We start from the raw sequence: 57413 nt of genomic DNA, 5'->3' as shown, positions 1-57413 counted from the left end.
ACGGTGCCTGTGATGTCAGTGTTGCCCAGCACTGCGTGCAGGCTTGCGATCTGGCGTCCCCCGAGACCGCCGGTTATGCCCTGATCCACGACATCGAGGAGTTCGATACCGGCGATATCACGACCCCGGTCAAGAATACCATGCGTGCGCTTGGTGTCTGGCAGCGGTTTGAAGACGAGATTGTCCTGCCGATCCGGCGACGGTTCACGTTACTGGCTGGTCTGGAATGGCCTTGGCCGGAAAGTGTAATCGAAGAAGTTCACGTGATCGACCAGAGGCTCAAGGCAACCGAGTATCGCGATTGTGTTGACCTGTCGCTGGTGAGGTTATCCGCCGGGGATCTTGCCGAACCCTATTCGGATTACATGTTGCCCTGGAGTGCGACCAAGGCAGAGAATATCTTTATGGAACGTGTCCTCAACGTTTTGCCAAGCATGGCAATGGGTGATGCTGGCGATGTGAGAGAGCGTTCAAATTGTTCTGGCCACGGCCTGATCTTGAGGAAATGGCCGCAATAATTCGACGAGTGCGATATTGCGTTTTTTCAACACGTATCGATGGTGTATAAGAATCCATGTCTTACAAACATGCAGACGAAGTGCAGCAAGGAAACCTCATGCCGGAAATCACGTTTGAGCAGGTGACGAATGCCAGAGGGGCGGATAGCCGCAAGCTCTGGCTGGAGTTTGAGAAGCAGCTTGCCAATGACGATGGTCGGGCAGCAAAAGCCCATCTCGAAGCTGGACGACCGGTATTCTATTGTGATCCGGCACATGAAGGCAATATTGTCCGGAAATGGCCCGATGGCCGTTGCGAACTGGTGTCTGTCAATGATGATGGCACTGTTGAAGTGCTTCGCGCCATCTGATGGCTCAGCTTTGGATTGTTGCGGGTCCGAATGGGGCGGGCAAAAGTACACTTGTCGAGCGGTATAATCCTGCAGAGCCCCAATCTTTGCCGGTGGTTAATCCGGATAATATTCATAAACTTTATCCAGAGCGTGGCAGGGTTTATGCGGGCCGTGAAGCTATTTTGCAGCAGGAAAATCATCTTTCCTGTGGAGCTTCTTTCATCATAGAGACGACCCTTTCCGGGCAGCGCGAGCTGCAACTGGTGAAAGCTGCCAGATCGAAAGGCTACGGCATAAATTTTGTTTATGTCGGATTGCCTGATCCGTCGCTGTCAATTGCCAGGATCGCGCAGCGCGTCGCAGCCGGAGGGCATCATGTGCCCTCTGAGGATGTAAAACGCCGTTATCCGCGAAGCCTTACAAGGCTTGCCGAGTTTATCGGTGTGGCGGATCGGGTTTACATCTTTGACAACTCAGGAGAGCGCAGCAGATTGCTTTTGTGCCGCGTGAAAGGACGTACGCGAAAAGTCGCAAGCCAATTGCCGTCCTGGCTCAAGACAGCTATTCCGCGTGCTTTCCAGAAGATCGACCGGGGAATGTCCATGTGATGAACCGGCAGGATTTTGCCGGGTGTATTCCTGTTTGACATTGTTAGGGGCTCAGAAATACGCAAGTCAGAATACTATGACTGACGGTTAGAAAGGTGCCGAGGGTTTTATTCCTAGACGGTTTTACAATCAGTTGAATACCGATTCTACAGGCGTAGCTCCCGCTTCTTGCTGGGGTGTGGCAGGCTGCGATAGGGTGACATAGTCGTCACCCATCATCATCTTGAAGTGTCCTCCGTGATCCGATTCCTCAAAGATTCTTTGGAATACGGAGAGATATCGATCAACTTGCCCTGGGTCACAGGTCATATACAAATCATCTGCCGCGAAGTGTGATCCGTCATTCACCCATGACAGCAATGTGCTGCAGATCATTTTGTCATGACCGTCGAATTTTTCGATAATGTTTTCAGGTCTCATGCCGCCGTAGAATTTGAAATAGTGTTCAAGTATTCTGCGCATGACGTTCTGGATTGCAGTATCAGAAGGCGGTTTCTGTCTGACTTCTCGCCAGAGAAGTTCATAGCTCGACTTAATAGGGTTTTCCTTAAAATATACAAGCTCAGAGCGTTGCGACGTTTTTTTTACGACCCAGAATGTTTCATCATTCTTGGCCATGTCGGCACTACGATTTCTATCGAACGTTACTTCCTTGTGGAAATATATGTTGTGCGTGAGCAGAAATACCTGCTTGATGGGGCTTTCCCCTGTACGCATTTTGGCAACAATAGCCTTTATTAAATTACAAACGATGAAAAGTATGTCTGCATCAAGGCTCGAAACGGGGTCATCGAATACAACCACCTTGTCATTTATGCCGCCGCTTGCACTGAACGATCCATCGATCAGAGAATAGAAATATAGAAACGTGATGAAGGACTTCTCGCCTTCACTTAGTGTTCGTTTCGCATCACTTCCATCTACTCGTTTAACCTGATAGAACCCGCTATCCTCCCCTTCGGCGAGGTGGAAGTTATTAAAGCCAAATGACTTCAAGAGCTTGTTGATGGCATCAATTGTTGGCTTGATGCTGGTAATCTTGCGCTCGTTTTCTTCTATCTCTTCCTGTTTTGTGGCAAGGCTCTTTGATTGGATTTCTATCTGGGTTTCTAGCGATTTGATCGCTTTATCAAGCCCATCAGAGGCCGCTTTGAACTTGTCGTAAATCGCCTTTGTGTCTTCGAGCAGCCTCTTCCAAACTTGCGATGTCAGTTCCTTCTTGCGTGCGGCAATGTTGATGACTGTATCGTTGTTGGCTTTGATCTTCTTATTCGCTGTGCTGATATGGGTAGTCACAGCTTCAAAAAGTGGGGTTGTATCAGTGAGTGTTGCTGGGGCGCTGGGCTCTTTTCGCTTAGCCACGATGTGATCAATATTGCCATCCAGAGCAAGGCGAAGAGTTGCGACATCCCTCTCAAAGGCTTCGCGGTCAAGAAAAGGCGATTCAATATACTCAGCGGCGTTGTAAGCGTTCAGAACTTCCTTTACAGCACCTGTATAGTCAGCGTGTAGCTTGTCAATGGCGGCGAGGTCGGCGATGTAATTCTCATCGAAATACGCCTCAAGGCCCTGCTTGAAGGCTGCATTTGTCTTTTGCTGGCAGAATGGGCACTGGTCTTCTAGTTGTCTGAAATATTGCCGTCCTTGCTGAACCCAGTCGCTGTTGCCTAGCTTTTCGATCAGCGCCGCAATGTCCACATCTTCTTTACCGATAATCTTCTTCTTAAGGATTGCAGAGCCTTCCATCATTGGAAACGTCGAACTGTCTTGAGGAGGAGGTAACAGCTCCGCCTTGGTTAACGATCCTGAAAAGACGGTTGTCGCAGCTTCACGGAGCTCTGCAATATCCCTCATTGTTGCGACATTGCTTGACGCTTCTGTGAGATATTGAGCGCAGAAGTTCTTCTTGTTATTGTTGAGACCGGCGAAAGCCATTTCCAAGTCATCAAATTTCTTCTTGGCGTTCCAAACATCCTCAACAAGCTGAGCGTCTAACGCTTCACGTTCTTTCTTCTTTCCGCTTTCGTTATCGTCACCAAAGAGAGTCTTCCGCAGTCCAGTCAGCTTAGACTTGATCTCATCAGCATCGCTTTTGAGAAGTTTAATCTTGTCTGTGACCTCAACATTTTCTCCAAACGTGTATATGCCCTTTATGTTGCTTTCGGCATCGAAGTGCTTTTCGACAAAATCCTTATTATAGACACGGGTTTCGAGAGGAATATTGTCTGACCATGTTATTTGGCAGGTGCTTGGCCCCTCAATGACACGAGAAATTGTTGTCTTGCCCGATCCATTTGAGCCGAAGATAAAGTTGAGCTTCTTCAGTGCCTCAAGTTTAGTTCCGGTGGCATCGTAGATACCAACATTAGCTAAATGTATGCTCTCTATCATGCGACCGTCCGATCTTGATTCTTTATCTTAGGTTATAGTAATGTTCAACCTAAGGTGTTTCAAGTCTCTGAATTTTTCGGCGCGTTCTTGTCAGGCAAACAGAAGCTCACTGTTGATTCGCAGGGCTTATTATGAATGTCGTTTGTCCGCAGCTATGATTGCTGCAAAGTCAAACGTCACCTCGCATCTTCGATCCCAGCATTCCTCTGCCTCATTCCAGATGGCGTGAATGATCAGTCTGTCGATGATCTGGCGCAGCGGGACGACGGCTTCCGGATCGCGTGACCAGGTTTGCAGCTTTGCGACCAACTTGTTGTGGCGAGTGACAATGCGGTCGATGCTTTTGGGTAGTGTTGTTTCGGCCAGTTCCCGCTCACATCGGGAGATGTCTAGTTTCAAGCGATGAATCTGTTCCGACTTGTCGTCAAAAAATGCCCGGATTTCGTGAGACCTGGCATCGGGGCCCAAGGCATCGATGACCTTGTTCAGGCCGATGCGGACAGCCTCAAGTTCCTTATTCAGTTGCGTGATCTCGCGTTCAAGTTCTGAGCGTTTCTTTGCCATTTTTGCACTGTCGAAATGGGCCATAATCATATTGCGATCAAGTGTGCTGATGGCGTCAATCACGAACGCGATAACCTCGTCATAGTTGAGGCTCCGGTTGGGGCAACCTTTCTTTTTGCAAGAGTAATGTCGGGCATAGGTCGCAACAATCGGCTCACCATGCTTGCCGCAATAGAGCTTGCCACCAAAGACCGCATTGGCGCGTTTGCTGGTGATGGCCTGATTGCGTCGCCATTCCCGCGACCGATTGATCGCCCGTTCGCGCTTTTCCTCGGCAGTCGTGACTTTCGGCGTCAGCTTGCGTTCGCGTTGCCTCGCCGAACGTGCATCGAGGGCCCGCTGTACCTTGGCAAACAGGTTTTCATCGACAATGGCCAGTTCCGGGATCGGCACTGTTACCCATTCGCTTTCCGGACGCATCACCGAGAGCCGTTTGCCGGTTTCCGGGTGTTTGCGATACTGCATCTTGTTGAACGTTATGGTGCCATTATACAGCGTCTGACGCAGCAGACCGGTCTGGCGGACAAAAGAACCGACAAGTGTTGTCGGAGCCCATTTGCCGCCGCTTGGTGCTTCGATACCGCGTCGATTGAGGTCTTCACAGATATGTTTGAGTTTCTGGCCCGAAGCATATGCTGCGAAGATATCGCGTATGATTGCAGCTTGCCGCTGATTGATGGTTCTTTTTCCGCGTATTGGTTCACCTGATTCATCAAGCGCGTGGACCAGATCATAGCCATAGAGTTTGCCACCCGGTACCCCACCACGAAGGACAGCGGCAACAACGCCTCTGTGGGTCTTGTCGGCAAGATCCTTGAGGTACAGTGCATTCACCGTGCTCTTGAAGCCGATATGAAGCTCGTTGATGAGCCCATCAGCGACAGTTTCCACCGGGACACCGAGGAAGATCATTTTCTTGAAGAAATTGGCCGTATCGGCCTGATCACGGCTGATACGGCTTAAATCTTCTGCGATGACAACATCGAATCGACCGTCAAGCGCACCGATCAACAAGGCATTAATGCCAGGCCGATTTTCGATGTGTGCTCCGGACAGGGCCTCGTCGCGATAGATCTCAACGACATCATATCCCTTGAAACGGCAAAATTCCTGACAGCGACGGATTTGATCTTCTGAGCTCGTTCCTTGTTTGTCAGTCGAGTGACGAGCGTAAATTCCAGCTCTCAAGGAAGCCTCGTATTCTGGTTATGTTCTTATGATGGGTGAAGCCCACGGAGCCGTGTAAAAGGTCCATAGAGGCGGATTAATGCAATCGCCTTTGCCAACTGACCCATTCCGGCATGTAGGTGCCAATGCCGGGAGCGAGGATCTCGGCAATGGTTTCGTCACTGAAATCAGTCTTTTCGAAAAGCTGGCGGGCAACACCCTTGAACTTGTCGTGGGTGAGTTTCCCTTTAACCAATGAACGGTTTTCTTCGAGCAGGCTGATTTTGTCACGAAGCGCTTCGATCAGTTCATGCTGGTCGGTGCCTTGGGCTGACAGTGTCGTGTCAGCATGACGATATGCGCCGGTTTTGCGGATTGATGGCAGGACTTCGGATGTCACCCACTTTTTGAACCGCTTTGCTTCCGGCTTCCTGCTTCGAAGGATCAGGGAGTAGAGACCGCTTTCATTGACGATCAGCAAACTCTGATCACCGCCGGGGGTCCCCACAATGTGTGTACCCTTTTCATCTTCATCGAGATTTCGCAAACCGTTTTCCGCATCCCGGTAACCAAGTGCTTTACAGACATCTTTACCCACAGCCCAGATCTGGCCATCAATTTCAATGGCGCGAAAATCGACGTTATCGAAGTGAAAGGTAATGATTTCGCTCATTTCAGCCCCTTGCCTGTCGATGATGCGCATTCAGCTCTGGTTGTAGAAGCGCATCGGGATTCTTTTGATTACTCGACCGGGTGACTACTGCGCAAGGGTAAAAAGGCATGTTCTCGTAAGAATAGGCTTCTCAAAAAACGTAGCGATAACAGTGCGTTGCATAAGAATGCATGAGAGTGCACAAGATTGCACGAAAATGCAAAAGATTGCATGATAGTGCACGAGATGGCACAACTTTCACCTGTCGTTGTGGGGGCAGGATAGGTTTGGTGGGCCCACCAAACAGCCCAAACGGGCTTCCTGCTTATTCGCATGGCGGTGCCATGTTCAACTAAAGACCGAAGCTGAAAAAGTTGGGCCTTATCTGTAAGAACTGGAATATGTGGAAGGGGCTGAGCGTAAAACGACGATCTAGCTCAAAAAACGCCTGGCAGATTTTGATGCTCAATCATCGAATGGAAGTGCGATTGGTTCGGAGCCCGTCGGGTGCGTTATGCTTTTAAATCGGATAAGGTTTTGTGTTCGCACAAAGTGCGGGAATAGTATCGCAGCTAAGAAACAAGTAAGTGAATGTTCTCAGCAGTTCTGTAGTTGAATTCTGAACGGAAACGATGCGCAGCAACTTTGATTTTCTCGAAAAATTAGATAGCGATCTGTCCAATCTTGGGCGGCTTGCCGAAAGCTATTTCCAAGATGATCCTAGTACGAGCTTGATTAAACTTCGCCAGTTTGGCGAGCGGCTTACCAAACGGCATGCGGCTCAAATGGGCATCGAGATCCAGGAGAGCGATACACAGGCTGATCTGCTTCGTAAATTTAAGTACGAGCGTTCTGCACCAGATCGCGTCCTTGATGTACTGCATCACATTAGAAAACTCGGAAATTCTGCCGTGCATGACGGACGCGGTGATCATCGTGAAGCCTTAGCATGCCTCAAGATGGCGGTGAAGCTCGGCGTTTGGCATGTGCGAGCTTCGACTGGCCAACGGAAATTTTCATCAGGTCCTTTTTTGCCGCCGAAAGATCCAGGCACCTCTGAGCCCGACCTACAGGCCGAACTTGAGAGGCTTAGAGCAGAACGTAACGACGCGCTTACCTCGGCTCAAAAGGCAGAGGAAGAGAAACAAATAGCTCTCCTCGCCGCAGAGACAGCAGAGGAACGCCATAAACGGGAAATCGAGGAACGGCAAACTTGGGAAGCACTCGCACAGGATGCGGATCGACAACTCCAAAAGATCTCCGAACAGGCTAGCCTTCAGTCATCGGCGGAACGCATCGCGTTCGCTCAAGCAGTCGACGAAGCGGCTGGGGCTGTTGTCTTGGACGAACAGTCCACACGTGCATTGATTGATCAACAACTCCGGGACCGCGGATGGGAAGCTGATACCAGCAAAATTAAGTTTAGTAAGGGAGTTCGTCCAACAAAGGGACGTAACTTAGCAATCGCCGAGTGGCCTACCAAGTCGGGCCCAGCAGACTACGCACTTTTTGTTGGTGAGCAGTGCTTAGGCATTGTGGAGGCCAAAAGGTATCAAAAGAATATTTCTGCCGCCATTGATCAAGCTGAGCGCTATTCGAAAGGATTTGAATGGGAACAGAACAAGACGGCATGGGATAATGAGTATTTTGTACCGTTTGTTTTTTCCACAAATGGTCGTCCATATTTAAAGCAAGTAGAAACGGAAAGTGGCATTTGGTTCCGTGATGTTCGGTTGGCCAATAATCTCCGCCGTGCACTCATGGGGTGGTTCACACCGGATGAATTAGTTTCCCAGTTGGAGGTTGAGAAAGAGCAGGCTCAGGCTGCGCTTGAAGCCAGAAGCTTTGACTTTGGTTTTCAGCTTCGGCCCTACCAAAAGGAAGCGATCCAAGCCGTCGAAAAAACACTTGCTACCGAAAAACGGGAGATGCTTGTTGCGATGGCAACCGGCACCGGCAAGACAAAGCTAGCCATTGCGATGCTGTACCGGCTGCTCTCTACTAAACGGTTCCGTCGAATTTGCTTCGTGGTTGATCGCTCAGCACTGGGAACACAGACCAGCGACGAATTCATGAGCACTTCGATTGAGGGGCCAAAGACATTTGGCCAGCTTTTCGGGTTGAAGAACCTGTCTGACGTTAAGCCGGACCCCGAAACTCGCGTTCACATTTGCACAATTCAAGGGCTTGTGAAGCGAGTTCTGTATAACACTGACCCTGCAGACATTCCACCAATTGGGCAGTACGACCTGATGGTTATCGATGAGTGTCACAGAGGATACTTGCTAGACCGTGAGATGTCCGATGCAGAGTTAAGCTTCCGGGGGCAAGAGGACTATATCTCCAAGTACCGCAGGGTCTTGGAGTACTTCGACGCTGTTAAGGTCGGCCTGACGGCGACGCCCGCGCTCCACACCGCGCAGATATTTGGGGACCCAATATACACCTACTCATACCGAGAGGCGGTTGTTGACGGTTGGTTGATCGACCATGAACCCCCAATCCGCTTCCAGACGGCGCTCAGCAAGGCTGGTATCGTATTTAAAGCCGGGGACGACGTAGAGGTGATGGACAGCAAGACCGGTGAAATCGAGAACGTGATTGCTCCGGATGAGCTGGCGTTTCAGGTTGAGACGTTCAACCGAAAGGTCATCACTCAACCTTTCAACCAGGTTGTGGCAGAAGAATTGGCCAAGCACATTGACCCTAGCCTGGAGGGTAAGACGCTGGTATTCGCTGTCACGGATGCGCATGCCGATACTGTCGTTCACGAGTTGAAAAAGGCATTCGCGGCGCAGTATGGCTCTATCGAAGATGCTGCTATCCGCAAGATCACCGGTAGCGTCGATAAGGTTGGCAAATTGATTAGGTCGTTTCGTAACGATGCCTTTCCTCAGATCGGCGTCACGGTGGACCTGCTGACGACTGGTATTGACGTACCGAAAATCACCAACTTGGTCTTCATCCGCCGCGTCAACAGCCGAATTCTCTATGAGCAGATGCTTGGGCGTGCCACACGCCGCTGCGACGAAATCGGCAAGGAAGTGTTCCGCATTTTTGATGCGGTCGACCTTTATGCTTCGTTGCAAGACCTCACGCAAATGAAACCTGTTGCCAGTAACCCAAAGCTGACTTTCGAGCAGTTGTTTGACGAATTGGCGACAGTGACCGAACAGGATCACCGCGAGCTTGTACGTGACCAGATTCTTGCCAAATTGCACCGTAAGTTGCGTAAACTTCCGAGTAAGGTGGCGGAGGCTATCCAGGACCTCACGGGCGAAACCCCAGAAGATCTGCGCAATCGCCTTAAAAAAAACACGCCCGATCAGGCTGCAGCCTATGCCAAGAAGTTTGCCGGATTGGGAAAGGTACTTGATTGGAATCCCGACGGATCTGGCCCAAACCTGATTCCGATTTCTCACCATGAAGACAGCATGCATGCTGTTACCACCGGCTATGGCGACTTTGATAAGCCAGAGGATTTTCTCGACACCTTCACGTCATTCATAAAGAACAATCAGAACCGCATCGCGGCGCTTTCGGTTGTCGTGCAGCGGCCCCGTGAACTGACGCGGGCGGAATTGCGAAGTTTGCGCTTGGAGCTGGACAAGATGGGCTTCTCTGAGACAAGCCTGCGTCGGGCCTGGAATGACGCCTCCAACGAAGACATTGCTGCGTCCATTATTGGCTTCGTCCGACAGGCCGCGTTGGGGGATCCTCTGATCCCATTTGAAACCCGTGTTCAAACGGCAACCAAAGCCATTCTGGCCAAGGCCAAGTGGACCGACCCTCAAAAAACTTGGCTCCGCCGTATCGCGGAACAAATTAGCAATGAAATCGTGGTAGACCGTGACAGCATCGATCAAGGTACGTTTGCCGCTCAGGGTGGCTTCAACCGCCTGAATCGGGTGTTTAATGGTAAGCTCGAGAACATTCTCAGCGATTTCAACGAAGAACTCTGGAAAGCAAGTGCATGAACCCGAATACCACTGAAATCGTCGCTAAGCTTTGGCGAGAATGCAAAACGCTGCAATCCGCTGGCGTGTCGTACTCAAACTACGTCAACGAGCTAACATATTTGCTTTTCTTGAAGATGCTTGAGGAGACCGGACAGGAAAACCGTCTGCCGAATGGACATTCGTGGCGCAAATTGGTCAAGACTGAAGGTGGCGATCAATTGCAATACTACAAAGAAATGCTGCTGGAGCTCGGTAATCCTGAAAAAACTACAGATCCGGTGACCTTGGCGATTTTCACCGATGCGATGACACACCTGCGCTTACCTAAAGACCTCAAGACGCTGACCACAAACATCGACAAGCTTGATTGGTTCTCGGCGCGCGAGGACGGGCTGGGTGATCTTTATGAGGGGCTACTGGAGAAAACAACTTCGGCTACCAAGTCCAAGGCCGGGCAATATTTTACACCTCGCGCACTGATCGACAGCATCATCCGTCTAGTCAAACCCCAACCGGGGGAGGTTATCCAGGACCCTGCTGCAGGTACCGGGGGATTTTTGATCGCCGCGGACCGTTACATCAAGGATGCCACCGACGATTTGTTCAGGCTGTCGGAGGCGAAGGCCCACTTTCAACGCCGCCAGGCTTTTGTTGGGCACGAATGGGTACCGGATACACACCGCTTGTGTGTGATGAACATGATACTTCACGGGATCGAAAGTCTTGTGGGCTGCGAAGACAGCTGCGCACCTCAGGGCGAAAACATGGGCAAAGCCGATGTGATCCTCACCAACCCGCCTTTCAATAAAATGTCGGGTAATGTAAACCGCCCCGATTTTACACTGACGGCAGGGGAACGCGTTGGTCCTATGCCTTTTCTTGAGCATGCGATCCGTCACCTAAAGAAAGGCGGACGTTGCGCTATTGTTATGCCTGACAACATTCTTTTTGGCGATGCCGTCGGTACTGAATTGCGCCAATTCCTGATGGTGAATTGCAACTTGCATACCATTCTGAGGCTGCCAACGGGCATCTTTTATGCGCAGGGCGTAAAGACCAATGTGCTCTTCTTTACCCGGGTTACAGATAAAATTTTCCCTGCAGATCATAAACAGCAGGCTACCAAAGCGGTCTGGTTCTATGACATGCGCGCCAATATGCAATCTTTTGGCAAGACCAACGTCCTGACAGAACAACACTTCGCAGAATTCGAAAACCTTTTTGGCCTCGATCCACTTGGCGGTTCCGAGAGGCAGGACGAGGGCGAGAATAGCCGCTGGCGGCATCTAACCCGCGAGCAAATCAGAGAACGCGGTGACAATCTTGACTGGTCTTGGCTGCGTGATGAAAGCGGTGACCCTGAGGATGATATGACGGAGCCCGACGAGATTGCAGCCGCTATAATGGGCCACCTCCGGGCCGCGTTGGATGAAATCGAAGCGCTCAGCGAAGAACTTGATGAGACTACTGAAATCGAGGCCGCCGAATGAGCATAGAATATACATTCGGGCGCACGATTCAGCTCTTTCTGGTGGATGGAAAACCTACCGGCCTGCGGAAGGCGACCATCCACGGGTGGACAGGCTTGCTGTTTGTTAGCGGGGCCTCAGCATTCGGAGACCTCACGGCGCGGGACGAGGTTGATCGGACGGGCGTTTATATTCTCTCTGGTCCTGACCCCGATAAGGCAGGTTCAACGAGGGTCTATATCGGCTCTGGCAACTCAGTGGCAGAACGGATCAAGCAAAGCGCCCTGAAGCGCGACTTCTGGGAAACGGCTATCACTGTTACGACCAGTGATGATGACCTGTCGAAGGGACATGCGGAATTCCTTGAGGCGCGGCTGATCGAACAGACGTCTCAGGCGGGCCGCGTGACGCTGGACAATGGTACACAACCCGACACCAGTCGCCGCAGACTACCGGAGGCTGATGTGGCTAACATGGAGCAGTTCCTCGCCAATCTGCAGATCATCCTACCGGTGATCGGGCTTGACATGCTCAAGCCACAGCCACGCGCGGTGACGCAAACCACCAAGCCGGTCGAGGAACGCAACACGGGCGATGTGCAGTTTGAAATCCGCCACAAGAGCAGGGTCCAGGCCACTGCGGTGGAAGAGGACGGAGAATTCATCGTGCTGGAAGGTTCAGAGGCACTGACCGAGACGGGTTATGTACAGCAAAGCTATGGCGGGTTGAAAGCGAAGCTGATCACAGATGGCGTACTGATCCCAAGCGGGTCCAATCAAAAGGGGATTAAGCTAAGCTTTGCCAAGCCTTACTCATTCAACAGTCCCTCGGCAGCGGCAGCAGTCGTGCTGGATCGAAACAGCAATGGCCGTATTGAGTGGAAAGTCAAAGGCTCCAAGCAGACCTACCATGACTGGCAACAGGTGCAGGCTTCAAAGCAGGAGGTGAGAGAATGAGCAAGCTTCCGGCGGGTTGGATAGAAGGTACTATCGAAGATGTATTGGGCGTGTTGCCTAGCGGGAAGCAACTCGATCAAGGTTGGAGCCCGCGTTGCGAGAATTTTCCCTCAGCGTCGGAAGAGACTTGGGGAGCTCTCAAGACTACGGCTATTCAAGATGGTTGGTTTGACGCCCAGCATACAAAACAGCTTCCTGACCACCTTGATCCGAAACCTGAACTCGAAGTCCGACAAGGCGATGTTCTCCTAACTTGCGCGGGGCCACGGGTTCGTTGTGGGGTGATTTGTCGGGTCGATGAAGTTCGGCGAAAGCTATTCATTTCCGGCAAGATGTACCGATTTCGCCCTGATGATCGGCTTGTTGATCCAGATTACCTGATAGGGTTACTTCGCTCCCCAGATCAGAAAAACGCAATCGATCAAATAAAGACCGGGGGTAGCGAAAGCGGCCTCAATCTGACTCAAGCGCGTTTCAAGGCGCTGAAAGTCCAAATCCCCCCACTCTCTGAGCAGCGGCGGATTGTAAACAGGCTTGAGTCCTTCAGTGCCTGCACCATCACCGCCCGCACCCACCTCTTAGCCATCGAAAAGCTGGTGGAACGGTATAAAAATGCAATTTTGGTGAGAGAGTTTGGGGCGATTGCCGAGTTCCGAACTCTAAGCAGTCTTGTCGCAGAAGGGCCAACAAATGGTCTTTCTCCTCCAGCTTCGACTGACGGCACTGGAACAATGTCGCTAAAGCAATCTGCTACCACCACGGGCGAAATGCGTCTTGACCCATCTTGCACCAAGCGTGTGCTCGCAGACATTGATCGTTCATCTAAGTTCTGGCTGGTACCGGGCGATGTATTGATTCAGAGAGCCAACTCTCTTCCTTATCTGGGGGCGACGGCAATTTTTGAAGGACCTGAGAGAACTTTTATTTACCCCGATCTTATGATGCGAGTTCGGGTGGGTAAAGATTTAGACCGGCGATATTTATGGTATTTTCTTAATTCTCCTTCGGCACGCAGCTACTTCAGAGAGAACGCTATGGGGACAGCGGGCAACATGCCTAAAATCAACGGTCGCGTCGTCAGGGCCACCCAAGTCCCGTGGGTTAAAGTTACTGAACAACGCCAGATCGTGCACCGGATAGAAACCGCTTTTGCCAAGATCGACCGTCTAGCGTTTGAGGTCACAAAAGCCCTTAAGCTCGTTGAACGGTTGGACGAACGTATTCTCGCCAAAGCCTTCGCGGGTGAACTGGTCCCCCAAGACCCAAGCGATGAACCGGCCAATGCAGTGCTTGAGCGCATCCGTGAGGCCCGAGCGAATTTACCAAAGAAACCAAGGAACAAAACGACGAAAGCCAAAGCCATGAAAGTTACGCCCCAAGAGCGCGTTCTGTCGGACAGCATAGATTGGCCCGAAAAAGGGTTGCCGTTCGAAGATATCGCAAAACGACTCACCCTGCCATATGACGACTTGAAGGATGCTGTATTTGGCCTGTTAGAAGGTGATGCTCCCAAGTTGCGCCAACAGTTCGATACCGACGCAAAAATTATGAAACTAAGGCGAGCAACCTCATGAGGCTGCGGCATCTGAATATTGAAAAATCATCTGCAGGCGGTGGGGCGTTTGATGGCGTATTCATCGATTTTGGTCGCGGGACGACCGGCGGGACAAACGAACCGCTTGCGCCTCTCTGTCTGATTGGTGCTAACGGAGCAGGTAAGTCACAACTTCTGCAGTTACTTGCGGAGATTTTTCAAGCGGCTTGGCATTTACACGCACCCGATGAAGAACGCGATAGCGCTAATGATGAAATCTTGTTCGACCTGACTTATCTGATCGGTGAAGCTGAAGAGTCCGAATACGTGGTTCGCTTGGCGCGAACATTAAAGGGCAAGAATGCGGGCCCAATTGAAATGTTCAAGAATGACGAGTTGATTGAGCCTGGAAGCGATGAATTTGGTAAGTGTTTGCCGTCATTAGTTGTGGGTTACACATCCGGTGAAAATGAAACGCTCAGCTTGCCATTTTTGTTCAGCCGGAGCGGTTACGCAGAAGATGTGCGTGACGTTGCGCTCAAAGGTGATCGAAGCAAAAAAATCCCTGACAACCGCATGGTGTTGATCGACTACGGAACGAACCTAGAGGTTCTTTTTGCCAGCTTGATGTTGGGCAATGAAGACGTCAGGAAGAACCTTTTGACCCACTCCCGCTTGGGGGACTTGAAGTCCTGTCGCTGTGCAGTGCGTTTGGCCCATTCGGCAGTTTCAAAGGTTTCGAAAGCAAAAGCCGCTGAGACTGGTCGCAAGGGTATTCAGCTGACGGACGAACTTGAGGGGATTATCGATCAACTGAGGCGTGTGGCAACTTCTTGGCATTTAGACGAAAAAAGCGAAACATACACATTCGATTTCTTCATTTCGGAAGAAACCAGAAAAGCATTCGCCAGTTTTTGGAGCACGTCTTTTGAGTTCTATAGGTCCCTTCATAAGCTAGCTCTTCTAAATGATCTTGCAATTCCCAAGTCGAGCCGTGAACGGATCAAAAAGGACGTCAAGAACCGCAAGTTTGCGTCGCGCTTAGCAGAGCCTCAGCAAGAAGAAATGGTGTTCGGCTTTGAAGAAGTCAGGTTCTGGCATGAAGATGGTAAAGGTGGTTCTGTGGACTATGTGTCGTTGTCAGACGGAGAGCATCAGCAAGCCCTTATTTTGGGTGCATATGCGATGATAACTGACAGGAACACCATTTTCCTTCTTGACGAACCGGAGTCCCACTTTAATCCCAAATGGCGGGTAAAATTTGTGCGGCGCTTGCTTGATATGACAGGTAGCCGAGGCAATCAGGAGCTGTTGTTAACCACACACGCCCCCTTCGTTCCGTCGGATATGCGAAGAGAGCAGGTGTTGATCTTCCATCGACCAAGAGATAGCGGAGTGGTCGAAGTCAGCGCGCCACCGATCGAAACTTTTGGTGCGACTTTTGATCGTATTCTAGAGACTTGTTTCGACATACGTCCACCAAACTCCGAAATTGCGGAGGACAAGATCGAGATCCTGCTTAAATCGGATGACAAAGAAGCTGTTGAAGCTGGCTTCAGAGAACTTGGGCCGTCGACAGGCAAGGCTTTGCTTGCTGATCACTTGCGAAAATTAAAAATGAAAAAAAGCTAATGTTGTTTAAGTTTCCGTCCGAGGCATTGAGCTGCAATTGGGTAAATCAAAAAGTTATCGATGCGTTGAAGGCGGGAATGGATGCCATTGATCTTGGCGAAGCCCTTCCTGTCTGGCCCGAATGCTTGCCAGCCGATAAACGAGATGTGTTACGCAGGCGTAGAGGCCTGCAGCCAAAGCTCATCGACTTTTGGAATAGGTACTCTGGCTTAACACCGGCAGAAAGGATCTGCCTACGCGATGTAATTGACAGTCAAACCAACCTGCCCACCGTTTATTCAGATGTCACTATTGCATGCTCATGCATGGATGATATTCCCCCTGTGATGGAAGGTGCGGTGAAAGCACTCTCTGAATACTTGTTTGGGCAACTTGGTAGGATCAAGGAAAGCGGTAAAGCGCTTAGAGATATCCAGTTCGAAACCTGCCAAAACCACGGCGTTAGGATTTGTCCATATTGCGGATTGGACTATTTTCAGCCAGTAGGAACGAAGCGAAATGCTTTGGATCACTTAATGTCGATTTCGAAATATCCGTTTGTGTCAGCGGATTTCAGAAATCTGCCTCCGACATGCCATTCTTGTAACTCACTCTACAAGGGCGATGATGACATCTTGTTTGATGAAGATGGAGCACGCCGTCCTTGCTCCGATCCATATGCCGGACCAGTCTATCGGATTAGCTTGAATGGAAGCGTGTTCGGTGCCGGAAATGTAGTGCGGGGTTACACCTTGCCGAATTGGCAAATTCACTTTGTGGGTCCCTCTGCCCAACAGGCAGATACGTGGGATGCAGTGTATAAGATAAAATCTAGACTTGTCGCGACCTTGGATACTGACTTTTTAACTTGGGTTAAGCACTTTTCTTCGTGGTTTGTTAAAGAAATTGGGCGTGAAAAGACTCCAGATGAAGTTGCCGAAACGTTGCCTAGATATATTGAAAACATCATTCAAGACAATTTTGAAGATCGCGCTTTTTTGAAAGCAGAGGCATTTCGATTCGTGAATAGCTCCTGTAAGGACCCACAACTCGGGCACGAAACACAGAGTTTCTTGTGGAACTTTGTTGAGTATTCGACGTGACATCAGACAAAATACCGCGTTTTGTTAACGCCATTTTTGCCTTTGGTTAAATGTTGTTGGGAGTTTTCGTGAGTTTGATTGTGCTTAGCTGCGCTTCAGCGCAGCTGTATATCTGAACGTGCTTTTCTTGTTTCGATAGAAGTTTTTTGGGCGAATGCAGGTTTGTTTGACAGGACCCCTAGCATTTCTCTATGTGCGACCATTAAAACCATAGCCAGCGGATCTTGGTGGGCCTCCATTAACAGAAACATTTTCCAGTTTCTCAAGGCCCGCACCGCCAGGCTGGGCTCCCGGTAGATGAGCTTGCGGGTGCTGAGATAACGACGCCAAAGGGCAGGGGTATTGCGGTGTCGGACAATTGGGCGGGGCTTATAACAGGTTTTGCCTCTGGCAAAATGTCCGCCTTTTCTGTGGCGTTTGTCTTGTAGTGCCTGAAACACCCCAAACCGTTTTTCGAGCCCGTTTTTGCTACACAAGCGATCCAGCTGGCTAGCCTTCATCGCCTGTCCATCTGGGCTCACCAAAACCATACCATTGCCACGCAACTTGAGACTGATGTCATATCCGGCTAGCAATTCGTGCGCTTCCTGCCAATTCGTAGCCTTCCCCAAACCTTCCAGTATTTCCTCACGATGTTTCAACACATGCCGCTGGAATGATTCCTGCCAGGTATGGGCTTCATAGTCCCCCGCTGCAGGCGAAAGCTTGTTTGGATCTCGCTCTTTGCCATCGGTCATGCCTGGATCAATAGCGAGACCGAACTTCTTCTCCATTTCACGCGAGACCTTGGCGAGGATCTTAAAATCCCGATGAGGAGTAACGACCTTGAGCGTTTCCGGATGCACTTTGTTAAAGGCAATATGCATGTGGAAATTATCAGTGTTGATATGCGTACCTGCCACCCGCTGGTGATCGGCGTAGCCAAGCGCCTTGGCATATTCGGCCTCGATGGCCATCAGATCATCTTTGGTCAGTTTGTCCTGCTCACCGGGACGAAAAGAAACGACAAGGTGATAGGTCTTGTCAGCAATATCGGGCTTTTGTCGCCGAACCGCTTCGATCTCCAAAAGGGCAAGATCTAGATCCTCTATGTTTGTGCCGGCATCGCAATTGCGGATCCAGAACTGATGCAGTTTCTCTCCTTTTTCCTCGGCTGCGGCGATGTATTCGCCCAGGCGCGTGTAGTTGTCTGGCACCCCGGATTTCTTGCCGATTTTGGTCGCGATCATGGCTTGGCCTGTTTTCGTTTACCCGGCTGAAGCTGGTCGCGGATCCCGCCAATGGCGGCTTTGAGCTCCGCCTGCGTTCCTTCAATATCGCGGACCAGATCATCGAACTTTTTGAGGAGATCTGCTGAAAGCGGCTCATCAAGTGCGAGTTTGAAGAGGTTCCCGAGCCTTGCCTGGTCAGCGTTGACCTTGAGCAAATCCCGAATGCCTTGCCATGCGGCAAAGTCGCGGGCACTCGGCAGCTTGGTATTCATCAACAATCGTTTGAGCAGTTCCGAGCGGGACAGGCGCAGCTGGTGGGCAAGCTGATCGATGCGGGCTTTCTCTTCGTCGTTGAGATAGGTTTTGATGACGTGACGTTCGGTGGCCATTTCTTGTTCCGCTATTGCCCGAAAGATCCTGAGGGAGAACCGTCTGGCATCATTTCGGCCCGGATACTCTCGGGAAGGGTGGCATCAAACCCGCCAACCAGATTGACGATACTGCGTGTAAAATCGGCACCGAACTTGCGCTCATAGACCTCTTTGGCCTTTGCGATGAGATGCGGCTCCCGCTTGTCGGGATTGCTGTAATTGATCAGGTTTGCAAAATACCTTGGATCAAACGTTATGGTTTTAGCGAAGACCACGTTGCGATCCCCATCGCAGACTTCAAACTCGACCATCTCGATCAGGCTCTCGTCTTCGGTCTTGCGACGGTAATCAACAAAGCACCAGGTCACTTCATAAAACTGATCACCTTTTGCAATCCGGCCCTTTTCATCAAAACGGGCATGGGGAATGCCCTCAATGATCGCCTGACGCAGTTCGTCCTGACCCTTGCTGATTTTCTGCCCGAAGATCGAGAGTCCCTTGGAGCGATAGGCAAACATCCAGGGGATGTTGCGCAGGGTCGCGTCATGGAAGCGATAGCCATCTGCTTCAATCCAGTTTTCCAGCATGGCGAGTGCAATTTTAGGCGAGATCCAGATGCCGGTCTCTTTGCGGATGATATAAATCACCCGATCAAACTGGGTCAGAACGATGCCAAGGATCTTTAGAGAAATGCCTTCCATGCCGCGCTTGCGACTGCTGCCTTTGCTCTGGTTCTTGCGTACATAGGGACACCATTCAAAATTATCGGCATTGAAATAATCAAACCCGGTAACCGGTTTGCCTGTGTGGCGACCATAGGGGCGGTCGGTATGAGGAAGCTCCTCATAAAGCCCCACCAGACGGATCGGATTGTCGCAGGCCGGACATATGGCATATTCGCGCTGTTTATCACCGGTGACCTGATACCAGGGCTCAAGTTTTCTGGTGTCGCGTTCAAAGGCGGTGCGCTCGATCTCTTTCTCGTCGACTGTCTGCGCCTGCAATTTATAGACGTGCATTATCTGATCTCCCGGCGACGTTCTCACGGAGGGAAGAACCGATGTTATAATGGTTTATGACACTGTTCCACCATGCGGCCCCCAGCTTGGGAACAGACGCCTTCTGCTCGGCAAGGTGGAGGCATTGCAGGAGGGTAGGGAGATCAAGCGAGAAGGTATTCTCGCCTGCTTGCAGGGCGAAGACCAATGCCGGGCCGCACACGTCGCAATCAAGGTCCTGAGCCCCTTCAAGATTGGCGCGTTTTTCAAAAATGTCCGTCACATGCTGTTCGGTCATGAGGCGTTCTCCTGGTAAAAGGCAAAGAGGAAAGAGAAAAAAGGTGCCAGTGGCGTGCATCGTGCCACTGGCCCAAGGGAAGAGAAGCGGGATCAGACGGCCAAGCTGGCAGCCTGCTGCTCGCGTCCCCGTGTTCTGGTTTTGGCTTTCGGCTTGGTCAGGCCGAGTTGTTCGGTGACAAGGCGTTTCAAGGCTTCCAGTCCGCGTTCCCGATGGATGTCGTTAAAGTCGGTCAGGCCTTTGGCTTTTTCGTCATCACTCAGATCCGGGCGCAGGATCTTTGCCCCTGTCATCTCAGAGGCCCGTTCGGCTCCCTTGATCCCGGCATTAACCTGCTTGGCGTGATCGTCATCGGCGGCAATCACCAAGGCGCGATCCGGATGCTTCTTGTGAAGGGCCTCGGCCACGGGGGCGAGATTGCCGGAATCAAGTGCCACCACCACCGTCAACCCGCTGGCCATATGCAGACTTTGACCGGTGGAATAGCCTTCAGTGACGATCATCGGGCCTTTGGAATCTCCTTCGATCACATGCATCAGGCCGCGTTTTTTGCCGTCCTTGAGATACATCTTGGTGCCATCTGGATGGATGGTCTGGATGTTCTCGACAAAGCCCTTGTCATTGGCCATCGGCATGAGCAGGTTGCCGGATTGATCAATGCGCAGATCGCCTGCAGGGACCTGCTTGTTTTGCAGGTAAGCATGATTGGCCGGAGCCGGTTCGGCGTTCTGGAAAATCCCATAGGCCCGCTTGGCCACGGCGCGATATTGCGCGCGCAGTTCCTGTTCCTGGGCCGCCTTGCGGGCAGCCGCTTCGGCTCTGGCCTGTTCCAGCTCCTTGGGATCGATCTTGGTGCCGGTCGCCACCCATTTGACCGGATCCTGCCCGGATTTGTAATTGGTGATGTTGCCAGCCGGGAGACCTTCAAGGAAACCGCGATAGGAGCCGCTTTTCTGGCCCTTGCGATCTCCTTCAACCGCAACCCGGTGCCATTTGCCATCCATGGTCGGTGGCCCATCGAGGATCAGGCCATTTTCCTTAAGCACCTGAGCAAACTCGTCTTCTGGCTTGATCTTCGGCTCAGGAGCTTTGGCTTTGGTCTCCTGCCAGCGCTTGAAGGGTTCAAGCTCCATATCATCGCGCGCATACCAAGCTTTGGCACGGCGATCCCATTTCGCACCAAGCGCCTTGGCTTCATTCTTTTCACTGAACGGCACATTGAGATAGATGCGTTTGCGCTCGATCTTGGCGTCCTGGTTGGGAGCCTGTGACATCTCATCCCTCATGGCATTTTCCTTCTGTCGTTCAACAGCCGGGTTTTGGGCGATGGTCTTGGCTTGTTCTTGGGCTTTCATCGGGATCAGGCTTTGGCGCAGATCCGGCTCCATGATCCAGGTGCGGATGTTTTCTGCATCCCGTGCAGCCGCGAACAGCGCATTGCGGTCTTCCTTGATCGCTTTCATCCAGGAGCCGACATAGGCGGCATGGCGTTCCGGGTAATGGCCAAGACCAAGCTCGGTGGTCAGCATGTAGCTGGCGATTTCGGCACGGAGCTCTTCCTTGGCGTAAACTTCCGAGCCAAACGGCCCGAACTCGCGGGCCATGCGTGATCCATGACCGGTGGCATGGCCCAGCTCATGCAGGGCGGTGGCGTAATATTCATACTGGCCCTTAAACGCGGCCTGATGGGGCATGTGGATCTGATCGGTTGAGCTCCGATAAAATGCCCGGTCATTCTGATCATGGAAGATTGGCACATTGCCCTGCTTGAGGATCTGTTCGGCGCGCTCAACCGGGCTGAAGGTCGGTTCGGGTGCGATATAGGGAGCCAGACCATCGATCTGTTCGGCATTGAAGACGACCGCATGAAACACCCGTGGACGGTCGAGGCGGACTTCGCGGGTTTTGGCGATACCCTTGTCGTCAAGAACCGGTTTGCCGTTTTCATCCAGCACCTTCTCGCGCTCGGACCATTTCCAGTATTCGATCATGGTGCCTTTCTCACCCTTGCGGACTTGCGCGTCCTGGGCCGCCGCCTGACGATAGGTCATCCAGCGCGGATCGGAGCGCCCGCGCATTTCAAGCCAGAGCGCATTGATGCCACGATAATCCTTGCCAGAAACCGGATTGAACGGAGCCATACGGACCTTTCCCGGTTCCCAGGGCTTTTGCCAGGGGGCGGTGCCTGCTTCGATATGGCCAAGCAGTTCCTCGACCACCTGATCGCGATAGCTTTTTTTCTTCTCAGCCATGTTTCGAACCCTCCGCATCAGCGGTTGGATCGATGCCGTCAAAGTGACTGTCGAGCGCATCATCAGCGGAAAGCGCGTCTTCGCTAAAAGCGCCCATCGCCTCGGCAATGTCCGGATCGACCGGCACCGGGCCGCTGAGGCTTTCGGCATTGATCATGGAAGAGGCCAGCGCGAGATAGTCCTGGTCATTCAGCGCTGCAGACGCAGGCGTGACTTTGTTCGGTGTATGGGGTGTCTTCATCGTTTGGTTCCTTTGAGAGAGGTAGAGGACTGGATCGCCATTTGCGGTGGCGTCATTTGCGAACGGCGTGAGAGTTCGCGATCCAGGAAGTAGAGCTTTTGACGGCCAAGAATGGGCGGCAGACCGGCAACAAAGATCAGGGCATCGCCGGGGACTGGTTTTTTGCCCTCGGTATCGATGATCTGCAGGCGCATGCATTCATCCGGTGTCAAAAGCGGGCGAGAGGTCTCGGCGAGATTGTCCGAGACCGATCCGAGATCACCCATGCGCCCGGAGTGCGAGCGGCGCTTTTGCACGATGGTTGCCTTGCCGGTCATATCCGAGAGCAGCTTGGCGGTTTCGAGCTTGTTGGGGGTGAAGGCAATGCGGATCTTGCAGTTGGCCATGATCGATTCATCACGACCGTAATGCTTGAACAGCTGTTCGGTGTTCTGGACGATGATCATGGCCTTGAGGCCATATCCGGCCATGAAGGCGAGAGACTCTTCAAATATCTCCAGCTTGCCGATGGAGGTGAACTCATCGAGCATCAGAAGCAGGCGGTGTTTGTATCCTGCAACCGTCTGACCCGATCCAAACTCCATGCGTTCGGTCATGCGCCGCATGAAAAGGTTGAGGATGATACGAAGCAAGGGCCGCAGTCGGTCCTTGTCCGCAGGAGAAACGACAAGGAACAATGCCATCGGCGTATCGCCACTCATCAGATCATGAAGGCGGAAGTCGCTGGTGGCGGTATTTCGCGCGATGATCGGATCGGCAAAGACGGTGAGCTGTGTCTTAGCGGTCGAATGAACCCCGGAGCGTTCTTGCGGGGCCTTGATCATCATGCTGTTGGCCCCGCGCTGAACTTCCTTGTTCACATGTGCTTTGCCATGATCGAAGGCGGCCATGTCGGCGAGAATATGCTCGAAATTATCGTCGCTTTCTCCCGCGTCGCCGTCGCCGGTAATGCCTGAGAGAAAGGTATTCACATCATCAAAACAGGCCGCGCGGTGTTCATCGCGCCGCACGCGATAGATGACATGAAGCAACACGACAGAAAGCCAGCCATAGCCTTCCTGTCGCCAGTAATCCTTCATGCCCTGGCCATCGGGATCGATGATCATGGCTGCGATGTTCTGGCAGTCAGCGATGTCCTGTTCGGTATCGACGCGGACTTCGGCCAACGGATTGAAGCGGGCCGAGCCATTGGTCGCGGATGGCTCAAAACGCAAGACTTTGTGCCCGATACTGGCAAGCCAGCCGCCCGTCTTGGCAAAGTTCTCCCCCTTGATATCAAGACAAAGAATGCTTTCGCGCCAACTGAGCAGGGTTGAGAGGATCAGGCTCACGCCTTTGCCCGTGCGGGTTGGAGCCCAGACCAGAACATGTTCCGGCCCGTCATGGCGCAATTCGCGCACCCGGCCAAACCATGACGGCCAGCCGCCAACAACCACGCCGTCTTTGCGAAACAGTCTGGCCTTCTTGAGGTCCTTGAGCTTTGCCCAGCGGGCGGAACCATGTAGTTCATCACCCTTGCGGTTGCCTTTAAGGGTGCTGTTATTGGCCCGCGTTGCCAGGGCGAGCATGGCAAACATGGAGAGCAGTCCGGCGATCCCGGTCCAGATGGCCGGGCGGAGCATTTCATCGGGCAAGCCTGCCGGGTGTTTGACGGCATCGAGAGACCATTGCCACCAGCGCAGATCCAGCGCGTCAAACCCGACGGCGAGATGCCATTGCCAGAGAATGGCAGCGATCATGGTGATCAGAATGATCGGCAGAGACATTCGATAAAGAGCTGTCATGACATATGACCTCCATCTATGGCGGCGGGGGTTGGGGCGGTCCTATGCGACAGACAAATTGCCTGAATATCGCCTGTGGCACACATCAGGGCGCAGAACCCGGCACTTGCCTGGGCAGTGGTTCTGATCAGGGTTGAAAGATCGATCAGGTGGGGAAGGTCATGGGCTATGCCTGCAGAAAGTCCGCCAAGAAGCATTGCGACACATGCGATGGCCACCCGTGCACCAATGAACTCATTGAGAATGGTGGTCTGTTCGTTGAGCAGGGTTTGCTGCGGTCTTAAGAGCCATGTTGCCGTCATGCGGATGGCTGCATAGACTGATATGAAAACAATGAGTGCCCATAGCCCTGCAAAAAGGCACATCAGGGCACAGTAGAGAGAATGCAAACAGGAGATGCGAAGGTGGATTTTCTTGTCGGCTTCTATCTGGTCGCGGGACTTGTTACGACTGTCGGGATTGGCCTCATTGTTTATGGTGTGCGCAGCTACAGAATATTCGCGCACCCGGTCCGTTGGCGGATTGCACCGTGCATGATGATCGTTGGGGGTATCATCACCTTGCAAAATCTCGGTTGAGGGATTGTTCTTGGCCCGGCTCATCAACCCACCTCCTTGCCATCCTTGAGCACATAGCGATCATTACGCGGTTCCCAGATATCGGTGATCCGTCTCCAGCCATCGGCGTTGCGTTTGACCTGAACGACGACATCGACCAGTTCGGCGAGAAACTCCGGCACGCGCGGCATGGTTTCACCGGCCCAGGCAATGTTCTGATCGAACTTGCGGTGAATGGCCTGCCAGGGACTCTCGGCATGGATGGTGCACATGAAGCCGGTGACCCCTGAATTAAGGGCGGCCAGTGCGGCAAAGGCGTTCTGGGTACTGATCTCACCAAACAGGATATGATCGGGCGTGATCCGCATCAGGTGATCATAGATCTCGCGCCAGCCGACCATGCCGCTGCCAGTTCCGGCCTCACGCGCGGCAATCAGGCCATTGCCATCCCAGAACTGTTCGATATGCAGCTCTGGCGTATCCTCGATGGCCAGCACACGCCGGGCCGGATCAATGGTGGCGAGCAACATGTTGAGCAGGGTGGTTTTGCCGGTATTGGTGGCCCCGCTAATGATCATGTTGGCGTCACTCGCGACCTTATCGATCAGATAGTCGCGGATGGCCGGTGTCACCCCGGCCTGTTCCCACGACGGGGTGAAGGGATGCTTGCAACGTATCGCAAGGCTCAGATGTGACCGGACCGATGCACCAACGAGGATCTCGCAGCGGTGATTGCCCGGCAGGATGCAGGAGAGCTTTGGGCTGTCATCGGGATTGAACTTCAGGCCGCGCTGGTTGGCGAGGCTGATCGCAATCCGTTCGATGGCAGCCAGTGTAAGAGCAGGATCCTCGATCTCGCGCTTGCCTTCTCCGCGCCGTTCAGTAACGACGCGGTGTGGGCGGTTCATGCGGATTTCGACGGTGGAAAGAGCGCCGTAATAGGTGGCCAGAGGGCCGAGGATCTTCTCAAACAGCGGATTGGGGGAGAGGGCGTTCATGGTTACCACCCCCATGACGCTTCGAAGTTAGCGCGTACAGATCCGGGAATAGAAGACGGATACGACGGCCAAGAATTGGTGCTGCCACAAATTTGATAAAGCTGTGAAGCAGGTCGATCATAGTCGTTGTCCATTTTTTGAACGGTATTGCGATGCGTTCCGGTTTTGGAAGAACTAGAAATCACTTCCTCGTCCGTTCTACGGGAAACGGTCTTTGTCGCAGTTACGGTACGAACTGAGTCACAATTGTAGTATCTGGCCCAACCGGTTCGGCATTCACCACGTGAGTCACACGACGTATGGCTGAAGCGACCGCCAGTGTAATAGGCTGTGCGGGAGTAGGATGGACTGCTTTCGTTCCAGACTACGGATGAAATGCAGTCACTTCCCTGATTCAGAGATTCCGCGTCGCCGACCGTTTGGGAATAGGTTGACCCGTCAGGACGTGTGTAACTGTCAACCAGATCCTGTCCTGCAAACTTGGTGCATTCTTCAAACCAGACTTCACCATTGATCTTGGGTGCTTGGCCTTCATAGACATAAACGGTCTGTGGTTCGCCCGGCAGAACTTCACTGGTCTTGATGTTATAACGCCCTTTCGGCGTGCCTTCGATATAGACCGTGGTCAGGCGATAGGCGAATAGCTGGTCATCATGGTTCTGCCAGCCGGTGGTCTCGACATGGTGGGGATAGGCAACCTCACTGTCCTGGCATTCGGTGACATATTGCGGAATGCCATCTAGCAGATAGTAAAACCGCTCACGGCCATAGCTGGTGCCAGCCGCGAGATCGTGGTTCCAGAGTGACGGATTGTCACAGCCATCAATCGTAGATTGGATGGCAATATTGGTGCTGTCGGGTTTGCATTCGGTGATGAATTGCTCAACCCCGTTGACCACGATCTGCTTGCGGCTCTGGCGGGTAACCGTCCCGGCTTCCTGACTGATGATCGGTGCGCAGACTTCCTGACCGGCGGCGTTCTTGTAAACTGTTTCGTGAGGGTATTCCGTGCCATTGTCCGAGCAGGCATCGGCCTGCCAGGTGGTGCCGTTCAGCTCATAGATATGGCGACCGGTCTGATAGGAGCGACCAGCGGCAAAATCATGCCGGATTGAACAGCCATCTGTGACAGAGACCAGCGGAACCGGGGCAATTTCTTCGGACGGTTCGCAGCTGCGGACCTGGACTTCATTGTTGCTCGCATTGACATACACGAGGGACGCCTGCGGAACGGCCATCATCTCGTTATAGTCAAGATAGACCGAGCAGGCCGAGGTCTTCTCGGTGATGTCAAAGACCTTGTCTTCATCCTTCAGACAGTCAGTAACTTCCTGCCGGTTGCCGCCGCCATCGGTGTAATAAAGCAGGTACTGCGCGACTGCCTGACGGGTTTCCATATCGACGGTGTCGCCGCAAACCGAGTAGCTGCGATCCAGAGGATAGCGATCAGCCCCATCTTCGCATGTTCCAGATGTCACATTGCCGTCTTCGGTGGTTTCGACACGGCTTTGCTGGACGGCAACAAGCTGGGCCAGATCAACCCGGATGTTGCAGCCTTCCGTTGTGACACGCACGGTCGGTGTGCTGGTATCTTCCTCTACATCAAGGGCTGATGGTGTCGAATACCCGGCGGCATCGGCATTCTTTGAGGCGTTCGATCCGACAGTGTTTGAGGCGCCGGTATCGGCTTCAGCGCTTTCAGTTTCCTTCTCTTCCTTGTCGTCCTCTTCTTCGACATCATTCAAACGCTGTAGAGCGGCAAGCAGAGTTTCCTGATCGCCCTCAATGGTGACAGGCGAAGCTGGATCAAGCTCGGGACTGTCCATATTAAACTGCGCCACAAAATCGTTTGAATCGAGTGGCTCGGATTTGCCGTCTTTTTCAACGCCGGTCAGCACCAATTGCGCGATCAAATTATCCTCAAAAGTGACATAGCGGGCATAAGCCTTGGCGGTAACACCTTCGGTCAGTTTGGGAGGCGCACCAGGGACGTCGACCAAGCCAAGATCAATGGCCATCGGCTCATTCTCAGACACGGCGGTCCGGGTTTTGGCGCGGGTGACGATATTCACCTTGCGCACCATTTCCTCGATGCCTGGTTCTACTTGCGATGAGGTGGTCTCTGGCTCGGCCAACTGCGCCAGTGCCGGAGACACCAGACAGGATGACAGGAGCAAACACCAAAGCGTTCGTTTGTTCATGCTTCTACTCCACATTTGCGATGTACCAGTCCGTTGCCGGACGGATCTGAAGGCGGGTGCCTTGGGGGATGGTGATGATGGGTTGCAGTGAAAGCGTCTCTTCAAGGACGCTGGCGCTGATTTCGCCAAAGCGGGTCGAGAGTTCCTCGGCGGCTTTCTCAGCCGCCGCAGTTGCGACTTCGCCGTCGCTTTCTTCTGATTTTGTGGTGGCGGCGGCATAGCGAACAGCCGTCGAAATCCCGGTCAGCATGAAGGCGGTGCCATAACGTTCCCAGAAACGACGGTCCACGTCGCCAGCAGCGCCTTGGCGGCCCTGAATGTCGCTGATCGGGGAGGCAAGTTGGCGGATCTCGGCACGATGTCCGGCAATCAGGATCCGTTCACAGGCAATCGACAGGCGCGAGCTGCCCATGTCCTTGGGTGGATCATAATTACAGATCAGTCGGGACCCTTTGGGGATCAGGACATTGCGCCCGTGATAGCCATAGACATCACGCGCCGACTGGACGATCACGGTGCCGGTCGCCTCACCGCCAACCTGACTGTTGATCCCGGTCTCAAGGATGACGGTGATGTAACGATCCGCCGTGATGATCCGGCTGTTATCGACCGGTAGGGTCGAGGTGCGGCGCGGGCCCTCATAATCCGCCTTGTCGTTTTCACCGACGGGCAGGTCGAGCGGATCCATGGCCGCAGGTGCGCTCATGCCGGGCAGGGCATTATTGCGCGAAAAAACGGCCATCTCATCAGACTGCCATGCCGGAGTACCCCAGTTTGACGACAGGGAAACGCGATGTTGCCAGGCGGCTTCCAATGCCGTGCGATAGGGATCTGGTGCGGGTGGTTCGGAAACCGGTTCAGGCTGTTGCACGGGTTCGGGTGCCGGAGCTGGATTTGGTTCCGGTTCCGGTTTTGCTTCCTTGATGATGATTGGTGGCATCAAAGGGGCAGGCGCTGCCGGTGCTGGCGGCGGCGGGGCTGGAAGGGCCCAGACTGACGGATCATCAGCGGGCAAGGTTGGCGGTTCATTGACGACCGGTTCGGTACAGACACCCCCAAAGGTCAGGCCGAGCACCAGTGCAACATCACAAAATGCACTCATGCGCCTTCCCCGGTATATTCAACACAGAGGAAGCTCTTGCCGCTCTTGAGCGTGATTAGCGGACGGGTACTTTCGATGATGTAGGTCTCACCCTGCACACGGGTATTGACCAGCTCATCTATGCCATCAACCACCACATAGGCAGTTGGCAGTTCGATATCCTTCCAGCGCTTGCCAAAGCGGATATAGGTGAAGTGGTCATCCCGAAAGACTGTTTCCGGGCGGAGTGTTTCATCGCCCCAGAGATCATATTCACCCCAGCCATGCAGGGTGTTCGGATCGAAAGGGGATTGCGCAACAAAGTCGCCAGTTGGTGTGCCGGGGTTGGTGTCACTCAGCCCAGCAACTGCATTGTCAATGGCCGCAGACTTGTTGCCAAGCCCTGGAACAGACATCGCCGGAAGGCTGGCTTTACCTATGTCGTCAAAGCCAGCAACCGCCGGATCCTCATCGATCTGCACAGATCCCTCGATACGGACAACGAGATCGGGGACATTGACCGAGTTGAAGCTCTCTGCCCTCAGATAGAACGGATAAACAGCACCGGACTTGCCATAGACGACCAGCGATGTGTCATAGCCGTAACCACTTGGACGCACCGCAAGACGGCGCTCGCCGCGTGGTTTGACAGAAAACCCGCCATCATCGCCAAGATCGACAGCTTCGATGATCTCGCCGCGTGGCAGCTCAAGCACCGTGACCATGAATTCGCGGGTGCGGATCTTGTAGGTACAATCATCACAGAGATCAGTCGCGTAAACCGCATCGCTCGGATCGGCCTCATCCCAAACGTCTTGAACCTGTCCGCTGGTACGCGGACGGCTCATTGCGTTGAAATAGCCCTCATTCTGATCACGGGCCTGATCGACCACACTATCGGGCACCGGCATGGCTGGTGTGGATTGTTGCGGAGCGGTTTGCGCACCAGAGAATGGTTGCTGTGATTGTCCTGGCATGGGTGGGCGTGCGGCGGTTTGCGCATTAGCCTGCTGATAGCCAAGGATGAGGACGGCCAGAATCAGGCTGCCAAAGACGAGATGGAAAACAAGATTGATCAGGCGTTTCATGACGCGCCTCTTTCTCTAAGCACCATGTCGAGCACGGTGACGCCAAAAGGATTGGTGTATTTGTCGGCTTCTGAGACGTTCTGCGGGCGGGTGGCCAGCGTCAGGTAAGCGCGCAAGGCTTTGCGCGAAATCTCTTTGCCGCGACGATGGTCGATCTGGATGAAATCGACCGCGTATTTATGGTCTGACGACAAGGTGGCGATGGGATCGATGGAGACGATCCGCACTTCGCGCTCGATGCCTTTTTCAAGGGCCTCGGTGATCAGGCCACTATCGATCCGCTCGCGCTTGAAGCGTTCCCAGAAGCTGGCATCAGACAGTCTGGATGCTTCGCGCTGGCGTTCTTGCTGCGTGACCGGATCGATCTCGTTGGTGATCAGGACAAAACGTTTTGCCTGGGCTTCAAGGAAGACTTCAAAACCTTCGACCTTCTTGCTAACCGGTTCGACAACATAAGTGCGGTCATCCGGGCCATAGGTCCGAACCAAGGCAATCTCGGTTTCCTTGAGCGGTACGAGATGCGCGACGGTTTGCACCAGAACCACGACGCCAGCGCCAAGCACGATGTTGGTCCCGGCAGAAAGGCGCAGCATCCAGGCGAGCCTGCGATGGCTGGCCTGAAAGCTGAACGGATCTGCAGCAACGGTGGCTTTGTGCGTTGAGGTGGTTTTGACCATCGACTTGCGCCCGTTATCGCGTTTGCCGATGCGCCCTAGCCAAGCCATGAGAAACCCTCGCCATTGAACTCAACCGGATCGCAGACACAGGGGCTGAGTTTCATTTCGTCGGTTCCGGTCCCGTCCTTTGGGATCTCGCGGTCTTTTGAAACGGAGGCGCAGCCTGACAGGAGAACAACAAGGCAAAGCATCGGCAGGAGGTGTTTGGGGATCAGGCGCATGGCAGCGATCCTTTCTGGTTGGTGGCAGTTGGTGAGGATGACGCGCCCAAGCCAATAACAAGTCTGGCAAGGGCAAGGACGATGGAGAGGCCGATCCAGATGTGAACGGCACTGCGCATCAAACCGGCCAACTGGTCTGCATCGACTTCGCGGAGAGCCATGACGAAGACGATCAGGCTTTCGGGCGAAAACATGCCGATCAGAACAAGCAGCCAGAGTGCGATGAGGGGAAAAACGGCGATGATGAGGAACACATCACGCAGGAATTTCTTGAGCCGGTTCATGACTTGCCTCCCCGATCAAAGGTCGGTGTCTTGAGGCGTTCCATGACAGCATTCTTGGCAGCAAAGAGACTGTCTTTTGCCGCGCCTGCAGCTCCAACCGGATTGCGGGCGGCTCCTGCTCCATAGAGAACGGCATCGAGGGCTGCAGAAGCGCCACCAGGTGCATGTTTTTTCGCAGCCTTCGCAAGAGAGAGGCCTGTTGCGGTCATGCCAGCTGTAATGACGGCAGCGGCCTGATTGGTGAGTTGGGATCCGGCAATCGAGTTGGCCATGCCGGTGGCCTCAGCCATGAAGGCTGTGCCCATCCAGCCAAGCACGATAGCGACCCAAAGCGCGGGATTATTGATCGAGGTAATCTCGCGCACATTTTCGGTATTATGGATTTCAAGCGCGGCAGCACCGTAAAGACACAGGGCAAGTGCCAGCGTTGAGCCAAATAGCACCATGAAGGCGGCAAAGACGGTTCTGACCCCCGTGATTGCCATGCCGCGTCCCCAGCCAAACCCGACGGCAAGCATCAGGATCGGAGAAAGGGCTGAAAACATCATCACGCGGAAGATGCTGACAACAACCTGGCTGAAATAGACAATGATCAGGATGATGTAAGGCAGGGCGAGCAGGACGCCGTAGACCCCGGCCATCAGATTGCCGAGCGAGATCGACGCCCAGATTTCAAAGGCGATGCGGAGTACACTCATCAAGCCACGTTCGGCGACGTAAACCAGTTGTGCCATGCCGCCCAGAGCAGAGGCTTCGCTTGGGATTTTTGCGCTGGCAATGCCACCTTCCATACCGGCAGACAGAACGACGCCAGCAGCACTGCCCATCGTTGATAAAGCCATCTGATAGATGGAATTTACGAGAGTGGGCCCTTGCCCGCCGAGCAGCAGACCGGCTATAATGATGAACGCGAATTCATGAGCGAATCCAACCAGATCGCCCTTGCCCATGATCATCTTGCCGCCATGAATGACGATCCATAGACCAACGACGGAGAGATAGATGAACCACATGGGTTCGAGCAGCACGGTGCTCAGGTTCTGGGTGAAACTGTTTGCCAGATCGACATATTCCGTCACTACGTCGCATGTCAGGCAAGTGATGTCGTAGTCATTCATCGCCGTATTCCTTTTGGTTCTTGGGGGAACTGCTAGCGCGCAGATTTATTCCCAGAAGTCTGACTACTTGGACTGGGAGTACGCGGTGTCTCTTTGGACAAGTTACGACCGCGCAGAAGCTGTCGCTGAATGGGATCTTGTGATGCCCGCGTATGAAGCGAACAAAGCTCTCGTTTCTGGCTCGCGTGAGGAAATTCTTGAGAGCCTCGCGAAGCATCCAGAAGGAGAGTTGATCAAACGTGGACACGATCTGCATCGTGTCTATGAGGTTTGGAAACACGTCTATCGTGCTGTAACCTACAAGGACAAAGCCTTTGCCTGGAACGAATGGAAAGCCGGTGCGTCGTGCTGGGTAATGGAGCAGCGCAATGTTTTCACGCATTCGTGTCGCGATCTTCCTGATTGGCGCACGAAAAATGACGTGAAGCGGGACAACGCAATATTCGCCGAAACACATCAGTAGAGAGTGAATACGATGATTGAGTTCGTCCTTTACGGCGTCTGCATAACAGGGCTTCTTTTTCTCAGCATTTTCATAACGAACGCATGGAACAAAAAAACTCCCCTGCGGATATTCATTGCAGCATCGATTTTTACCGGAGGCATTTATGTCGGACATCTTTACCCGTTTGTTCCGGTCATATTTCTCGTTGTGCTTTTGCTCTACGGCCTTGGAAAAATTAAGAACGGTGCGGATCTCAAGGGTGAGAATGTAAGAGCCCCAAAATCCAAAAAAGGCGATGCAAGGACGGACAAGAAAAATGCCGTTCCGATAACCGGCTCTCACGTTACGGAGGCAATACTGTTCGACGGAGACCCAATTCGCATCAAGCGAGCACGGAAGATCAAAAAGACCTTTGGTCACTATCCTTGGTACACGGGCGGGGATTTGTAATTTCTGGACGATCATTCTGCGTCCTCCCCACCTTCACGCTGCTGGGGCGGCAGGTATTGTAGCAACATAGTCGACTGGATTTTGACCAGTTGCGCCATCAACTGCTGTTGCTGAACCTGCTGGCGGTTTGACATCGCCATCCATTTGGCAATAGCCATCAGAAGACGCTTCATATCCGCCGCACCGTTGGTGCCAGCTTCAAGCTCTTCAATAGCCTGCTGAATTTCTTTTGCACTTTGAACGGTCAGATCGCTCTGGGCCAATCCGGTTGTAACGGCATCTTTGGCCAGTTCTTCACGTCTGGCTTCGACCATGGCGCGGGCTTGCTGCTGGGCCTGCCATTTGGCTTTGTTGACCGGGTGATCCGGATTGGACCAGACACCGCTGCCGGAACCTGAACCATTGTTGCTACCGGCAAACTCGCTGCCTTCCGGGAAAGTCCAGGTCGAAGGATCGTTCGGATCAAACCAAAGCGACTTGCGATAGATGCTGCGACCCTCGCAGATGCTAAAGAAGTCGAGATCATCAAGGTTCATGCCTGGCATCAAACCGGACAGATCCGGCGTCAGACATTGAATGTCGCGCATGATCCGGTTGGTGAGCTTCTGCATGTTCAGCACGGGCAGGGTGATCTGCCCCATGGCCCCGATGGCATCAATCGTGCCCTGAGCCTGAGCGCTCAGTTTGGTCAGCCATTCGGTATGTTGCTTGAGCTGATCAATCTGCTTTTGCATTTTGCTGAGCTGCTCGCCCAGTTTGGCAATGGCGGACACATCGATCACCGGATAGGTGGCGTAGGCAATTGCCGGGGTTGCCAGAACAATCCCGAAAGCAAGAGCGACAGAACGAAGACGCTTGTTCATGATCGATCTCCTGCCAGAAGAAGAACAAGCATGACGATCAGGACAACACTGGTTGCGAGCGGCCAATGCATCATCGCAATCAGGCCGACAGCACCAACGAGGCTGGTTACAGCCATCATTAAAAGGGATTGTTTGATCATGTCCGGGTGATCGCAGTTGCTTACAGATGGCTTGGCCATGCGTCCCCCCATTTGCGTTGAATGGTGGCCAGATCGTTATTGGCATCCGGCCCGGAACGGTAAAACCGTGCAGCATCGCCAAGCGGTGTCAGATCGACATCGAGAATGGCGCTTTCCTCAAATCCGCTGGCCTCGTCGCGCTTGATGATCAGCACCCGCCGATCATTCTTCTTGCGAGATCGGGTGCGGCCCTGGACAAACAGCTTTTGCTCTTCATTGAGATTGAACGGTTTGAGGCTTTCTTCCGTGACCTTGGAGTTCGGGAAGAAGATCATGGTGGCGGTGTTTTCGATGATCGCTTCAGCGGCCCCGGTTTTGCCAAGGCCCGCCGGATCCTGAAACGCCATGCCAACTGCACCGCCAAGCTTGCGGTATTCGCGATACATCTCAGCACCGAGATCCCGGAAGCCGGGGTTGGAAAGTAACTTGGCCGCCTCATCAATGAAGATGACAAAGCCGCCATTGCGTCCGGCAACCGATTTACTGATCGCCTCTGAGATATGACCAACCACTGGCCCGCCGAGAGCCGGGTCGGCCAGCGCCTCGTTCATATTGATGCCAACCATGTGCGACTGGTTCAGAAGGCCGCCGAGGCTGTCATGCGGTGCGTTGAAGATGTGGCTCCGAAGGCCTGTATTGCCCTTATCATCCGTCACCCACTGCGCAAAGGCGCGACGAAGCGCAGAGCGACGGGCAAAGGCAAAGGGATAGATGGCATTCAATGTGCGATGAGGCGGTTCAATCTGGAATGCCAGATCGACGGCATGATTAAGCGCATCGATGTCACCGTCTTCGAGATCTATTCCGGCAAGTGACTTGAGGATCGCATAGACACGTTCGCGGTTCTTTGGCGTGTCGTCACCAACATCCAGAGGATTGAGCGATAGTCCGTCATAGGCTTGGTAAAGACCGCCCATGGCTTCGACCATGAAGCGCGTGCCTTCTTTGGAATCAAAGATGTAGGACCGCACATTCTCAAACTTCGCAAGACCGCCCATGAGATGCATGATCAGGGTGGATTTACCGACCCCGGAGGGTGCAAAGACTAGAAAGTTTCCAAGCGAGAACGGTTTGTTGACCACCTGAAACTGGAATGCATAGGACTGCCCGGTTGGTGTTTTAAACCAGCGCACTGGTGCCGGGCCGAACTGGCTGGCCAACATGCCGGTTGCGGAATGGGGCAAAGCCCAAAGGGCCGCGATGTTCTGATCGCGCAGATCCAGCGGGGCCATAAACTGACTACCAGGCAATCTGATCTTGCGTTTGGAAACGACAGGCAAGCGATTAAACCAGCAAACCGGTGCGCCCTTGGTTTGAACGGCATAGCCGATCCGTTTGTTGCCAAGGATTTCTGTGATCTCGCGGATCAGGGTATTGAGTTTTTCCTCGGTTTCGGCGCGTGGAATGATCTGAAACTGCGTGGCAAAGAGGGCTGTTTTTCCTTCGGCCAGAAGATCCAGAAGCGTTGATACTTCCGCCGCTGCCGCTGGGTTGCCAAACCATGAATTAGACTCACCTGCCATACGGCGCTTATTGACCAGCATCGCCTGGTCGCTGCCCCACGGATCACAGATCTGGCAGATCTCGATATCGCCCTGCAGGGCAAGGATCTCGCCGATCAGATGGCCCGACACCGTTTCCGGCCAGAGTGTAACGGTAATGACCTTTTGGAACTGTCGGGCCGGAACATGGGTTGTGATGGTGCCGGTTACCTTGTCGCAATGAAGGTCAGATGCCGGAAGGTTTGCAGACAAGTTGTGACTGGTTGCCGGAAGGTCACGGCGATAATCGCCGCTGACCAATCCATTGAGAAACCCGGTAAGCAGACAAGGCTGATCGTCATCAGAGCGAGTAAGAAGCTCTGGACGGTACTCCGACAGAATGGCGGGGATTTTCTCCTCGGTATCCAGCAACGGCTGCATGGTCTGAGCCGTCGCCATCAGATACCAGTCGATGAAATAGCTTGATTTATATTGTCGTGCTTCTGCAGTCCCGATTTCATCAAGCACACTATTGGGCCAGTTCGCGTGAGCGGTAATCTCACGCTGGCGTTTGACTGCGAACAACCGAACAGTGACTGACCGTTTGCCAAGCTCTTGCAGCAGAGACTGGCGACCGAGCAACAAGGTTTGTTGCTCGCTCTCGATACGGGCGTCATAGCTGGTCCCTTGCAGGTGCCAGATACGCGACAGCGATCCGTCCTTGCCACGCACGGTGACACCATCAACTGGATCAATCCCGTCGAGCTCCAACTCGTCTTGCAGCCAGTCTTGTTCAATATCCCCGAGAAGCAAGCGACGGCCAGCCGGAACGACCAGTCCGCCTGCCATACCAGTCACAAGACCGGTGGTGATCACGTCAGCCCAGATCATTTGTGCCCTCCCGTGGTCAGGAGGCGCTCGGCTTTGCGGCTGCCCCAAAACATCGGGGCAACCAGCAGGTCGCGGTCATAGTTAGGATTGATCCGCTGATGTTTGACGAGATAGACCCATGCACCGACAAAGCCCACGATCCCGCCTGGAATAACCAGGGCAGGAAAGTCGAACACGACGGGCAGGACAAAACCCAGAACGCCAACGAGACCGGCAACAAGCAGAAGCGAGATCGGCAAACCGATCAGCGTCATCTGGCGCTGGACCTGAATGAGAACAGCACTGGCGGCTTTCATTTGAGAACCCCCAGAAGACCCGATGCAATGGCCGGTCCGGCAGTAACCAGGATGCCGCCAATCACCATCATGATGCCGCGCTGCGGATCCAGCCTGCCGGTAAAGGCTCCCCAACCACCATAGACGACCAAGCCAAGACCAAGCGCGATGGCGAAGATTTTGCCAAAGCCTTCGGCCAGAAGTTCAAGGAAGGCGACAACCGGATCCCACCAGTTGCCACCTGTAGCGCCTTGTGCGAAGGCCGGTTCGGTCATGGCCAATGTGGCGAGGCCTGTAATAACTGCGATTTTGAAAAGGTTGCGTTTGTCCATGGTGTGTTTCCCTTGTCGTCAAATCGTCAAAACAGTGAGGACGCCCAGCGTGAAGACGACGGCGACCAGATTGAGAGCGGTGAGGATGGAGATCAGCTTGACCATCTTGCGAAAGCGGTCCTGGGCCGTATCGGCAAGGCGGGCGGCTTCCTGCATGGCAGACAGACGTTCCCGCACGGCATCGGTCAGGGCTTCATTCTTGAAGTCCTCAATGGCGGCGGTCACATCGTTGGTGAAGGTTTCAGCCTGTGCTTGAATGATCTCGGACAGGGTCCGGTTATGCTGATCAATCAGGCGGCGATGTTCGTCGAGCACGACCTTGTGGATGGTGTAGATCATGAGCACCGGGTCACCGTCCTCGACGGTGACCTGATGAACTTTCCACAAATGGGTGCGCAGCTCTTCGATGCTGTCCATGGTCAGGGGCGGCGGAGGAGCCTCATCAAGAACGCTGGCCATTACAGCACCGCCTGTTCCATGGAGGCCCCAATGCTGCGCCAGGTCATCATCAGGCGCTGGCGCGACATCAGGGGAAAGTCTGCATGGCTGCCTGCTTCATCGAAGGTCAGGCGGGCACGCATCATTTGCTCGATATCGTGGCCAAAGGTTTCTTTGCGGACTTCGGGCAAACGGACCAGCGCGTGAATGCGGCTCTTGTTCTTTTTATAAAGTCCGGAATGCTCGAAGCTCTCGACTTCGCCCGATGCGTTCTTGCGTTCGATCCGCCCGAAATACTCATTGAGCCAAACGACAACGGGAATATCGGGAACACTCTGCAGAACGTGATGGAGCCCCTCCATCGTGTCATTCAGCGCCTGCCCACCGGTTAGCACGGTATGAAGGCGAACTTCATGACCGGCATCGGCCAGCATCTGCAGAGCCTGGGCTTCGACCATATAGCCAAGCAGCGGCAGGAAGGTGCTAGCACCATTATCGATCACGACAACGCCGTCTTCCGGGCCGGTCATGATCTGTTCGATCAGGGCATCGAAATAGCGCGGGTTGATCTCGTCGGGACGTTCACCCAGGCGAATGGTTTCGACGGGGAAAGCCTTGTATCCGGCAAAGGTCTGGTTGACGGGATCGGTGTCAAAGCAATGAAGCGGGGTTTCGCGTTTGAGGTAATGCTGTGCGAGCAGGCTTGCGACAAACGACTTGCCGACCCCGCCCTTGCCCTGAAGGGTAAGATTAATCAACGCCATCGGCGATAACTCCATCTGAAATGATAATTTTGATGCCCAGCACATGGGCGAGGCGGAACACGAGGGCTGCAGATAAATCCGTCCTGCCAGCCTCAAAATCTCGATAGGTGCGTTCGCACACGCCGATACATTCACCTGCCCCAGCTTGGGTGAGGTGTTGGCTCTCGCGGGCTTGCCGCAGGCGGGTGTGAAGGATGAGGTAGTCTGATTGCCAGGAGCTCATTGCGAAGCCTCCGTCTCGTCGGAGGCATCGTCTTCTGGGTCATCTCCGCCCCACAGGCGATCAAGCGCGGCCTGTTCTTTCGCCTTGAGCGTTGGCAAATAACTGGCGGCTTGAGTGTTGCTTGGCGATACGGTGTGTGTGGGGGTGGCAGAGGACTGGCCGGGTGCTTTTGCAGGCACTTGGGTTTTGGGTGTGGTACGCCCAGAACGCAGTTGTTTTACCCGGTCATAGAACGACCGGCGGGACATCGTGATACGTCCCGAAGCACTAAGTTCTTCGTAGATTGTTCGGACCAGAACGCCTTGCTCAATCTTGCCGAGAATTTCATCTCGCAAAGCAAGGATTTCGATCTTGGCCTGACCCCATTCTGCGGGCATTGGCGCGCTCCTTGTCATAAGCGTTAACCACTTGACAAGGATCGGAAATGTATGGTCTCAATTCTGTGTCAGAGGTGCAGACAGCGTCTGTCTCTCGATCATCAGAATTGGGCAACAATGAGTGCCCCCGCAACCAATAAAAAAGGCGGTCCCTTACGGGGCCGCTTTTTTTATTTGTCGCCGGGGCTGTGGATCTGAACCTCGCAAACAGGCCATAGCCTGTTTGCTTAAGGTTCTTTGCGGAGGCCAAAGGCCGGAGCTGAGCGAGCAAAGCGAGCGCTAATCCTGCCCCCGCAACCAAAACGAACAAACCCCGCCATTGGCGGGGTTTTGTCGTTTTAGTCTTGGGTCAGTATTAGAACCAGCAACCTTCTTTTGTTCTGCGCCTTCTCTTAATTGATGTTTTCGAGGGAACCGTGCACCCTATGGATGCACGTAAGGGCTGAAAGTTCCCGACAACGAATGAGATAAGACTTAAAAGTACAACTTAGCTTTTCGGAGATGTAACAGGGCTATTTAAAATTTTGACGGATATCTGTGTTCTATTTAAAATTGACAAATCGGTCTTTTAGAAACAGTGTCTTCTTATGGTTATTTTTTGAGTTGTGAGCTGATGAAAACTATCTGTTTTGTGAATATGAAAGGTGGAGTTGGTAAGACAACGCTTGCATTGAATGTTGCAGATTGTCTTGCTCGAAGTCATGGGAAAAAAGTAGCAGTTGTTGACGTTGATCCTCAATTTAACGCCACTCAGTGTTTGCTTTCGGGCCCGGCATACATGGAATTGTTAAAAAATGAAGCAGATACTGTTCTTGACCTTTTTGATACCTCTGAAAGATCACTTGCAAGCTCAGTTCGTGGAAGCGAAGAGCAGAAGTTAAAACGCCTAGATGATATTCAATTGCAAGAGTTGGATACCGTCTCTCTTTTGCCGGGAAATATTGACCTATATCGCTTAGAGATGACTACAGGCGAGGGGAGAGAGTTCGCTGTTAAGCGTTTTTTGGAGGATAATCTTGCGAAAAAAGATTTTGATTATGTTATCGTTGACACTCCCCCGACTCCATCGGTGTGGATGACCAGCGCATTAATTGCTTCGGATTATTTTGTGATACCGGTAAAGCCAGACCCGCTCTCTTTAATTGGGATTGATCTACTCAGAAATATTATAGGGAGACGGCGTCAAAGCTATAATCTTAACATCTCATGTTTGGGATTGGTCTTTACTCTGGTGGAGCGCCCGGATAGCGTTGTGTTTAGTCAGGCGAAAGCTAACATTCTTCAAAATCAGTATTGGAAGGGGTACTTACTCGAAGATTATATTCCTAAAAGAGCTGAGTTGGCAAAGAGACAGCTTAGTCAACCATTTATACTATCGATGGACGATTTCGAAATGAGAACGAAGTTAATTAATTTGGTTCGCAATTTGCTTATTAAAATGGGCGATGCATCTTAAGATGGCAAAAGTTAAGACAGATAATTTACAGCTTAAGCGCGCATCTATGGCGCTAGATGAATTGGTCTGGCTGTTGCGCAAAGTAGACGTTGAACAACTGCGAGAGGTTGCAGACCTGTTTCGTGATAATTTGTCTTCAAATAGCCAGAAAGACCGAATTAGACGTACCTATCAGTCTGGAAATGAGAATAAGGATTTCCTAATAGGAGTTCTTCCGAGACTTTTTCAAGATAAAGATTTGTTCCCGCAAAATGACGATATTTCGGAGTTTGCTAACGCAGCACTTGGCTTAGACATGAGCAGGGTGGGCAAGAGGTCTCGGTACGAAATTATAGGGAAGATTGTCGTTGAGATGTCTAACCTTAGTGATAGTCAGTTCGAGAGGGCGGCAAATGCACTAGAATCTTTAGTCGACAATAGCGAAGAATTGGAAAAAATGGTGAAGATTAAAAAAGCAGGCCATTTTTCTTGGAATGAAACCATTCAGAAGCTGATCGAAGGTTAGAGGTTGTCTAGGGTTGTTGATGACGATTTCGATGCTCTTATAGCATATTTGAGAGAGTTTTCCCTCGTTGGACTTTGTGATGCTAATGTCGCTTTGTCTGACATTAAGCAGTCACATCGAAACTACCTGCCATTCTTGCAGTTTTGGATACGTTTCCAAGAACTTGCAAAACAAAACAGGCTGGTTATTGAAGGTCATGTCATAGATGCGGAAATGGCCCAGTTTTCTCATCTTTCAGAGACTGTCTCAGATATAGGGAGTGGGTTTTTTTGTTGTATCCAAGGTGCATATAAACCAGCCCATATGTGCCTTAGGAGTAGTATAGAGAATTTCTTAAGGTTTGCTGCGGGTGTCACAAACAGTGCCGCCCTATCTACCAAAAATGTGTACGAACTTTTTGATCTGGCTAAGCAGGAGCCAGTGTTTTCTGACCTTACTGGGCAGCGATATTATGCGAAGCTAAAGTCAGAGTATTCTGAGTTATGTAAATTTACTCACACGGCTACAGAGATGCATATGGCTGGGGTCAGTGCATTGGATCATTTTCCCAAATTTGACCATGATGCATTCACGCTATGGAAGAGAAGCGCTGAGTCATGCATGAAGAGCATGGCAATACTGACTACGCGTGCGTTGCCTGCAATTTATTTGAGTGCCCATTTTTCCGCCCAAGAAATTTTGGAACGGATTTTGGGTAAACAGCAGACAGCATACCTTCTACAAGGTTTTGCTGAAAAAACTTGAAGCCACTGTTTGCTGTAAATCAAAACACCCCCAGCCTCTCGACCGGGGGTGTTCCTCTTTCAGAGCCCAAAAGCTCCAATCCAAATCACATTAGCGTCTTAGCGCCTCACGCCAGATCAAACCGATCCGCGTTCATGACCTTGGTCCAGGCGGCAACGAAGTCCGTAACGAACTTCTCTTTGTTGTCGTCCTGGGCATAGACCTCTGCATAGGCGCGCAGGATCGAGTTGGAACCGAAGACCAGATCGACGCGGGTGGCGGTCCATTTGGTTGCGCCGGTTTTGCGATCAACGATGTTGTAAAGGTTGTCGCCCGCCGGGTTCCAGCTATAGGCCATGTCGGTCAGATTGACGAAGAAGTCGTTGGTCAGCTTGCCAGCCTGATCGGTGAAGACACCGTGCCTGGTGCCGCCATGGTTGGTGTCAAGCGCACGCATGCCACCGACCAGGACGGTCATTTCCGGTGCGGTCAGGCCCATCAGCTGGGCACGGTCGAGCATCATTTCTTCCGGGCTGACAACATAGTCTTTCTTCACCCAGTTGCGGAAGCCATCCGCAAGCGGTTCGAGCACGTCAAACGATGCGGCATCGGTCATGTCGTCGGTGGCGTCACCACGGCCCGGAGCGAACGGCACGGTGATGTTGACACCGGCATCCCTGGCGGCCTTTTCAACCGCCGCAGTCCCACCAAGCACGATGAGGTCAGCGAGCGAGACTTTCTTGGCAAGGCCGGCCTGAATGCCTTCAAGGGTTTTGAGAACCTTGGCAAGGCGGGCGGGCTCATTGCCTTCCCAATCCTTCTGCGGGGCCAGACGGATGCGCGCCCCATTGGCACCACCACGCATATCCGAGCCGCGGAAGGTGCGCGCACTATCCCAGGCGGTGCTGATCAGCTCGGCACTGGTCAGGCCCGATGCCAGAAGCTTGGACTTGAGATCGGCGATTTCGGCATCCGACAGGCTATAGTCAACGGTCGGGATCGGGTCCTGCCAGATCAGGTCTTCTGCCGGAACGTCCGGGCCGAGATAACGGGATTTCGGACCGAGATCACGGTGGGTCAGCTTGAACCATGCACGGGCAAAGGTGTCAGAGAAATATTCCGGATCGGCGATGAATTTCTGGCAGATGGCATTGTAGGTCGGGTCAACCTTCATCGCCATATCGGCATCGGTCATGATCGGCATGCAACGGATTGACGGGTCTTCGACGTCAACCGGCATGTCTTCTTCCTTGATATCGATTGGCATCCACTGCCATGCGCCAGCCGGGCTTTTCTTAAGCTCCCACTCGTAGCCGAACAGCAGATCGAACCAGCCCATATCCCACTGGGTCGGGTTTTTGGTCCAGGCACCTTCGATGCCCGACACAACCGTATCACGGCCAATGCCGCGACCCTTGGTGTTCATCCAGCCCATGCCCTGTGCGGTGACATCGGCGGCTTCGGGTTCGGCGCTAAGGTTGGCGGCATCGCCATTGCCATGTGCCTTGCCGATGGTGTGACCACCGGCGGTCAGGGCGGCGGTTTCTTCGTCATTCATTGCCATACGGGCAAAGGTTTCACGCACCTGTGCGGCGGTTTTCATCGGGTCGGGCTGACCGTTGACGCCTTCGGGGTTCACATAGATCAGGCCCATCTGAACGGCCGAAAGCGGGTTTTCAAGGGTGTCGGGTTTGGAGACATCGCCGTAACGACCGTCACTTGGCGCCAGCCATTCCTTTTCAGCGCCCCAGTAAATGTCCTTTTCCGGGTGCCAGATGTCTTCACGGCCAAAGGCAAAGCCAAAGGTTTTCAGACCGGCAACTTCATAGGCAATGGTGCCTGAAAGGATCATCAGGTCGGCCCAGGAGATTTTGTTGCCATATTTCTTTTTGATCGGCCAGAGAAGGCGACGGCCCTTGTCGGTATTGACGTTATCGGGCCAGGAGTTCAGCGGTGCGAAACGCTGGTTGCCTGTGCCGCCGCCACCACGGCCATCGGCCAGACGGTAGGAACCTGCTGCGTGCCATGCAACGCGGGCAAACATGCCGACATAGCTGCCCCAGTCGGCCGGCCACCAGTCCTGGCTGTCTTTCATCAGGGCGCGGAGGTCATTTTTAAGCGCCTCGACATCAAGTTTTTTCAGCTCTTCGGCATAGTTGAAATCCTTGCCGAGCGGGTTAACCTTGGTGTCGTGCTGATGCAGAATGTCGAAATTCAGTGCGTTCGGCCACCAGTCGGTGACAGTGGTGCCCAGTGCGGTTTGACCGCCATGCATAACCGGACATTTCCCTGCAGTATGTTTTCCGTCCATTTCTCTCTCTCCGTAATGGCTGAGATGTTCTTAAAACAGCTCCTTGACCCGTATTGCCTTGCGCCAGAGGTCATGATGACAAGACAGCAAGTCCCGACCCGCTGTCTTGTATCGGCCTGTGGTTCGTATCCCTGAGGTTATGATTTAAACAAAACCCTTCTGAAGGCGCCAGTATTTCTACGTGAAGCTTTCATGTTGCAGATAATGTTCAACTCAGGGATAGCAACGCGCCGGGTCACAAAATCCGAAGTGACGGGTTTCCCCATCGCTCTGGATACCCTAACAAGCGGCACAATAATAGGTGAAATAGTTATTTTATGTATGTTTGATAGATTTTTCCGATTAATTGGGATGTTTTACGGAGAGCTCTGTGATTGACCGGGTTCCTTGCAAATAGTATGAGGATATAAAACCAGCGATGCGGTGTTTGACGGGTAAGGCAAACCGCTCCGTACAGCATCGCGAGAACAAAGATCAAAGGGCAGGGCGTTGACGGCTTCATCACATCATTTGGCTACCCCGACACAGGTGCCGGGCTGGATCGCAGTTGACTGGGGTACATCCAATCTGCGCGTCTGGGCACTGGATGATCGCGCGAACATCCTTGCAGAAACCCAAAGTCCGCTTGGCATGAATGCGATTGCAGGCGACGAGAAGCTTTCATTTGAAGGTGTTCTGATCGGCCTGATAGACGCTTGGTTGCCATCAGGCGCACGTGCGGTGCCGGTGGTGATATGCGGCATGGCCGGGGCCAGGCAGGGCTGGCTTGAGGCGCCCTATTGCGATGTACCGGCACGGCCGTCTGATCTTGCGCAAGGGGCAGTACAACCAAATGTGAGGGATCCTCGTATTTCGGTGTCGATCCTGCCGGGGCTGTGTCAGCGTGATGATGCCGATGTCATGCGTGGCGAGGAAACCCAGCTGGTCGGGTTTATGGATGCGCATCCGGGCTTTGCCGGGTGGGTCTGTTTGCCCGGGACCCATTCGAAATGGGCGCGGGTGTCAAACGGCGAGATCAGCGGTTTCCGTACCTATATGAGTGGCGAGGTCTTTGCGCTTCTATCGCAAAACTCGATCCTGCGTCATTCGGTCAAAGAGGGCTGGGATGACGGGGCCTTTGCCGATGCCGTGCGCGCGGCCAAGGTGCAACCGGCCAGTTTCCTGCACAGTCTTTTCACGGTACGCGCACGCGCCCTTGTTGCGCGCGACGGGGCGGCGGTTGCCCCCGGCGGTGCCGTGCTGTCGGGCACCGTCATCGGGGCGGAGATTGCCGATGTGCTGGGACTTTTGCAGCCGGGCGAGGAAATTGCACTTATTGGGGCAGGAAAGCTGGCATCGCTTTATCAGGCGGCCCTGGGCGTCCATGGTCATAAGGCCACCCCGATGGATGGCACCGCCATTACCCTTGCCGGTTTGACGCAAGCCTATCATACCTTAAAGACCGCATCAGAGAGGATCTAGGACCATGGCACCTTCATATGTTGCAGAACAAATCACGGATGCCGTCACGCCGGGAAAAAAACACCGTCGCCTGATTGCAATCCTGCGCGGGGTCAAGCCGAGCGAAGCTGTCGATATGGTGCGTGCGCTGGTTGATGCCGGGATCACCATGATCGAGGTGCCGCTGAACTCGCCCGAACCGCTTAAAAGCATTGCGGCGATGAAAGACGCCGTGGGGGATGCGGCGCTGATCGGGGCGGGCACGGTTTTGACCACGGATGACGTTGCCAATGTGAAGGCAGCGAACGGGGAATTTGTCGTATCGCCCAATTGCGACATTGAAGTGATCGCCAAGACCAAGGAACTTGGCATGGGATCATGGCCGGGTGTTTTGACGCCCACCGAATGCTTTGCCGCGATCAAGGCCGGGGCCGATGGCCTGAAAACCTTTCCGGCCAGCATCATCGGGGCAGAGGGAATCAAGGCCATGCGTGCGGTTTTGCCCGCTAACATGCCGGTCTATGCGGTAGGCGGTGTTGGGCCGGATGATTTTAGCGTCTATGCCAAGGCGGGCTGTGACGGGTTTGGTCTTGGGTCGGGGATCTATAAACCCGGTATGAGTGTTGCCGAGGTCTCGGATGCGGCGGTTAGGTATGTCAACGCACATGACGCAGTGTTTGGCTAAGACACTTACCGACTGAAAATGATTGCGCCCGGTGCGAGGATATCGCACCGGGCGCTTTTAATTTTGGTGCCCGTTTTCTTATGGACAGGTGGTGTTGTCGGTAAAGCTGACAGAACCGGTATTGGTGCCGGAAGTCACACAGTTCCCGGCATTTCTGGTATTGCCGGAACCTGACAGGTTTGTGACGTCCCTCACAAACAGTGATACAAGGTCGGTACTGTTGGATGCGGATACCGAGTTATTCGAGAATGTCACATTACTCGCGACGTTCATCATGGCGCCGCCAGCCGCGCGTTGGGACCCGCCGCCAATAGCACTTAATGTATTACCGGTAATTGTGACGTTGCTGGAGCCAGATTCAATAAAGATCGGTGTGGAAGAGTTACCGGTTGTGGAAGCGGTCAACGTGCTGTTTTTGATTGTGACATTCGATACACCTTTGACCAGAATGGTTGCGATGCCGTTTCCTCCGTTAGCGGTATTGCTAAGGGTGATGTTGTCCAGTGTACTGTTATTGGCCATCTGGATCAGGCTGGCCACCGAACTCGCGACCTGGCCAGTGCCCGAGATGGAGGCCGACCCCATTGTCACGGTCGCCGTGCGCCCGGATGGGGATTTCACAACCATTGTGCCGCTTCCCATCAATGTTTGACCGGATTGAAGTGTTATTTTGGCGCCGTTCATCCCCGTATAGTTGCCTTGCAGGATGACGGTCGAGTTTGCGCCTGCATTGGCAACGGCTGTTGCAAGGTTTGCCGTGGTCGTCGACGCGCTATCAATTACGGAAATTACACCCCCTGACATTGTAGTCACGCCGGTTTCAGCCGGGCCGAATGCACCAGACTGACTAACCACGTCGATGTCACGGATCACCGGGTCGGTCATGCGCTTTTCAATGGGGCTGAGGTTCTGGCGCAAAGTCTTGCGTTCGGAAAAGACCTGAAGCGGAATACGAAGGCGGAAACTTGCAAAGCTTTGCGTACCGCGCGGATCGTCATGCTGCACTTCGGCACCAAGGCTAAGACGCGAGCCCTGCCAAAGGAAAGGGACCTCGTCAAAGGTCAGGTCAAACCTTCCACGCGGACCGGCAATCATGCCTGCGCGGTCGTCAGAAAAGCGATATCCCCCGCCATAAAGGCGCAATTGCTGACCAGCATTCTCGTCAAAAAGCGGGGCGCGCCATCCGATTTCTGCATCAAACCCGCCAAGGGAGCGTTCCTCGCCGCCGCGGAAAATGATGGAAGCACCGGAAATAGTTGCGGTGCTCAGGCTATCTTCATCGTGGGATGTACGACCAACCGGAACATAGGCGTTGGCACGCAGGTCCCAGTCCATGGACAAGGCTTCGGCGCCGAAGGTGAGCTGATTGAACATGTTGCCCATGGGGCTTTTGCGGCGGTCGAAATATGTAATTCCGCCAAGGTTCCAACCACTGTCAAGCATATGACGGACGCCAAGGCCGAAGTTGCCTTCGCGGCTGTCATTGTCATCCATGCGAGCGCGCAGATTGGTGAAGAACAGTGTTTCGTCGTCTTGTGACAGGGGAATGAACAGGTCTGTTTCGCCAAGATTGCGATCTGTGCCTGCCTTGCCTTCAAGGTCGATATGCGGTCCCCATTTGGGGGCGGATAAATCCCGAGCAGCGACCGGATTGAGAATTCCGTCAGTTACCGTCAACGCAAGCCACGCGGTCAACAGACCACGGAGATAACCGAATTTCATTGTGAAGCCCTGCCCGAATGTCCCGGATAGACAACTGCGCTGTTCCGGTACGCTTATGATTTGTTTTTATGCTGTGTATTTACTTGAAAATTCCTCTAACTCAACTTTTAGTAATGTTCAACGATATTTTGATCGTCATGGGTTGTGTGTGCGGTACCTCACAGCGGGCGGAATACACCCAAACCGGTCTGTTTGATTGAACTGGAACAATCGTTTCCAAATCGTGGAAGGGCGTTTGACCCGACAGGGAAAGCCGGTCTACATTCCTGCCATTGTATGAATTCCAGAATGGGAGGATCCATTGGATCTGGGAATTAAGGGCCGCAAGGCGATTGTCTGTGCATCTTCCAAGGGACTTGGTCGTGGTTGCGCGATCAAGCTGGCCGAAGCGGGCGTTGATCTTGTGCTTAATGCGCGTTCCGAAGGGCCGCTTAATGAAACGGCGGAATATATCCGTGATACGTTTGGCGTGAATGTCACCACGGTTGCGTGTGACATCACGACCGAGGAAGGCCGTAACAAGGTTCTGGCCGCTGTTGATGCGCCCGATATCCTTGTCAATAATGCCGGTGGCCCGCCTCCGGGCATCTGGTCGGACTGGGGGCAGGCCGAATGGGAAGCGGCTGTTCAGTCGAACATGCTGACCCCGATCCTGTTGGCGACCGCCGTTCTGCCAGGCATGATTTCGCGCAAATGGGGCCGTATCGTTAATATCACGTCGGGTTCGGTCAAATCGCCGATCCCGCATCTTGGTCTTTCGAACGGTGCACGGGCTGGTCTGACCGGCTTTGTCGCGGGTACCTCGCGTCAGGTTGCCAAAGATGGCGTGATCATGAACAACCTGCTTCCGGGCCAGCACGATACCGATCGCATCAATGCGCTGATGACCAACAAGTCAAAGGCCGAGGGGATCAGCCTTGATGAAGCGCGCAGCAAAACCCAGGCCGGTCTTCCGACCGGGCGTTTTGGCGATCCGCTTGATTTCGGTGCGACCTGTGCCTTCATGTGCAGCGAACATGCGAAATTCATGGTCGGGCAGAATATTTTGCTCGATGGCGGAGCCTTCAACTCCACCCTTTAATTCGTCCCATGCCGGGCTGCAAACGACTGACTTCTGCGCTTTCGGTGCTCACGTACTTAAGTACGCTGTGCTCCGGTTCTCGAAGTCAGTCGTTTTCGCCACAGCATGAAACGAATTCATCTCCAAGTCGCAAGGCTCGGTATTTCGAAAATGGCGTCATTCACCTTTGTCTATGTGCTGCGCGAACTGGATTTTGATCCGGGTGAAAATGCGCGGGTGAAGGTGCCCCGGACTTATGTGGGATGGTCGACCGATGTCGAGGCGCGCCTTGAAACCCATAACAGCGGCAAAGGGGCCAAAAGTACCCGCGGGCGGCAGTGGGAACTGGTCTATGTCGAACGGTTCCGTACATTCGGGCAGGCGATGAGCCGGGAATGGCATCTCAAGCGGGATCGCAAATTGCGCAAGCAGCTGGCGGGTGGCTAAGACAACAAGCATTGCAATTGTTGCAACGGCATTGACCAAAACAGGGCTTGCATCATCGCGCCAAGTAACAGATATGTCCTTGCAAATAACGCATTGAAACCGGGGTGAAACCAGATATGGCATTCGTTCGCAAAAATCCGCTCAAACTCAATAATTTGCAGCTTCGTACCCTTGTGCTGGCACAGGTCATCGCCAAGGACCCGAATTCGGGCCGGATTGACGAAGCCAGTGGCGAAGCCGCGCTTTTGCGTGTACCGCATGCGCATGGTGATCACGTGCATGTCGGCCAGTTCACGGTGTCGGCCCGTGATGCCAGCGGTTTTGAAAACCCGGCTGTCTGGGTGGCGCTGGCCCGTAAAGGTCTGGTCAAGGATGGTTATCCGGCCAGCATCGTTCTGACCAAGGAAGGCATGGAATATGATACCGGCCTTGGCGATCATTTCCTTGAAGAAAGCGACCACTAGGTTTTGTTGCCTGCTGGTCTGCAATCAACAAAAGCCCTGCATTTGCAGGGCTTTTGTTTTGGGTGATGCGCGATTTCACTGTATGCGGATGAACTTCCCGTTCTCGATCACCACGAAATAGATGTTGCGGTTGCCATCGCCAAACTGGTCAAACATCAATTCCTGATGCAAACCGGTCTGAGGTGGCAAGGTGGTCATGGCGTTGGCAAGAGACTGGTCAGGATGCTTGGTGCTTAAAGCGGTAAACAGCATGGTTGCCGCGTCATAGGTCAGGACGGCGCTATAGCCGGGTTCGCGATCAAACATCAAGCTGTAGTCGGCGACGAATTTCTGAAAGCGCGGATTGGTGTCATAGCGGTCATAGGCCTGGATAAGTTCCATGCCCTCTACGGCATCGGCTCCGACTTCAATCAGGGAATCCGATCCGGCCCATTCGGCAGCGGAAAGGGGTATGTCCGCATTCAGTTTGCGGATTTCCCTTGCCATGGTGGCGCTGTCGCCACTGTTGGTGATCAGGACAATGGCATCGGGCGCATCTTCAAGAAGCCGGGATGCAGCATCAGCATGTGTACCGTTGTCATTATTGATCCAGACCTTGGAAATAACCCGCCCGTCAAGTTCGTCAAACTCCAACAGAAACTCGCGATACCAGCTGTCGGCGAATGCTTCGTTCTGGCCATCAAGGGCAAGCGATACGCGTTTGCGTCCAAGACTGATGCTGCGCTTGGCATAAGCACGCGCATTTTCCCGGGTCGTTGTGTTCATACGAAACAGATAATCACGAAATCCGGCAAATTCGGCCGCCGATATTGTGGGCGAAACCGTGACAATGCCAAGCTCGTTAATGACTGGAAGCATCGCCATCCCGATTGAACTGATGATCGGGCCGACAATGGCTTCAACGCCAAGTTCGCCGAATTCGCGGACAAATTTCTGTGCAAGTTCCGGGGATTTTTCATCATCACGGGGGATGATTTCAATCATTCTGCTATTGATGCCGCCCGAATTGTTGATCTGTTGGGCCGCAAGTTTCAGGGCATTAAGGGAATCTGTGCCGGTATCGGAACCCGGTCCGCTCAGTTGGGCAATAAAGCCTATCTTGATCGGGCCTGTCTGATCACAGGCAACGAGGAGGAAACACCCAAGAAAGATGGCAGAAAGCAATGAACGAGGCCGCATCTTGTTCCTTACTGCGTATGAAAAACGGTCGGTAATGCATCATGGTGTCATGACAGCGATATGGTTTTGAACCAAAGATGTTTCAAGACGTTGAGGCGGATCACAGACCTTATCCGAAGTCCCGACGGGCCTGCAATACGCGCCCGAATGTCGTCATCAGGCAAAGCACACCAAAGATCGCTGCGATTTGGGGAAACCAGTGTGGAAAGACGCAAATCAGGCACAGGACAAGGATGGTTTCACTGCCTTCTGTAATGCCGGTCAGGAAATAGAAGCTCTTCTTGCCCTGCCTGTCATGATTGCGGTTTTGCTTGGCGGCAATGATGGCATAGGCCAGAAAACTCGACCCCGTACCGACAAAGCAAAAAATCAGGAAGGCCGCCATTAATGCGTGTTCGGGGCGTCCGATGGCAAAGCCCAGAATAATCCCCGAATAAAACAGGAAGTCAGAAACGATGTCATAATATCCGCCAAGATCGCTTTCCTGGGTTTTGGCGCCGGGATGGCGGGATCGCGGGGCGGCATGGCGGGCAACCGCACCATCCAGTCCATCCATTATTCTTGATGCCAGGATCAGGACAAGCGCGGCATAATCAAGCTTAAAGGCCAGACAAGCAGCACCGAGAAACCCCAGTACAAAACCAAATCCGGTGATCATGTTTGGTGTAATACCCGTCCCGGACAGGGTTCTGGCAACCACAATGAGCGGCTTGTCGATCAGGGGGCGCAGGCGAGCGTCAAACATTGTGATATCATCCGGTTAGCGTGTTTCTTGCCGACTATAGTTCTGCTACCGGATAATTCAAAATCACCAGTTCGTCAGAAGGTTTGAAATCCTGTTGGAAGGCGGTCATTCGCCTTGCGGGATCAGGTGATAATAGGGATTGTCTTCAAGAACAGCCTCATCGGCATGGGCCAGATTGTTCTGTCTGATGACGGCCTGGATTTCCTTGATATAGACGTTGCCGCGTTCTGAATAACGGGTCAGCGTTTCGGCAAGTGACGTTCCCGAAAGCGGTTCATTGCGTTTGATCATGCCTGCGCGCATATCGCGAAATTCCACGTAGGCCGAACCGGTATTGAGATTGATCATATAGGCCCGGACCGAGCCGAACGGTGTTTTGAAAGCCGCGATCTTATAGTCACCAAGATGGCTTCTCTGTTGTTCCGGGGTGATCCCTTCACCGTCATAGGTCCATTGTCCGAACAGCGCGTTCCCCTCGGCCGCGAAGCGTGATGTTCCCCAGCCGCTTTCGATTGCCATTTGCGCCATGGCAAGGGACGGCGGGACGGGGGCGATCCGCTTTTGCAATTCAGCAATGGTTGCCGGATCATCAGGTGCTGTATTGACGCGATATTGACCGGCCAGTTCGGCAATGACAGCGGTGTCGTTATTGGCAATCGCATCGCTGAGTGCTTTTTGCTGAAAGGCGATTTCTTCGTTTGCCAGCAAGGTCAGCGGACCAAGGGTACGGAAAAATGTGCGTTTTTTTGCTGTGACCGTAAGCTGGTCGGCGATTTCATCACGCCATTGGCCGGGAATGGTTTGTAAGAACAGGCGCGGAATAATCCGTTCCCCGGCATTCCATGATTCCGGTGTATAGCCCAGATCATCAAAGAAGCTGGCAAGTTGTTTATAGCTGTGCAGCTCGACCCGGATGATATCATCGTCCGTGGGGATCGGAAGGGTGATGTCGGCCTTGGCAAGGCCCGGCAGGGCTATGATGATCATGATGGCCATTCTGGCCCGGTCGACAAGAGACCGGAACAAGCTGTTGCGGGGCATGATGGTTCTTTCCTGATCCGTTGCGGCGGCGCGCCGGGACGATTTGAACCTATCATGTTTTGTTCCGGGAATGGATTTCTAAATCAACCCATGGCTGTGTTCTGGCCGGGCGGAATTTGATCCGGGGCATCAAGGCGCATCAAGCTGTCGTGTGTCGTGGCTGGGGGCGGATTTCTCGTTCCATAACTGTTCGACCAGCCGGACGGCGCAATCCACGCCTTCGAGTATGGGGGCCGGGCTTTCATTTTCGAGCTGCTGTTTCATGCCTGCGGTGACTGCACCGCCAAGAATGACGATTTCCGCACCGTCATTCCTAACGGCTTGACGGATCAGTTTCCGAAAGGCTGTAACCGTACCTGAAAAATCCGCATGAGCCCCGAGAACGCCCTGGTTTGCAAAGCTGACGGGGGCATTTTCCGGGCGGGACTTTTTTGAAAGCCTGATGTCGGCAACCCGAACCACATGCATGATTGTTTTGATCATTCTGGGGGCTGCGTTTCTGTCAGTTGGAATGGCATTTACCGGCATTCCGGTGGCCCTGACCAACTGGATCAACGAAATGGGCATGTCGCCTTACATGCTGATTGTTGTCCTGACACTGATCTATATCGTTCTTGGATGTTTCCTTGAGGGCACATCCATGATCGTTCTGACGTCGTCCGTAGCCTTGCCAATGATCCAGAGTGCCGGGCTTGATCCGATCTGGTTTGGTATCTATCTGGTTCTGGTTGTTGAGATGTCGCAGATTACGCCGCCGGTCGGTTTTAACCTGTTTGTTCTTCAAAGCATGAGTGGTCGTGACATTCTGACCATTACCAAGGCCTCTCTGCCTTTCTTTTTCCTGATGCTGTTTGGTTTGGTGCTTATTACTGTGTGGCCGGAAATCGCGACTTTCCTGCCAAGTATGATGATCAATCGTTAAATCGGTAAAGCCGACAAACCCCGCATATGCGGGGTTTGTCGGCATAAGACCATGCGAGGAGCCCCGGATCACGAGACAGGGTGCATCAGGGCCTGAAGTGAATGGCGTTGGGTGCCATTTTCATCGAAGTTATCGGGCGACAGCCAGGCTTCAAACCCGGCCCGAACAGCTGGCCATTCTTCATCGGTGATCGAAAACCAGGCGGTGTCGCGGTTGCGTCCCTTATAGACCATGTGATTGCGGAAGGTGCCTTCATAGGTAAAGCCGTATCGGGCGGCGGCGGCGCGAGAGGGGGCGTTCTGATCGTCGCATTTCCACTCATAGCGGCGATAGCCCAGTTCATCAAAGGCACGCTTCATCATCAGATACATCGCCTCGGTCCCGCCGATGGTTTTGGACAGGGCCGGGGCATAATTGATATTGCCGACTTCAATCACGCCATTGGCTGTATCGATCCGCATGAAGGCGGCCACACCGACCGCCATATTGGTCGATTTGTCGATGATGGCATGCAGAATCGGGTCGCTATTGGCTACCATGCCCTCAAGCCAGGCGCGGTAAGCGTCAAAATCATCAAAGGCATGTGTCCAGAGATAGGTAAAACGCGATCCGTCGGCAGCCGCATTGTTGGCGTCAAACAGTTGACGGGCGTCGCGCGCAACGTTGACCGGGCTGACAATCACATGTTGACCGGTCATGTCACTGCGTGGGGGCAGCTTGCATCCGGTCCAGTTCTCAACCGGATGACCAACCGGTTTGCCAAAATTATCCTTGTAAGGTGAACTCATGAAACATCCTTGTTCGTCAGGGTTATAGATCAAGAATGGTTAAATTGGTCCCTGATTCCAGTGCCAGTTCTGTAAATGTGATGGTGCCAATATCGATTTTGATGTCAGGTAAATTTCAGGCGGCCGTTTGAGGTGGCCGCCTGTCATATTGATCGAACTGGTGGGGCATTGTTGAGTGACTGGTTTGGATTGAAGCTTTGTATTTGAAGCAAGAAACCCCGGCATCGTCATATGCCGGGGTTTCTTGCGGCTGATCTGTTGAGGGATCAGATCAGGGATCAGATTTCAGGATACCAGGCACCCAGAACGCCGAACTCTTCAAGCTTGGCGACGATTGCCTCAGCTGCTTCTTCAGCGCTCTGGTCTGAAGTATTCACCACGATCTCGGCATTTTCCGGACGCTCATAGGGGCTGGAAATGCCGGTAAAGTTGGCGATCTCGCCCGCACGGGCCTTCTTGTACAGGCCCTTGACGTCGCGCTGTTCACAGACTTCAAGCGGGGTATCGATAAAGACTTCGATGAACTCGTCCTTGCCAACCAGACTGCGCGCCAGCTGGCGCTCGCTTCGGAATGGCGAGATAAAGGAGACCAGCGTGATCACGCCGGCATCGACAAACAGCTTGGCGGTTTCACCAACGCGGCGAATGTTTTCGACGCGATCAGCATCAGTAAAGCCAAGATCCTTGTTCAGGCCGTGACGGACATTGTCACCATCAAGGGTGTAGGTATGCTTGCCAAGCGCATGGAGCTTTTTCTCCACCAGGTTGGCCACGGTTGATTTCCCTGCACCCGATAGGCCGGTAAACCACAGAATGACCGATTTCTGGCCTTTCTGATAGGCGCGCGCCTGTTTGTTGATGTCCATTTCCTGCCATTTGATATTGGTCGCACGGCGAAGGGAATGGTTGACCATGCCTGCACCAACGGTCGCGTTGGTAAAGCGGTCAATGATGATGAAACGACCGGAGTGACGGTTGTCATCGTAGGGATCAAAGGCAAGTGCCTTGTCGGTCGAGATATTGGCAATCCCGACTTCATTGAGTTCAAGCGTCTTGCCCGCCACATGTTCAAGCGTATTGACATTGACCTTGTACTTCAGGTCGCTGATCTGTGCGTTGGTGACCTGTGCGCCCATTTTAATAATATAGGGACGACCGGGCAGAAGGTGATCTTCATGCATCCAGATGATGCGTGCTTCAAACTGATCAGCAAAGTCCGGTTTGGCCTCAACAGGGGCCAGAACGTCGCCGCGCGAGATGTCGATTTCGTCTTCAAGGGTCAGCGTGATCGCCTGACCGGCAATGGCTTCTTCAAGGTTACCATCAAAGGTGACGATATCCTTGACCTTGCTGGTCTGACCCGATGCGGTGACGACAATCTCGTCACCCGGCTTGACCCGGCCCGATGAAATGGTGCCGGAAAAGCCACGGAAATCAAGGTTGGGGCGGTTGACCCACTGGACCGGAAGGCGGAACGGTTTGTTGATCGCATCCTGTTCGACCTGAACGGTCTCAAGATGGGCAAGCAGCGTCGGGCCGGAATACCAGGGCGTATTGGCGCTGGCTTCGATCATGTTGTCGCCTCGAAGGGCGGAAAGCGGGATCGCAGTGATCGAGCTGTAATTCAGCTGGGCGGCAAATTCCTGATAGGCGGCAACGATCTCGTCAAATTTGGTGCGATCATAATCGATCAGGTCCATCTTGTTGACGGCCAGAACCACGTGCTTGATCCCCAGAAGCGAGGTGATGAAGCTGTGACGGCGGGTCTGGGTCAGGATGCCTTTGCGCGCATCAATCAGGATCACCGCAACATCGGCGGTCGAGGCACCGGTTGCCATGTTGCGGGTATATTGTTCATGGCCCGGCGTATCGGCGACGATGAATTTGCGCTTGTCGGTCGAGAAGAAGCGATAGGCCACATCAATGGTGATGCCCTGTTCGCGTTCGGCCTGCAGACCATCAAGCAGCAGGGCAAAGTCAATCTCGCCGCCCTGTGTGCCAACCTTGCGGCTATCAGATTCAAGAGCGGCCAGCTGGTCTTCGAAAATCAGTTTGGAATCCCAAAGCAAACGCCCGATCAGGGTCGATTTGCCGTCATCCACGCTGCCGCAGGTGATGAAACGCAGAAGGCTTTTTTCTTCCTGCGATTTCAGGTAGCCGAGGATATCTTCGGCAATCAGGTCGGACTGGTGTGCCATCAGAAATACCCTTCCTGCTTTTTCTTCTCCATCGACCCGGCCTGGTCATGGTCAATCATACGGCCCTGACGTTCGCTTGAACGGGTCAGAAGCATTTCCTGGATAATGTCGGGCAGGGTGGCTGCCTCGGACTCAACGGCACCGGTCAGGGGATAGCAGCCCAGCGTTCTGAAACGCACCGACTTCATTTCCGGCTTTTCACCCGGATTAAGCGGCATACGGTCGTCATCAACCATGATCAGCATGCCATCGCGTTCGACCACCGGACGTTTTGCCGAATAATACAGCGGCACGATCGGGATCTGTTCGAGATAGATGTATTGCCAGATATCAAGCTCGGTCCAGTTGGAGATCGGGAAGGCACGGATGCTTTCGCCTTTATTGATCCGGGCGTTATAGATATCCCACAATTCCGGGCGCTGGTTTTTCGGATCCCAGCGATGGGTCTCGGTCCGGAACGAAAATACACGTTCCTTGGCGCGCGCCTTTTCCTCATCACGGCGGGCACCGCCAAAGGCCGCATCGAACTTGTATTTGTTCAGCGCCTGTTTAAGCGATTCCGTCTTCATAACGTCTGTATGCAGGCTGGACCCATGGGTGAAGGGGCCAATGCCGCGTTCAACACCGTCCTGATTGATATGAACAATCAGATCAAAGCCGTATTCCGCCGCCATCCGGTCGCGAAATTCGATCATCTCGCGGAACTTCCAGGTGGTATCGACATGCATCAGCGGGAAGGGGGGCGGTGCCGGATAAAACGCCTTG

The 57413-nt window shown here is 53.3% G+C and carries 56 protein-coding genes (2 of these 56 cut by a window edge); 20 read left to right on the top strand and 36 right to left on the bottom strand.

Annotated elements, in window-relative coordinates:
- The 3 genes from ACTU44_RS16505 to ACTU44_RS16495 all read left to right on the top strand — a co-directional run.
- Positions 1-518, top strand: the 3' portion of a protein-coding gene (locus ACTU44_RS16505; RefSeq protein WP_462095979.1) for a hypothetical protein. It extends 106 nt beyond the left edge of the window; the window shows 518 of its 624 coding nt (coding positions 107-624); its start codon lies beyond the left edge, outside the window; its stop codon occupies positions 516-518.
- A 98-nt stretch (positions 519-616) separates the two neighbouring features.
- The gene (locus ACTU44_RS16500; protein WP_462095978.1) at positions 617-868 is read left to right on the top strand and encodes a hypothetical protein; all 252 of its coding nucleotides are present in this window, start codon (positions 617-619) and stop codon (positions 866-868) included.
- The gene (locus tag ACTU44_RS16495; protein ID WP_462095977.1) at positions 868-1458 is read left to right on the top strand and encodes a zeta toxin family protein; all 591 of its coding nucleotides are present in this window, start codon (positions 868-870) and stop codon (positions 1456-1458) included. Before ACTU44_RS16500 ends, ACTU44_RS16495 begins: the two co-directional genes overlap by 1 nt.
- Positions 1459-1587: 129 nt before the next feature.
- On the opposite strand, the gene ACTU44_RS16490 is transcribed toward ACTU44_RS16495, so the two are convergent.
- The 3 genes from ACTU44_RS16490 to ACTU44_RS16480 form a co-directional block, all read right to left on the bottom strand.
- Positions 1588-3849 (bottom strand): AAA family ATPase, encoded by a 2262-nt coding sequence (locus ACTU44_RS16490; protein WP_462095976.1) that lies wholly within the window; start codon positions 3847-3849, stop codon positions 1588-1590.
- Between the two features lie 129 nt (positions 3850-3978).
- The gene (locus tag ACTU44_RS16485) at positions 3979-5601 is read right to left on the bottom strand and encodes a recombinase family protein (RefSeq protein ID WP_462095975.1); all 1623 of its coding nucleotides are present in this window, start codon (positions 5599-5601) and stop codon (positions 3979-3981) included.
- A gap of 76 nt (positions 5602-5677) precedes the next feature.
- Complete coding sequence (locus ACTU44_RS16480) at positions 5678-6253, bottom strand: BRO-N domain-containing protein (protein ID WP_462095974.1); 576 nt, start codon at positions 6251-6253, stop codon at positions 5678-5680.
- A gap of 611 nt (positions 6254-6864) precedes the next feature.
- Here ACTU44_RS16480 and hsdR point away from each other — a divergent pair.
- From hsdR to ACTU44_RS16450, 6 genes are read left to right on the top strand one after another with little or no spacing between them, the layout of a single operon-like run.
- The gene (gene hsdR / locus ACTU44_RS16475) at positions 6865-10209 is read left to right on the top strand and encodes a type I restriction-modification system endonuclease (protein WP_462095973.1); all 3345 of its coding nucleotides are present in this window, start codon (positions 6865-6867) and stop codon (positions 10207-10209) included.
- Positions 10206-11681 (top strand): class I SAM-dependent DNA methyltransferase, encoded by a 1476-nt coding sequence (locus tag ACTU44_RS16470; protein WP_462095972.1) that lies wholly within the window; start codon positions 10206-10208, stop codon positions 11679-11681. Before hsdR ends, ACTU44_RS16470 begins: the two co-directional genes overlap by 4 nt.
- Positions 11678-12616 (top strand): GIY-YIG nuclease family protein, encoded by a 939-nt coding sequence (locus tag ACTU44_RS16465; RefSeq protein ID WP_462095971.1) that lies wholly within the window; start codon positions 11678-11680, stop codon positions 12614-12616. The genes ACTU44_RS16470 and ACTU44_RS16465 overlap by 4 nt, the downstream gene beginning before the upstream one ends.
- Positions 12613-14190, top strand: a complete 1578-nt coding sequence (locus ACTU44_RS16460; RefSeq protein ID WP_462095970.1) for a restriction endonuclease subunit S — start codon at positions 12613-12615, stop codon at positions 14188-14190. The genes ACTU44_RS16465 and ACTU44_RS16460 overlap by 4 nt, the downstream gene beginning before the upstream one ends.
- Positions 14187-15782, top strand: a complete 1596-nt coding sequence (locus tag ACTU44_RS16455; RefSeq protein WP_462095969.1) for a restriction system-associated AAA family ATPase — start codon at positions 14187-14189, stop codon at positions 15780-15782. The genes ACTU44_RS16460 and ACTU44_RS16455 overlap by 4 nt, the downstream gene beginning before the upstream one ends.
- Positions 15782-16864 (top strand): hypothetical protein, encoded by a 1083-nt coding sequence (locus ACTU44_RS16450; protein WP_462095968.1) that lies wholly within the window; start codon positions 15782-15784, stop codon positions 16862-16864. The genes ACTU44_RS16455 and ACTU44_RS16450 overlap by 1 nt, the downstream gene beginning before the upstream one ends.
- 95 nt (positions 16865-16959) lie before the next feature.
- Here ACTU44_RS16450 and traI read toward each other — a convergent pair whose 3' ends face one another.
- From traI to ACTU44_RS16375, 15 genes are all read right to left on the bottom strand, one after another.
- The gene (gene traI / locus ACTU44_RS16445; RefSeq protein WP_462095967.1) at positions 16960-18093 is read right to left on the bottom strand and encodes a TraI/MobA(P) family conjugative relaxase; all 1134 of its coding nucleotides are present in this window, start codon (positions 18091-18093) and stop codon (positions 16960-16962) included.
- Positions 18090-18464 carry a plasmid mobilization protein gene (locus ACTU44_RS16440; RefSeq protein ID WP_462095966.1) on the bottom strand — a complete coding sequence of 125 codons (375 nt, stop codon included), beginning with the start codon at positions 18462-18464 and terminating at the stop codon, positions 18090-18092. The genes traI and ACTU44_RS16440 overlap by 4 nt, the downstream gene beginning before the upstream one ends.
- 11 nt (positions 18465-18475) lie before the next feature.
- Entirely contained in the window at positions 18476-19465 is a 990-nt protein-coding gene (locus tag ACTU44_RS16435; protein ID WP_462095965.1) for a hypothetical protein, read from the bottom strand.
- Positions 19452-19742: a hypothetical protein gene (locus tag ACTU44_RS16430; protein ID WP_462095964.1), complete on the bottom strand. Its 291-nt coding sequence runs from the start codon at positions 19740-19742 to the stop codon at positions 19452-19454. Before ACTU44_RS16430 ends, ACTU44_RS16435 begins: the two co-directional genes overlap by 14 nt.
- A 92-nt stretch (positions 19743-19834) precedes the next feature.
- Positions 19835-21994, bottom strand: a complete 2160-nt coding sequence (locus tag ACTU44_RS16425) for a zincin-like metallopeptidase domain-containing protein (RefSeq protein ID WP_462095963.1) — start codon at positions 21992-21994, stop codon at positions 19835-19837.
- Entirely contained in the window at positions 21987-22235 is a 249-nt protein-coding gene (locus tag ACTU44_RS16420) for a hypothetical protein (protein ID WP_462095962.1), read from the bottom strand. Before ACTU44_RS16420 ends, ACTU44_RS16425 begins: the two co-directional genes overlap by 8 nt.
- Positions 22232-24019: a type IV secretory system conjugative DNA transfer family protein gene (locus ACTU44_RS16415; RefSeq protein ID WP_462095961.1), complete on the bottom strand. Its 1788-nt coding sequence runs from the start codon at positions 24017-24019 to the stop codon at positions 22232-22234. The genes ACTU44_RS16420 and ACTU44_RS16415 overlap by 4 nt, the downstream gene beginning before the upstream one ends.
- On the bottom strand, positions 24016-24621 hold the full coding sequence (locus tag ACTU44_RS16410; protein WP_462095960.1) for a hypothetical protein: 606 nt from the start codon (positions 24619-24621) through the stop codon (positions 24016-24018). Before ACTU44_RS16410 ends, ACTU44_RS16415 begins: the two co-directional genes overlap by 4 nt.
- On the bottom strand, positions 24621-25574 hold the full coding sequence (locus tag ACTU44_RS16405; RefSeq protein WP_462095959.1) for an ATPase, T2SS/T4P/T4SS family: 954 nt from the start codon (positions 25572-25574) through the stop codon (positions 24621-24623). Before ACTU44_RS16405 ends, ACTU44_RS16410 begins: the two co-directional genes overlap by 1 nt.
- A 2-nt stretch (positions 25575-25576) precedes the next feature.
- Positions 25577-27775 carry a hypothetical protein gene (locus ACTU44_RS16400; protein WP_462095958.1) on the bottom strand — a complete coding sequence of 733 codons (2199 nt, stop codon included), beginning with the start codon at positions 27773-27775 and terminating at the stop codon, positions 25577-25579.
- Between the two features lie 4 nt (positions 27776-27779).
- Positions 27780-28877: a TraB/TrbI/VirB10 family type IV secretion system protein gene (locus tag ACTU44_RS16395; protein ID WP_462095957.1), complete on the bottom strand. Its 1098-nt coding sequence runs from the start codon at positions 28875-28877 to the stop codon at positions 27780-27782.
- Positions 28874-29944, bottom strand: coding sequence for a TrbG/VirB9 family P-type conjugative transfer protein (locus tag ACTU44_RS16390; RefSeq protein ID WP_462095956.1), 1071 nt, complete (start codon positions 29942-29944; stop codon positions 28874-28876). The genes ACTU44_RS16395 and ACTU44_RS16390 overlap by 4 nt, the downstream gene beginning before the upstream one ends.
- Positions 29941-30669 carry a VirB8 family type IV secretion system protein gene (locus ACTU44_RS16385; RefSeq protein WP_462095955.1) on the bottom strand — a complete coding sequence of 243 codons (729 nt, stop codon included), beginning with the start codon at positions 30667-30669 and terminating at the stop codon, positions 29941-29943. Before ACTU44_RS16385 ends, ACTU44_RS16390 begins: the two co-directional genes overlap by 4 nt.
- A gap of 163 nt (positions 30670-30832) precedes the next feature.
- Positions 30833-31126 (bottom strand): hypothetical protein, encoded by a 294-nt coding sequence (locus ACTU44_RS16380; RefSeq protein WP_462095954.1) that lies wholly within the window; start codon positions 31124-31126, stop codon positions 30833-30835.
- Positions 31123-32244, bottom strand: coding sequence for a hypothetical protein (locus ACTU44_RS16375; protein ID WP_462095953.1), 1122 nt, complete (start codon positions 32242-32244; stop codon positions 31123-31125). The genes ACTU44_RS16380 and ACTU44_RS16375 overlap by 4 nt, the downstream gene beginning before the upstream one ends.
- 85 nt (positions 32245-32329) lie before the next feature.
- Here ACTU44_RS16375 and ACTU44_RS16370 point away from each other — a divergent pair, with 85 nt between their 5' ends.
- Both ACTU44_RS16370 and ACTU44_RS16365 read left to right on the top strand, forming a co-directional pair.
- On the top strand, positions 32330-32707 hold the full coding sequence (locus tag ACTU44_RS16370; RefSeq protein WP_462095952.1) for a hypothetical protein: 378 nt from the start codon (positions 32330-32332) through the stop codon (positions 32705-32707).
- A 12-nt stretch (positions 32708-32719) separates the two neighbouring features.
- Positions 32720-33139 carry a hypothetical protein gene (locus ACTU44_RS16365; protein WP_462095951.1) on the top strand — a complete coding sequence of 140 codons (420 nt, stop codon included), beginning with the start codon at positions 32720-32722 and terminating at the stop codon, positions 33137-33139.
- Between the two features lie 11 nt (positions 33140-33150).
- On the opposite strand, the gene ACTU44_RS16360 is transcribed toward ACTU44_RS16365, so the two are convergent.
- Genes ACTU44_RS16360 through ACTU44_RS16320 form a run of 9 tightly spaced genes read right to left on the bottom strand, consistent with a single transcriptional unit; the run spans position 33151 to position 38962 of the window.
- A complete protein-coding gene (locus tag ACTU44_RS16360; RefSeq protein ID WP_462095950.1) occupies positions 33151-34002 on the bottom strand; it encodes a hypothetical protein in 852 nt (283 codons plus the stop codon).
- Positions 33999-34181, bottom strand: a complete 183-nt coding sequence (locus tag ACTU44_RS16355) for a hypothetical protein (RefSeq protein WP_462095949.1) — start codon at positions 34179-34181, stop codon at positions 33999-34001. Before ACTU44_RS16355 ends, ACTU44_RS16360 begins: the two co-directional genes overlap by 4 nt.
- Entirely contained in the window at positions 34163-36553 is a 2391-nt protein-coding gene (locus ACTU44_RS16350; protein WP_462095948.1) for a VirB4 family type IV secretion system protein, read from the bottom strand. Before ACTU44_RS16350 ends, ACTU44_RS16355 begins: the two co-directional genes overlap by 19 nt.
- A complete protein-coding gene (locus tag ACTU44_RS16345) occupies positions 36550-36849 on the bottom strand; it encodes a hypothetical protein (protein WP_462095947.1) in 300 nt (99 codons plus the stop codon). Before ACTU44_RS16345 ends, ACTU44_RS16350 begins: the two co-directional genes overlap by 4 nt.
- Complete coding sequence (locus tag ACTU44_RS16340; protein WP_462095946.1) at positions 36846-37160, bottom strand: TrbC/VirB2 family protein; 315 nt, start codon at positions 37158-37160, stop codon at positions 36846-36848. The genes ACTU44_RS16345 and ACTU44_RS16340 overlap by 4 nt, the downstream gene beginning before the upstream one ends.
- An 18-nt stretch (positions 37161-37178) precedes the next feature.
- Positions 37179-37619: a hypothetical protein gene (locus tag ACTU44_RS16335; RefSeq protein WP_462095945.1), complete on the bottom strand. Its 441-nt coding sequence runs from the start codon at positions 37617-37619 to the stop codon at positions 37179-37181.
- Complete coding sequence (locus ACTU44_RS16330) at positions 37619-38362, bottom strand: P-loop NTPase family protein (RefSeq protein ID WP_462095944.1); 744 nt, start codon at positions 38360-38362, stop codon at positions 37619-37621. Before ACTU44_RS16330 ends, ACTU44_RS16335 begins: the two co-directional genes overlap by 1 nt.
- Complete coding sequence (locus ACTU44_RS16325; protein WP_462095943.1) at positions 38349-38585, bottom strand: helix-turn-helix transcriptional regulator; 237 nt, start codon at positions 38583-38585, stop codon at positions 38349-38351. The genes ACTU44_RS16330 and ACTU44_RS16325 overlap by 14 nt, the downstream gene beginning before the upstream one ends.
- The gene (locus tag ACTU44_RS16320; RefSeq protein WP_462095942.1) at positions 38582-38962 is read right to left on the bottom strand and encodes a hypothetical protein; all 381 of its coding nucleotides are present in this window, start codon (positions 38960-38962) and stop codon (positions 38582-38584) included. The genes ACTU44_RS16325 and ACTU44_RS16320 overlap by 4 nt, the downstream gene beginning before the upstream one ends.
- A gap of 613 nt (positions 38963-39575) precedes the next feature.
- Between ACTU44_RS16320 and ACTU44_RS16315 the strand changes: the two genes are divergently transcribed.
- Genes ACTU44_RS16315 through ACTU44_RS16305 form a run of 3 tightly spaced genes read left to right on the top strand, consistent with a single transcriptional unit; the run spans position 39576 to position 41667 of the window.
- Positions 39576-40418: a ParA family protein gene (locus ACTU44_RS16315; protein ID WP_462095941.1), complete on the top strand. Its 843-nt coding sequence runs from the start codon at positions 39576-39578 to the stop codon at positions 40416-40418.
- A 1-nt stretch (position 40419) separates the two neighbouring features.
- The gene (locus tag ACTU44_RS16310) at positions 40420-40923 is read left to right on the top strand and encodes a hypothetical protein (RefSeq protein ID WP_462095940.1); all 504 of its coding nucleotides are present in this window, start codon (positions 40420-40422) and stop codon (positions 40921-40923) included.
- A gap of 3 nt (positions 40924-40926) precedes the next feature.
- A complete protein-coding gene (locus ACTU44_RS16305) occupies positions 40927-41667 on the top strand; it encodes a hypothetical protein (protein ID WP_462095939.1) in 741 nt (246 codons plus the stop codon).
- Between the two features lie 106 nt (positions 41668-41773).
- On the opposite strand, the gene katG is transcribed toward ACTU44_RS16305, so the two are convergent.
- Positions 41774-43957, bottom strand: coding sequence for a catalase/peroxidase HPI (katG, locus tag ACTU44_RS16300; protein WP_462095938.1), 2184 nt, complete (start codon positions 43955-43957; stop codon positions 41774-41776).
- Positions 43958-44446: 489 nt separating this feature from the next.
- On the opposite strand from katG, the gene ACTU44_RS16295 reads away from it, so the two are divergent.
- On the top strand, positions 44447-45418 hold the full coding sequence (locus tag ACTU44_RS16295; protein ID WP_462095937.1) for a 2-dehydro-3-deoxygalactonokinase: 972 nt from the start codon (positions 44447-44449) through the stop codon (positions 45416-45418).
- Between the two features lie 4 nt (positions 45419-45422).
- Positions 45423-46082: a 2-dehydro-3-deoxy-6-phosphogalactonate aldolase gene (locus tag ACTU44_RS16290; protein WP_462095936.1), complete on the top strand. Its 660-nt coding sequence runs from the start codon at positions 45423-45425 to the stop codon at positions 46080-46082.
- A 78-nt stretch (positions 46083-46160) separates the two neighbouring features.
- Here ACTU44_RS16290 and ACTU44_RS16285 read toward each other — a convergent pair whose 3' ends face one another.
- Positions 46161-47804 (bottom strand): inverse autotransporter beta domain-containing protein, encoded by a 1644-nt coding sequence (locus ACTU44_RS16285; RefSeq protein ID WP_462095935.1) that lies wholly within the window; start codon positions 47802-47804, stop codon positions 46161-46163.
- 301 nt (positions 47805-48105) lie between these two features.
- Between ACTU44_RS16285 and ACTU44_RS16280 the strand changes: the two genes are divergently transcribed.
- The 3 genes from ACTU44_RS16280 (at position 48106) to ACTU44_RS16270 (ending at position 49775) form a co-directional block, all read left to right on the top strand.
- Positions 48106-48885, top strand: coding sequence for an SDR family oxidoreductase (locus ACTU44_RS16280; protein WP_336082428.1), 780 nt, complete (start codon positions 48106-48108; stop codon positions 48883-48885).
- Between the two features lie 150 nt (positions 48886-49035).
- Entirely contained in the window at positions 49036-49311 is a 276-nt protein-coding gene (locus ACTU44_RS16275) for a GIY-YIG nuclease family protein (protein WP_114098446.1), read from the top strand.
- Positions 49312-49427: 116 nt separating this feature from the next.
- Positions 49428-49775 (top strand): hypothetical protein, encoded by a 348-nt coding sequence (locus ACTU44_RS16270; protein ID WP_462095934.1) that lies wholly within the window; start codon positions 49428-49430, stop codon positions 49773-49775.
- 75 nt (positions 49776-49850) lie between these two features.
- On the opposite strand, the gene ACTU44_RS16265 is transcribed toward ACTU44_RS16270, so the two are convergent.
- The 4 genes from ACTU44_RS16265 to ACTU44_RS16250 form a co-directional block, all read right to left on the bottom strand.
- Complete coding sequence (locus ACTU44_RS16265) at positions 49851-50954, bottom strand: ABC transporter substrate-binding protein (RefSeq protein ID WP_114098444.1); 1104 nt, start codon at positions 50952-50954, stop codon at positions 49851-49853.
- 109 nt (positions 50955-51063) lie between these two features.
- Positions 51064-51699, bottom strand: a complete 636-nt coding sequence (locus tag ACTU44_RS16260) for a CDP-alcohol phosphatidyltransferase family protein (protein WP_114098443.1) — start codon at positions 51697-51699, stop codon at positions 51064-51066.
- A 105-nt stretch (positions 51700-51804) separates the two neighbouring features.
- A complete protein-coding gene (locus ACTU44_RS16255; protein ID WP_462095933.1) occupies positions 51805-52740 on the bottom strand; it encodes a glucosaminidase domain-containing protein in 936 nt (311 codons plus the stop codon).
- 129 nt (positions 52741-52869) lie between these two features.
- On the bottom strand, positions 52870-53223 hold the full coding sequence (locus ACTU44_RS16250; protein WP_181850271.1) for an aspartate/glutamate racemase family protein: 354 nt from the start codon (positions 53221-53223) through the stop codon (positions 52870-52872).
- On the opposite strand from ACTU44_RS16250, the gene ACTU44_RS16245 reads away from it, so the two are divergent.
- A complete protein-coding gene (locus ACTU44_RS16245) occupies positions 53207-53662 on the top strand; it encodes a TRAP transporter large permease subunit (RefSeq protein WP_462095932.1) in 456 nt (151 codons plus the stop codon). The two genes, ACTU44_RS16250 and ACTU44_RS16245, sit on opposite strands and share 17 nt — an antisense overlap.
- A gap of 68 nt (positions 53663-53730) precedes the next feature.
- On the opposite strand, the gene ACTU44_RS16240 is transcribed toward ACTU44_RS16245, so the two are convergent.
- The 3 genes from ACTU44_RS16240 to cysD all read right to left on the bottom strand — a co-directional run.
- Positions 53731-54450 (bottom strand): GNAT family N-acetyltransferase, encoded by a 720-nt coding sequence (locus tag ACTU44_RS16240; protein ID WP_462095931.1) that lies wholly within the window; start codon positions 54448-54450, stop codon positions 53731-53733.
- A 278-nt stretch (positions 54451-54728) separates the two neighbouring features.
- Positions 54729-56648 (bottom strand): sulfate adenylyltransferase subunit CysN, encoded by a 1920-nt coding sequence (gene cysN / locus ACTU44_RS16235; protein WP_114098438.1) that lies wholly within the window; start codon positions 56646-56648, stop codon positions 54729-54731.
- Positions 56648-57413, bottom strand: the 3' portion of a protein-coding gene (gene cysD / locus ACTU44_RS16230; protein WP_258548718.1) for a sulfate adenylyltransferase subunit CysD. The gene runs 128 nt beyond the window's last position; only the last 766 of its 894 coding nucleotides appear in the window; the start codon falls outside the window, past its right edge — the gene reads right to left on this strand; the stop codon is at positions 56648-56650. The genes cysN and cysD overlap by 1 nt, the downstream gene beginning before the upstream one ends.

The sequence above is a fragment of the Thalassospira sp. SM2505 genome (assembly GCF_054901115.1).
This window is presented reverse-complemented; position numbering and strand designations above follow the sequence as displayed.

Coding starts and splice junctions, on each gene's coding strand:
- ACTU44_RS16500 (WP_462095978.1), top strand. CDS start 617: ATGCCGGAAATCACGTTTGAGCAGGTGACGAATGCCAGAGGGGCGGAT.
- ACTU44_RS16495 (WP_462095977.1), top strand. CDS start 868: ATGGCTCAGCTTTGGATTGTTGCGGGTCCGAATGGGGCGGGCAAAAGT.
- ACTU44_RS16490 (WP_462095976.1), bottom strand. CDS start 3,849: ATGATAGAGAGCATACATTTAGCTAATGTTGGTATCTACGATGCCACC.
- ACTU44_RS16480 (WP_462095974.1), bottom strand. CDS start 6,253: ATGAGCGAAATCATTACCTTTCACTTCGATAACGTCGATTTTCGCGCC.
- hsdR (WP_462095973.1), top strand. CDS start 6,865: ATGCGCAGCAACTTTGATTTTCTCGAAAAATTAGATAGCGATCTGTCC.
- ACTU44_RS16470 (WP_462095972.1), top strand. CDS start 10,206: ATGAACCCGAATACCACTGAAATCGTCGCTAAGCTTTGGCGAGAATGC.
- ACTU44_RS16465 (WP_462095971.1), top strand. CDS start 11,678: ATGAGCATAGAATATACATTCGGGCGCACGATTCAGCTCTTTCTGGTG.
- ACTU44_RS16460 (WP_462095970.1), top strand. CDS start 12,613: ATGAGCAAGCTTCCGGCGGGTTGGATAGAAGGTACTATCGAAGATGTA.
- ACTU44_RS16455 (WP_462095969.1), top strand. CDS start 14,187: ATGAGGCTGCGGCATCTGAATATTGAAAAATCATCTGCAGGCGGTGGG.
- ACTU44_RS16450 (WP_462095968.1), top strand. CDS start 15,782: ATGTTGTTTAAGTTTCCGTCCGAGGCATTGAGCTGCAATTGGGTAAAT.
- traI (WP_462095967.1), bottom strand. CDS start 18,093: ATGATCGCGACCAAAATCGGCAAGAAATCCGGGGTGCCAGACAACTAC.
- ACTU44_RS16440 (WP_462095966.1), bottom strand. CDS start 18,464: ATGGCCACCGAACGTCACGTCATCAAAACCTATCTCAACGACGAAGAG.
- ACTU44_RS16435 (WP_462095965.1), bottom strand. CDS start 19,465: ATGCACGTCTATAAATTGCAGGCGCAGACAGTCGACGAGAAAGAGATC.
- ACTU44_RS16430 (WP_462095964.1), bottom strand. CDS start 19,742: ATGACCGAACAGCATGTGACGGACATTTTTGAAAAACGCGCCAATCTT.
- ACTU44_RS16425 (WP_462095963.1), bottom strand. CDS start 21,994: ATGGCTGAGAAGAAAAAAAGCTATCGCGATCAGGTGGTCGAGGAACTG.
- ACTU44_RS16420 (WP_462095962.1), bottom strand. CDS start 22,235: ATGAAGACACCCCATACACCGAACAAAGTCACGCCTGCGTCTGCAGCG.
- ACTU44_RS16415 (WP_462095961.1), bottom strand. CDS start 24,019: ATGACAGCTCTTTATCGAATGTCTCTGCCGATCATTCTGATCACCATG.
- ACTU44_RS16410 (WP_462095960.1), bottom strand. CDS start 24,621: ATGAGCCGGGCCAAGAACAATCCCTCAACCGAGATTTTGCAAGGTGAT.
- ACTU44_RS16405 (WP_462095959.1), bottom strand. CDS start 25,574: ATGAACGCCCTCTCCCCCAATCCGCTGTTTGAGAAGATCCTCGGCCCT.
- ACTU44_RS16400 (WP_462095958.1), bottom strand. CDS start 27,775: ATGAACAAACGAACGCTTTGGTGTTTGCTCCTGTCATCCTGTCTGGTG.
- ACTU44_RS16395 (WP_462095957.1), bottom strand. CDS start 28,877: ATGAGTGCATTTTGTGATGTTGCACTGGTGCTCGGCCTGACCTTTGGG.
- ACTU44_RS16390 (WP_462095956.1), bottom strand. CDS start 29,944: ATGAAACGCCTGATCAATCTTGTTTTCCATCTCGTCTTTGGCAGCCTG.
- ACTU44_RS16385 (WP_462095955.1), bottom strand. CDS start 30,669: ATGGCTTGGCTAGGGCGCATCGGCAAACGCGATAACGGGCGCAAGTCG.
- ACTU44_RS16380 (WP_462095954.1), bottom strand. CDS start 31,126: ATGAACCGGCTCAAGAAATTCCTGCGTGATGTGTTCCTCATCATCGCC.
- ACTU44_RS16375 (WP_462095953.1), bottom strand. CDS start 32,244: ATGAATGACTACGACATCACTTGCCTGACATGCGACGTAGTGACGGAA.
- ACTU44_RS16365 (WP_462095951.1), top strand. CDS start 32,720: ATGATTGAGTTCGTCCTTTACGGCGTCTGCATAACAGGGCTTCTTTTT.
- ACTU44_RS16360 (WP_462095950.1), bottom strand. CDS start 34,002: ATGAACAAGCGTCTTCGTTCTGTCGCTCTTGCTTTCGGGATTGTTCTG.
- ACTU44_RS16355 (WP_462095949.1), bottom strand. CDS start 34,181: ATGGCCAAGCCATCTGTAAGCAACTGCGATCACCCGGACATGATCAAA.
- ACTU44_RS16350 (WP_462095948.1), bottom strand. CDS start 36,553: ATGATCTGGGCTGACGTGATCACCACCGGTCTTGTGACTGGTATGGCA.
- ACTU44_RS16345 (WP_462095947.1), bottom strand. CDS start 36,849: ATGAAAGCCGCCAGTGCTGTTCTCATTCAGGTCCAGCGCCAGATGACG.
- ACTU44_RS16340 (WP_462095946.1), bottom strand. CDS start 37,160: ATGGACAAACGCAACCTTTTCAAAATCGCAGTTATTACAGGCCTCGCC.
- ACTU44_RS16335 (WP_462095945.1), bottom strand. CDS start 37,619: ATGGCCAGCGTTCTTGATGAGGCTCCTCCGCCGCCCCTGACCATGGAC.
- ACTU44_RS16330 (WP_462095944.1), bottom strand. CDS start 38,362: ATGGCGTTGATTAATCTTACCCTTCAGGGCAAGGGCGGGGTCGGCAAG.
- ACTU44_RS16325 (WP_462095943.1), bottom strand. CDS start 38,585: ATGAGCTCCTGGCAATCAGACTACCTCATCCTTCACACCCGCCTGCGG.
- ACTU44_RS16320 (WP_462095942.1), bottom strand. CDS start 38,962: ATGCCCGCAGAATGGGGTCAGGCCAAGATCGAAATCCTTGCTTTGCGA.
- ACTU44_RS16315 (WP_462095941.1), top strand. CDS start 39,576: ATGAAAACTATCTGTTTTGTGAATATGAAAGGTGGAGTTGGTAAGACA.
- ACTU44_RS16310 (WP_462095940.1), top strand. CDS start 40,420: ATGGCAAAAGTTAAGACAGATAATTTACAGCTTAAGCGCGCATCTATG.
- katG (WP_462095938.1), bottom strand. CDS start 43,957: ATGGACGGAAAACATACTGCAGGGAAATGTCCGGTTATGCATGGCGGT.
- ACTU44_RS16290 (WP_462095936.1), top strand. CDS start 45,423: ATGGCACCTTCATATGTTGCAGAACAAATCACGGATGCCGTCACGCCG.
- ACTU44_RS16285 (WP_462095935.1), bottom strand. CDS start 47,804: ATGAAATTCGGTTATCTCCGTGGTCTGTTGACCGCGTGGCTTGCGTTG.
- ACTU44_RS16275 (WP_114098446.1), top strand. CDS start 49,036: ATGGCGTCATTCACCTTTGTCTATGTGCTGCGCGAACTGGATTTTGAT.
- ACTU44_RS16270 (WP_462095934.1), top strand. CDS start 49,428: ATGGCATTCGTTCGCAAAAATCCGCTCAAACTCAATAATTTGCAGCTT.
- ACTU44_RS16265 (WP_114098444.1), bottom strand. CDS start 50,954: ATGCGGCCTCGTTCATTGCTTTCTGCCATCTTTCTTGGGTGTTTCCTC.
- ACTU44_RS16260 (WP_114098443.1), bottom strand. CDS start 51,699: ATGTTTGACGCTCGCCTGCGCCCCCTGATCGACAAGCCGCTCATTGTG.
- ACTU44_RS16255 (WP_462095933.1), bottom strand. CDS start 52,740: ATGCCCCGCAACAGCTTGTTCCGGTCTCTTGTCGACCGGGCCAGAATG.
- ACTU44_RS16245 (WP_462095932.1), top strand. CDS start 53,207: ATGATTGTTTTGATCATTCTGGGGGCTGCGTTTCTGTCAGTTGGAATG.
- ACTU44_RS16250 (WP_181850271.1), bottom strand. CDS start 53,223: ATGATCAAAACAATCATGCATGTGGTTCGGGTTGCCGACATCAGGCTT.
- ACTU44_RS16240 (WP_462095931.1), bottom strand. CDS start 54,450: ATGAGTTCACCTTACAAGGATAATTTTGGCAAACCGGTTGGTCATCCG.
- cysN (WP_114098438.1), bottom strand. CDS start 56,648: ATGGCACACCAGTCCGACCTGATTGCCGAAGATATCCTCGGCTACCTG.